Source organism: Brevibacillus sp. BD137 (assembly GCF_041644655.1).
Classification (GTDB): domain Bacteria; phylum Bacillota; class Bacilli; order Brevibacillales; family Brevibacillaceae; genus Brevibacillus; species Brevibacillus brevis_D.
Genome location: NZ_JAOTNO010000008.1, coordinates 1 through 57,671 on the forward strand (window position 1 = coordinate 1; position 57,671 = coordinate 57,671).

Consider the following 57,671-nt stretch of genomic DNA (forward strand, 5'->3'; position numbering starts at 1 on the left):
ATGCGGCTTTTTATGCCCATCCTTTTTACCTGCTTATTCTGGTCGTCGGTCTGTCAGCCAATGCCCACCAGCGATTTTGCCCACTGATGCCATCAACACAGACAGATGGGACGTGCCATCAATTCCTAAATATTCGTTCATGTCATGATCCATCCAGTGACCAATCGTCGTTACCCCAAGCCCCAATCCGTTTGCTACCAAATGCAGATTTTGCGATACGTGCCCGGAATCCCACCAAATATAGCGGTACGCACGCTCTTTGTATTTGTCTTTCGTGCGATCTACCATTGCTGTCCAAACGAAATTGACAGCAGCCCGTTTCGTCACCTCTTGTTCTTCCGTGAACAGATAGGCAATCTCGGACGTGTCTTCTCTCTTCAGTCCCTCCAAGCACCAATTCTGTACATCCAAGTGATACAGGCCTTTCTCAAGTCCCTCCACGTTATTGATCATCAGGTATGTCTCAATCGGATACAGGGCCCCGGCAGACGGCGTCGTGCGTAATTGATAGTCTCCCATATCATCTGTGATACCCTGTGTCCCCCACAGCAAGAGATTCAATTCGTTAAGCGTCATGGGCTGCTTCAAGAAATTACGCTTGGATCTTCGATTAGCGAGGACCTCCCACAAATCGACGGATGCTGGAAACTGCGGCTTGCCCAATTCTATGCGTGCAAACACCTCTTCATAGCGCAAATACGTCGCTGGTCTTTTGGAAAAATCGTAACGAGAGGCCCAGCCTTTTTCCAGCTCGCCTACCCGGTAAGAGGTCGCATCGATAAATTCATTTGCAATTCGCTGCCATTCGGGATGCATCTATGTTCCTCCTCGTATGTGCTTGGTGGTGATGTCTTTTACTATACGAAGCTCTTTTCCATTAGTAAAACAATGATTTATAATATTTTTCATAAGATAAAACTAATGAAAAGGAACGAGGAGACATGACGCTTACCCAACTGCAAGTGTTTGTCGCCGCAGCAAAAGCTGGTAGCTTCACGCGGGCTGCAGAAGAAATCGGCTTTACGCAATCCGCCGTCTCGCAGATGATTCAGTCCCTGGAAAAAGACCTAGGCGTCAGCCTTTTTCAGCGCAGTCGCAGCGGGATTACTCCGACGAGCATCGGAGAACGAATGCTTTCGCACGCTCGCGACATTTTGAACATCACATCCTGCATGACGGAGGAAGCAAACGTGGCCCGCGGGATTTCGTCCGGCACCTTGCGTATTGCCTCGATCCCCAGCGTCGCCTCCCGCTTTTTGCCTGGACTTTTGGGCAGCTTTCGCAAGCGGTTTCCGGCCGTGGACATCCTGCTTTTGGAAGGCGACAGTGATGAAATTAGCAATTGGCTGCACAGCTCAGTTGTCGACATTGCTTTTACCGTTATGCCTGATAAGGAAATGCAAACGTTGCCGCTCTTGCAAGACGAAATGATGGTCATTTTGCCAGATACCCATCCGCTGAAAGATAGTCAGACCCTACGTTTTTCCGAAATTGCGGATCGTTGTTTTATCATGCCAAAGGATGGCTGCATCCGAAAAATGCTGCAAGAGAATCACATCACCCCAACAGTTACGTTTGAAGTGCGTGAGGTGTATACGATTTTGACCATGGTGCAGGAGTATATCGGCGTCACCATCATGCCTGAGCTGTACATGCCACCTGTCATCCCCAAAGTCGTCGCGATCCCTCTGTCACCCCCGATTACACGGGAAGTGGTGCTCGCGGTGCGCAACTGGCAGTCGATCTCCCCACTCACGGCAGAGTTCGCCGTTCACAGCCAGCAATATGTAAAAGGCATGGATTTCACGCCAACGAGCAAGTAGTCACACGAACAAAGCCCTCGCCTATTGGGATGGGCGGGGCTTTTGGTGTGCGAGAAGCTCTGTCAGCCATTTTTCAAATTTATTGGCACTCATGATTTCATGGGTAATAAATTCCCCCTGATAAAACAGGCCAAAGGTCGTCCATATGACAGGCGCGTTCTGTGCTGCTTCCCTCGTTGTCAGCTTGTACGCATGAAAGGGAACACTTTTCGCTTCCGCTACTTTCCTCAGCTCTTCCAGAACACCCACAGCAAATGGACACTGCGCTGTGTAATAAATGGTGACGCCTTTCTCCTTTGAAGAAGTCGTTCCTGTTTTCTTAAAGGACGGCATAGCGGCTTGTTCATTCCATTTCCATGCCACTAATTGAAAATACGGCTCTGTTTGGTCTGCCAGCTCAAACCCCATATGCTCAAAAAAACGCCTCTCACTCAAATACGGGTACTTGTTCTTCCCTACGATATGAACGATTCCGTCCATACCACGTTTGATGGCATCTTCCTTGCAATGATGCAACAATTGTTTCGCATGCCCGTTCTCTTTATATCTGCCAGAGACCCACAAACAGTTAATATACATATAATTGGGCGCTTCAATTGGAACCCATGCCATTTCCGCAGGCAAGTACTCAATAAACACTTTTGCTCGCTCATCCAAGCGATAAAAAACCAAACCTTCATCCATTCGCTCTGTCAGCCACTTCTTCTTCTCGGCTACTGAATGTTCGTATTGTTTTGCACCTAATGCACAGCATATGTGCTCCGTTTCTATATTCTTTTTCGTGATTTCTATATACGCCATTGTTTACCGCCTCCACCTTTCCTCTGCTTTTATCAACGATCAAGGATGAGGATTTTAAATAAAAGTGGTTGGTTTTTGGTAGCCGAGTAGCTGTCTATATTTTACCATTTTTTTCTTAACATAGAAAAAGAAGAAGTAGTGAATAGCTAGTTGGTTTTTTCATTCGAACAATTAAAGCTCTATTTCACCTGCTTGATCTTGCTCTAGATGAACAAGTGGAACAGGAGAGTAAATAAACGTATCCCCGTCGTTTTCAAGCTTGTACATGATACAAAACAAAGCTGATCCTCGATGATCGCCACTCGGTATGGAGAAAATCATGGCTGGACAGCGCAGTTCAGCAGAATGAACGCTTGCACACAGATCTTTATAAGTCACAACAGCAAGGTTGTCGATATCATCGAGATGCTGTTGACAATCCCCGTTAACTTGCCTGTAATACTCTATATTTTGATTATACTTATTCGCAAAGCTCTGCTTATACTCCTCAATGCTAAGAAAGCAACACTCCCAATCCAAAGGCGGGATACTTAACACATAGCGATAGAACTTCAACTTTCTGATTCCTCCTCTTTTGAAATCGAGCTATTATACTTTAAGCATAAAGGAATGATTCCGTTCCATGTAAGTGTAAAGCTATCACAACAATAGCTCCATGGCTGCGCGTTCTTTATCCGCAATCTCGAGCAACAGCTTAGACGCATGCACGAGCTCTTGGTGCTCACCTGTTCTTCCTGCATGGTCGATTGAAGCAGAGACGCTAACCCACATTGGAGCGATCTCTGTAAACATACAGTGGGCTTGTTCGATCCTCGGGTCCTCCAGCCGATCCGCACATTCTCTCAAATAATCCCTATATAGATTCCGAAATAAAGCGCCACCGGTTCCCGCCCGCTCCATTAGCATCGCGGTAAGACATAAATCATGTTCGAAATTGTTGCTGCGAGAAGGCCACTTCAAGATTTCATTGCTCATTTTAACAATTCCTCTATTGCCAATATTCTGAATCGGCGGGTTCAGATAGTCATGCGCATTCATGGTCAAGGATTCACGTATAGCAGAAACAAGTGGAAGCACTGCGTCGTTTGGCTCGATTGTAAAGGAACGATTCCGGGAGCTCATAGGTCCCTTTGCATTTCTGGCAGTGGCTAAGCTTGTCAAACTCGTCTTCACAAGTCCACCCTGTTGTCTGGTGTCCGCCAAATAGGCGTATTCGTCATCTATACCGTAAAGTACCGCATAGTGACCGGCGAAGTGCACTTTGTTCGTAAAATAATCCAAGTAATAGGAATCTAATTTAAGCCCAACCGGAATGCCGTGTTCGATGCTGCTTCGGACGTTCTGCCACGCCTTATTGACCGACGAGGTTTCTTGATATCTGACGTTCAATCCGAGTCGTTCGGCGAGATAAGCGGTCAGTTTATCCGGTTTTATTCTTCCTCCGATGAAAGGAAAGTCCATTCCCTTCGAATCCCAGTATATGTATCCAAGCCCTTGCCCGAGTCCGAACAACATCGGCTCAGACAGGTGGACTCCCCCATATTGCAATAAATTGCCCATGGCGGTTGTTTCGCAATGTTCCCCTTGATAAGGAATGAAACCTTCAATAAATTTGACCATGTCTACTTCCCTCCTCCAATAATTCATGGATGAAACGACTAACGAACGCTTGCTCGCTCTCGATTAAGCTGAATGGATGCAAGAACAACGCCCTTACGTTCAGCGGCAAGCTAGCTCCGCCTTGTGATTCGTACTTCTGTCTTATTTCTAACGAGGCCTGTCCAAGAAAATCCAGTCGTTTCCGTAAAGCAATCACGGCCTCTTCCTTCCCGATATGGGGCAAAGCGGCCAAACCGAGATCGAAGCGATTGTCACGTTCCCGTGTAGACGACAGACTATCAAGAATTTCATTTCTCAGCTTACGTATACCCACTTCGGTGAGGGCAAACAGGGTCGGCGCTGGCCCCTTGCCGGATTTCTCGTCGGATGTCTCAGGTGCGATCCATCCTTTATCGCTAAGTTTCTTCAATCCTGTATAAATCGAAGTTGTACCGATATTTGCCCATTCTTTATAGCCTCGCTGTTCGACTAACTTCATAATATCGTATCCGGAAGCTTGACGATGTTCCGCGATCAATTGCAGGAGCATGAATTCGACATTCGATAATCTATGCATAGAGAGACTCCTTATCTTGAGTATTTCATATATGGAATATAACGTAGGTGTAATAAAAATTCAATAACCGAATCTGCTGCGGCACTTGAGCTCGCGACATCGACCGATCATGCCGATCTTTTTTGACGTCGTGCTTTGACTATGATAATGAAAGCGCAAGATCTTGAAACATCATTTCCCCTATACTAAAAATACGAAAAATGGCATTTAGTTGTGACGAAAAATTGGGGGAACGAACATGAGTAACAAGGTGGAAGGATTGTTAACGAACACAGATTTTCGCAGGCTCTGGATTGGGCAAACGGCATCACAGTTTGGGACTCAGGTTGCATTATTAGGTATGCCATTAGTGGCAGCGCTCTATTTAGGGGCCAGTCCCATGCAAATGGGGTTGCTTGGTTTTGCCGAGTATGCGCCATTTATCCTTTTCGGTTTGCTCGCTGGTGTATGGATAGACAGATTTCCCCGGCGACCCATTCTTGTCGCCGCTAACTTTTTCAGGGGTGCATTACTGCTTATTGTGCCGCTGACGGCCTTAACTGGATTCCTGAATATGACAGTGCTATATTTGATAGCCTTTATAGTGGGGATCTGTACTGTCTTTTTCGATGTCGCCTATACATCCTTTTTGCCTTCCATTGTGAGCAAGGAGCAGCTTGTTGATGGGAATAGCAAACTAGAGACTAGTAAATCTACCGCGCAAATTGCTGGGCCGGGTTTATCAGGTGGACTGGAACAGTTAATCACCGCTCCTTTTGCAATATTGTTCACGTCGGTATCCTTTTTTGTATCCGCTGTGTACATAGCCCGGATTCGCAAGTTGGAGACAGTCGTGACAGATGCGAAAAAACAAAAAAACATGTGGCTGGAAATCAAAGAAGGGCTGCATACGGTTTACACAAAACCGTTGCTGTGGGGAGTGGTGCGCTGCTCAACAATCTTTAACCTTTCCTGGAATGTTATTTTTAGTGTTTATGTTCTATATGCATCGCAAGAACTCAAAATCAATGCGAGCATTGTTGGCATCATTTATGGAACGCTAGGAGTAGGGTACCTATTCGGCTCTCTGCTTGCCCAAAGGGCTGTACGTCGTTTTGGAGTAGGTCCAACAATTGTGGGTTCCGCTACGATCGCAGCAAGTGGCGGTTTGCTTGCTCCATTAGCAGTAGGATCAGAATTAAGTATGGCGTTGATTATGATGACGGGACAGCTTCTTTTCGGAATGGGTGTCTCCATGTTTAGCATTAGTACCGTCAGTTTACGCCAAGTAATTGTACCCGATGCCCTGCAAGGTCGCGTGAATGCTACGTTTCGCTTTATCTCGTGGGGGTCTTTACCGCTTGGTTCGTTAATTGGAGGGATGATAGGGGGGGCAATGGGTTTACGGTTCGCTTTATTTGCGGGTGGCATTGGATTGTTAGCTTCGGCTTGTACATTATTGTTCACCCCATTTTTACAACTGCGTATGAAATCATTTCATGAATTAACATTGGAAAAAGATGTGTCATAAAGAGCTAAGGAGTGCCTTAAGAAGTATGAAACTAACCGGACCGATCGTTGACTAAAAAGAGGTATTCAGGAATGTATTTTTTCTCCTGAATACCTTTTTTAAATTATCCCGGTTGATCGCCACCAACCAGGAAGACCCTCTTTATTGGCTAGTACGGAATGCCGAGCTCTGCCGCTAACACGAGATACATCGCATGCGACCAAAGGAGCGGTACAGCGGGGTGCCCTGCTCTCTCCACCCACATCTCATAATGAGCCGGGGAAAGCAAATGTTCCTGTACCTGTTCAGGCAGTCCGTTCGCTTGCCGCTGGGACACAATCCACGCCGCTATCTTTTCGGCTTCTTCACGCCTGCCCGTTTTCACGTAATACCAGCCCAACCACGCAGATAACAACAGCCACTGCCCCCCGCCGTAATACGTATCAGCCGGGTAGCGATGCACGCCGTGTCCTGCGCGCAGCTCCTCTTCTATGGCCTGCACGGTTCGGAGCATAAGCGGATCATTCATGTCGACGATCCCATAAGGCAGTGCCAACCAGAGAAGACTTGCATCCACTGAATGATCCCCGACGGATTTTATCAATCGCCCGTTGGCTGTGCCATGCTCGCGTATGAATTGGCGGATGGTCTCTCCTTGCTGAGCGAGTTCGAAAGCTCGTTCGGGCAAATAAGGCTGCATCGCCTTGATCCCGGCATAAATGGCTCCTAACGTCACTGGATGGATTCGGTCTCCTCCCTCTTCCCAGCAATCAAAGTTCGGGAGCTGCCAGCAAGCCACGACATAGTCAATCGTCAGTTCAATCGATGGCTTGAGCTCGTGAATCAAGTCATGCTCTCCACTCATCCGCACATGCTCAGCCAGCCCCCACAGCCATGTCCCGTAGCCATCGAGCTGAAAGCTGCCCCATTCACCTGCCACTTCTTCTCCGTCCGCTGTATAGCGCGTATGCAAAAAGCGGTCTCTTCCCGCATCATTTTTGTCTAATCCATTTTTTACTGCCGAAATGGCTGCTCTTGCCTTTGTCTCATGCTTTCGGATCACAGCATCGCACCATTGGTAAAACTTGCGGGCACTCTCATGCTTGCCAGTACGGCTCATCGCGTAGGCCGTAAATGTTCCATCGCGGAGCCACGCATACTGATAGTGGACAAATGCGGGTGAAGCGAGATACGCCCCGGTACTCGCTTGATGCTGTAGGATCAACTTTACACTTTCCTCGATCAGGGTCATGGTTATCCCCCCCTTATTCGGACAAGCCGACTTCGTACCAAATACAGTCGCTGCTCGTCTTCCGGCTATGCTTTTATAGCATATGCACCCGACATCCAAACGAAAACCCAGGATGTATAACAAAAGAAAACCCACTGGATACGCATGTCCGGTGGGTTCTTGTACACTTAATTTTGTGAAGGTACATCGGTATGTTCCGATTTCAGGAACTGCTGCAGCTCCTCATAAAAAGTCGGGTTGCAAGCCATCACGCTGCTTTTTTGGTCGTACGGTAGTGGTGTTCCCGCCATGGTCGTCACCCGGCCGCCCGCTTCCTCTACAATAATGCGAGCTGCCCCGAAATCCCACGCATTGAGCTGCATACTGACGTAGCCATCCAGTCTTCCCGCAGCCACATACGCCATTTCCAGAGCGGCGCTTCCCAAAAGACGCATTCCGCGAACCTTCCCAGCAAGCTTTTTCACAATCAAATCAATGCCGATCTGCTCAGCACGCTTGTTCCAAAATACGCTCGTGCATAGCAAAGCTTGCTCCAGGCTCACTTCTCGATTCACCTGTAAGGGACGATCATTGAGAAAAGCCCCTTCCCCTTTTACCGCATAAAACAACTCGTCTCTGGAAGGATCATAAACCGCTCCGACCATTCCCTCTCCCTTATGATACACAGCAATGGAAACGGAAAAATTGATTTGCTGATGCACAAAATTGGTCGTACCATCAATCGGGTCGATGACCCAAAGCGTGTCATACTGCTTGTAATCCTCCACATGTGCGCTCTCTTCTCCAAGAATGCCGTGATCAGGGAAGCGTGCAAGAATCATCTGAATGACGTGATTCTCCACTTCTTTATCTACGGCTGTAACAAGATCGGAGGCAGATGTTTTATACTCGACGGTAAAAGGCTCCTTCATTCGCTTCAGACTCAGCTCACCCGCTGAACGGGCGCATTGCAAAGCGAGCTCCTTGAGAGCCGCCAGTGTTGATGCTTGCACACGTATCGCCACCTAAAACTTGACTTATTTTTTCGCAAAGCACGCCCTTTTCTTCCAGAAAGAGAGGCTTCGATGTTTTAATTGAATATGATGAGACAGCTCGTGTTAAAAAACGGCCATGCTATATGATTTAGTGTACCATACTTTACCTGCTGTTACACCACACGTTAGCCATGGGGAGTGTGCCTGAAATGTCGTTGCTTCACCCAACTCCCGAATTATTGAAAAAGGGTGTCTCCCTCGTCATTTTCTGACCGGGGAGACACCCTTTTTTACATGACCACTTTAGCAGCAGCGTGTTACGCCGCCTTTTTCAAATCGTTCGGTCAATGCGTACATGTAATACTCACGTTCTGTCATCGGAAAGATACCCGGTGCCCCATGTGTCTCGTACCAATGGGCGAGATAGCGGTCATAGTCAGGCATTCCGAAAATGGTTTTAATAACAGAGCTCACTTTGCGCATTGCCTTTCGCATGGCTCTTAGCTTGCGCCTCATGCTACGTGATGTCCTTTCCCGTCAAATACATTTCCTTTGGACTTGATGTACGGAGACTCCTGCAACGGATAGTGCTTGCCGCGGAGAATATTGATCCATACCCGCGCACCATCGAGAATGATCCCAATCGTAATGACCATGAAGATCGCACATACCACAGCATCGATCTGGTCGTTGAAGATCATTTTTTGTGCAGCTTCTACCGTTTTTACTCCTTTTGGCAGCGTGCCCGCATCCAGTGCCTTTTGGAATGCTTCTGCATGCGAGAGGAAGCCGATTTTCGGATCAGGATGGAACAGCTTTTGCCAGCCCGCTGTCAGCGTAGCCGTCGTCAGCCAAGCCATCGGTACGAGTGTGATCCACGAGTAAGCTGCTTTACCCATTTTGAAAATAATCGTCGTTCCCACCGTAAAGGCAATCGCGGCGAGCATCTGGTTGGCGATACCAAAGAGCGGCCACAGGGTGTAAATGCCTCCCAACGGGTCCATGACACCTTGGAGCAGGAAGTATCCCCATCCGATGGTAATGATCCCAGAACCAATCAGATTACCTGGCAACCAGTTGACTTCCTTCATTTTCGGAATGACGTTGCCGAGCATGTCTTGCACCATAAATCGTCCGACACGCGTTCCCGCATCGATCGTCGTCAAAATAAAGACAGCCTCAAACAAAATCGCAAAGTGATACCAGAATGCCATTAATGCCTTGCCACCCAATACACCCGAGAAAATCGTCGCCATTCCGATCGCCAGTGACGGTGCTCCGCCCGTTCGGGAAAGGATCGTCTTTTCTTGAATGTCGTTGGCGAGCGTTGTTAAATGGTCAGGGGTTACGGTATAGCCCCAGCCCGTTATCGTCGTCGCAACCTGGACTACATCCACGCCAATTGCTGCGGCAGGTGAGTTGATTGCAAAATAGACACCGGGAGTTAACACGCACGCTGCAATCATCGCCATAACCGCGACCCCTGACTCCATCAGCATCCCGCCATAGCCGATCAATGGCGCATGCGATTCCTTCGCGATCATCTTCGGCGTCGTTCCAGATGATACGAGTGCATGGAATCCTGATACGGCTCCACACGCGATGGTAATAAACAAGAAGGGAAACAGGTTTCCTGCAAAAACAGGGCCAGTTCCATCAATGAACTTCGTCAGTGCTGGCATTTGCAATGGCGGCAGTGTCAGCACAATTCCCACCGCCAATACCGCAATCGTCCCAACTTTCAAGAATGAGCTGAGATAATCGCGCGGTGCCAACAGCAGCCACACAGGCAAAACCGAGGCAATAAACCCGTACACAATGATCATCCAGGCAAGCTGTACTTTGGAAAACGTGAAGGCTGGTCCCCATGTTGGAGATGCAGCCACGATTTGACCGAGCCAGAGGGAAAAGAACAAGAGAGCAAGTCCGATAATCGAGCCTTCCAATACTTGCCCAGGTCGTATATACCGCATATACAATCCCATCATTATCGCGATAGGCAGCGTCATGAATATCGTGAAGGTAGCCCAAGGTGATTCAGCAAGAGCGTTAACCACAACCATCGCTAAAACAGCAATCAGGATAATCATAATGGCAATAATACCAATCAAAGCGAGTGCTCCGCCAACAGGACCGATCTCTTCCTTGGCAATCTGACCGAGAGACTTTCCATTGCGACGCATCGATCCGAACAGAATAATAAAGTCTTGTACCGCTCCACCGATCACGACCCCGACGATAATCCAGATCGTTCCCGGCAAATATCCCATTTGCGCAGCCAACGTAGGACCTACGAGTGGGCCTGCTCCTGCAATCGCAGCAAAATGGTGCCCAAACAACACCCATTTGTTCGTGGGCACGAAGTCTTTGCCGTCGTTGTTCACTTCTGCTGGGGTAGCGCGATTATCATCGAGCACCATTAGTTTTTTGGCTATGAATTTGCTGTAGAAACGATAAGCTACAGCATAAGTGCAAAATGCGGCTGTCAGTAACCAGAACGAGTTGACTGATTCCCCTTGCCAGAGGGCTATCATCCCGAATCCGACAGCACCCAATGCGGCTATCCCGCCCCAAATCAAGAGGGAAAGAAACCATTTCTTCATCCGAGTCGCCTCCTTCTATTTATTTAATATTCAGGCAATGGACCTTAGAAAAAAGTATCACATCGGACAGCTTGCCAACATAAAAAATGACTGAACCGTACAAAAACAGGCACAAGCTGCACCATCCTCGTTTGAGTGTAAGCGCGTTCAATTTGGGGACGTAGAAAGTCTCCGCCCCGAGTCCGATACAAACTCCTCTACAATATGTTAAAGTTATACATAAATTGGTATGGAAATCAAAAAGGAGAATACGCACATGCGACGAATCGGGGGTTACATCATTATCGGAATCGGAGCGATTTTTGTTCTGGCTACCTACCTGAACGTACCGCTCGCAATGGACATGCTTTGGCCAGTCTTTCTTCTCATCCCAGGAATCGGGTTTCATATTTTCTTTTTTATGAACCCAATGCCGAATCGCGCTGGACTGCTCGTGCCAGGCGGGATCTTGCTCGTTTATGCTCCACTCTTCTTTTTCAGCCAGCTATTTTTTCATGGGGATATGAGCACGACGTGGCCCTTCTTCCTGATTGGTCCTGCCGTGGGGCTTACCGAGCTGTACCTATTCGGCAATCGCAAACCCGCTCTCTTGATCCCCATTGGCATCCTCACTGTTCTCGCTATCATATTTTTGATCGCGAATCTGGCGTCTACCCAAGTAGGCGGCATCCTCGGCTTGATCCTGATCGTTTTGGGCGGGATCATGGTGACACGGAAGAAAAACGATGACTATCCCGTGTAAGCAGTCAAAAAAACAGACCAATCCTCCCCCAAACGGGACGCAGGATTGGTCTGTTTCCTTTAAAACCCCAATCGTTTCTTCAATTCCTTCACGACATTGCGGCTAACAGGCACTTCTGTTTTGCGTTGATCCTGCATGACTAGATGAATCGAGCCTTTAAACCAAGGGACGAGCTCTGCCGTTTTAGATAAATTGACAATGAAAGCGCGATGCGTCCGAAAAAACTGTTGGCGTGACAGCCTGCTCTCCAGCTCCTGCAACGTAAAGGTGGTCGCATATTGCTCACCTGCTGTATAGATGCTCGCATACCTTCCTTCCAAGGTGGCATAGACGATTTCGTTTGGATCAATCAGCATGATCTTGCCGTTTTTTTCTACCGGGACACGATGTGGCTGAGTATCGACCAGTACATTTTGCAGAAGGGATTGTAGCCTTTCCTCCAGTAGCGGTGAGGCGTCCAATGCAGGCTCGCTTTTCCGTCTCATTTTTCGTACCCGGTTCATCGTCTTTTCCAGACGCATTTCGCTGAACGGCTTGACGATATAATCAACGGCTTCGGCCTCAAATGCTCGAACCGCATGAAATTCATACGCACTTGCAAAGATGATGACAGGTGGATTGACCATGGATTCCAGAAGCTCCTGCCCCACATCTACACCGTCCCTGTCCTGCAAATGGATGTCCAAAAAAACCGCATCCGGCTCTGTCTGAAGCACCGCTTCCAACGCCTCTTCCCCACTACCCGCCTCTCCTACTACGGACACTTCCGAAAACTGCTCCAGCAAATACCGCAGTTCTTCTCTGGCAGGCGTCTCATCATCGACGATGAACACTTTGAGCACTGACGTTCACCCCTATCGGTAATTGTATGGTGCATGTTGTCCCGCTCCCGCTTTTGCTCTCGATCACGATTCCATACGGTTCTCCGTAAATCGATTGAAGACGGCTTTTTACATTGACAAGACCGATTCCAGATAATTGCCGTCCTGCACGCTTCTCATCTAGTGCTCGCTCGGATGGGTCAACCTCCATTCCGACTCCATTATCTGCCACTGTCAGTTCGACGATTTGCTTTTCTTTGCGGCGCGCACGAATCACTACGGTTCCCCCTTCGCGCTTGGGCAACAGCCCGTGCTTGACCGCATTCTCTACCAGCGGCTGCAAAATCAGTCCTGGCACGGTAAACCGCTCTACGCCGTCCTCGATGTCGTACTCTACATGAAGCTTGTCCCCGAACCTCGCACGTTCGATAGCCAAATACGCTTCAATATGCTCCAGCTCACGTGCCAGACTGACATATCCGCCAGAGTCATGCAAATTACGGCGGAAGTACTCTCCCAAATGAATCAATAATTCACGGGCCTGTTCGGGACGGAAGCGAATAAACGAAACGATCGTATTGAGCGCATTAAACAAGAAATGCGGATTGATCTGCGCATGCAAGGCTCTGATTTCTGCATCTGCCAACAGGCGGGACTGCTTCTCTAGCTCAGCCAGTTCGAGCTGACTCGATATCAGGTTCCCCAATCCACGTACGAGTTCCAGGTCCACTGCCGACAGTTTGCGAGAGCGATCCTGATACAGCTTGAGCACACCCGCTACTTCACGTCTTCGCATCAGGGGGACAAGGATCGCATAGCGCAAGGGACAATTCGTCTCCCTGCACCCAATCTCTTCCTTCGTCTGGGCAATCTTTACTTCTTTGGTCGATAAAACTTCACAGGTCGCCTTGGTCGTTATGCCTTCTCCCACCACGTGATGAGACGAGCCTGCACCAACATGCGCAAGTACAGAGCGCGTATCGGTAATCGCTACCGCTGCTACACGCGTCGTCCGCAAAATTTCCTCCGCTACCTTTTGGGCAGAATCATAGGTCAGCCCTTGACGCAAGTACGATAGTGTTTTGTCCGCTACTTGCAGCGTTCGCTGGGCTTGGAGCGCCCCAATCCGATCCTCTTCCTTTTTGGCTAAATCAATAATAATGATCAAAATAGCAATTCCGACCGAGTTGACGACTGACATGGGTACACTAATGGCCTGAACCAATGCCAAAGCGTCAGCGTACGGACGTGCGATAAGCAATACAATGCCCATTTGCAGCCACTCCGCCAAAAAACCAACGAAGAGTGCTGTCGTCCACCCGATTTTTTTGCTGCGGTTACGGAGGAACTGATAGAATAATCCTGCAAACAAGCCCTCGCTTATGGTCGAGATGGCACATGCCAAATCTGTAAAGCCGCCCAAGGAATAGCGATGAATTCCCGCAATCAGCCCTGTCATCAACCCTACCCAGGGACCAGCCAGCAAGCCTGCCACGACCGTCCCGATCACGCGTGAATTCGCAATCGCATCCTGATACCAAATGCCATTATAGGTACCCAGTATGGAAATAGCAGAGAAAATGACGACCATCAGTGCTTTTTCCCGCCACGTCGCTTGCTGGTTCAATATGCTGCGGAATGCACGTACACGCGTAAACAGCAAGGCCATCACAATCAAAACCGCCGTCCGCTCCGTCAATGGGACCATTAAGGCCAGATTCATTCGTTTATCCCTCTCAATCGCTGCTCGATCGTTCCTGTTTGTTTTCATAACTAATCAAAATATTCACTCTTCACACCGTATTTCCCTTTTGCTTCTCTTCCTTTCCTAGTAAAAAAGGTTGCCGAAGTGATTTCACCAACCCATGGATACCCGTATCATTTTAATATTCGAACTCCAGTATTTTACACTTTTCCTTCCGCTCAAATCCTAGCTTTGTCCCCAGACATACCGACTCCTCGTTGGTTTCTAGCGTGGTCCAGTGCGGTGTCAGTCCATGTTCCATGCAATGCTCCAGATACGCAGCGCAAGCAAGGGTAGCAAAGCCTTTGTTCATGTCGGCTTCCTCGTACGTTTCCACGCTAATTTCATGGTCACGCTCATGGACACAGCAAGACAGGCAAGCACTCACAATCGTATTTCCTTTACATACGCAGAAACCTACGCCCCACTGCAAAAAATCATCCACCGAATGATAGAATTCCTCTACAACCTCGATCAAGCTGTTATCGGGGTCGTTTTCGATGACACCTGCATCGATTCTATTCAAGCTGTATCCTTCAGGCAGAGGGTGATAGCTGATCTTTCGCGCTTGGTATTGCTTGGGATTGAACTCGTAGTAATACTCCCAATCCGTTTTGATCTCTCGATGCGAGATGGCTTTGGTCACTGCTTTTTCCCACTCTTCATCTGGGACAACTGCCAGAAAATGAGTGCCCCCGCATGATTCGGTCGTATATCTGTGCAATTCCCCCTCGATAAAGGCACCTAGATCCGCTGTGAACGCTTCATTGGCAGCATCGCCGACGAAAATACTAATCACACCGGTTTGATCGACCAAGGCTGTCCGGGGCTGCTCCACATCATCTACGAAAATCGCTCCTCGATTTGTTCCATTGATAATCGCTTGGATGGTCAGATCGTTCACGTTCCCAGGTGACAGCAACGTCCTGATTTTTGCATAATCATTTGGCTCCAATCGATGAATCATCACAATTTCAGTCCTTTCACTTTCTTTTGGTCATCTGTGTACTTATGCGGCTATTTGAACGACACTACCAAAAGCTTCTACGCTACCGTCCTGTGTTAGCTGAATGTCCTGCTGAACTTCCCTCTTGATACTCACATCGCATAATCATCTCTTTATATCCAACATTTGGTTCCTACTAGTATAGATGATAGAGATGGGTAAATGGTTCATGAGTTTTTATTTTTTCTGCTTCGCAAACAAAAAAAGACCATCCCTTCAGCGTTTTCAGCCTGAGATGGTCTTGTCATACTTGTTACGTCAATGAATTAAAGGTTCCCTCTGCGCTCCTGCTCGCGCTCCAACGCCTCGAACAGTGCCTTGAAGTTGCCATTCCCGAAGCCGCGCGCTCCTTTGCGCTGGATAATCTCGATAAACAGCGTCGGACGGTCTACAATCGGCTTGCTGAACAGCTGCAAGAGATAGCCTTCGTCGTCTCTGTCGACCAAGACCCCTAGCTTTCTCAGCGCCTCGATGTCTTCGTCAATTTCCCCTACACGCTCTTTCAAATCTTCGTAGTACGCATCTGGGACCATGAGGAAATCTACACCGTTATCACGCAGCTTCGATACCGTTTCGATAATATCATTGGTCAGGATGGCAATATGCTGTACGCCTGGCCCTTTGTAGAACTCCAAAAACTCCTGAATTTGCGACTTGCGGCGTCCTTCTGCTGGCTCATTAATCGGGAACTTGATGCGTCCAGTTCCACTTTGCATCACTTTGGACATGAGCGCAGAATACTCCGTCGAGATGTCGTCCTCACTGAAATTTTGTACGGCTGTAAAGCCCATGACCTTTTGGTAATATTCTACCCACTCATCCATGATCTCGACATTACCAACGATGTGGTCGATGCCGATGATACCCGTGCTCTCTCGTTTGACTGGGGATTGGTAAGCTTTATAGCCCGGGAAGAATGGTCCGTTGTAATTTTTTCGTTCGATAAAGGAATGAATGTTTTCCCCGTACGTACCGATAATCGCTTTTTTGACCGTCCCGAATTCATCGGTATACTCAGTCGGTTCCATGATCGGAATGGCTCCGCGAGAAACGGCCTCCCGGTAAGCCTGCTCACAATCCTCTACACGCAGGGCAACGTCTTTGACTCCGTCCCCATGCTTTTTCACAAAATCCGCGATCGGGCTGTCAGGCGTAAGGGCCCCACTGATCACAAACGTCATATGCTTCTGCTTCAAGACGTAGGAAACCTTTTCCCGAGAACCTGTCTCCAAGCCCGAATAGGCTACTGCTTCAAAACCAAACGCATTTGTGAAATAGTGCATAGCTTGCTTGGCGTTCCCTGTATAAAACTCCAGGTAGTCCCAGTCCTGAATCGGGAAAAAATCGGTATTGCTCATTGCCTACCCCTCCGCTTTCCTTTTCAATTATTGACATTATTTTGTGAATTGGGATTATTTTGTCGTTATCTTGAGAGTACCTTGGAAGCGCTTCCCCTTGCAAGAGCACGAAACAACGCGAAAACGCTCAAACGCTTTTATTCATTAAAGTACGCATGCGAGTAACAACTGGATACCAAAAAGCCACCGATCAAGTTGACCGATGGCTTTCGCTTCGTTTTCCTACTACCTATGCTTGAAAACAAATTGTTTCAGTTCCGCTAGAGGGGCAGCTCCTACGGCCTTGTCAATCATTTCTCCGTTCTTGAGCAAAATGGTTGTTGGCAAACTCATAATGCCATACTGATTGGCAATCTCTTGTTGTTCATCGACATTGACCTTTAGGACTCTCACTTCGCTGCTATGCTCCCTATCGAACGATTCGAGTATCGGCCCAAAAAAGCGGCACGGCCCGCACCAAGGTGCCCAAAAGTTGACGAGAGTATAGCCCTCGCTTTTTACATCATGTTGAAACGTAGAATCTGTCGTGTGGCAAATGCTCATTTGTAATTTCCTCCCCTTTTTATGTTGAACAGTTATTCAAAAAGACCATTACGGAGCCTTAATATCCTTGATAGAGGCAAAAAAATAACTCCCTGTACTTGGATCATTTCAAATAACACATTCATAGACTTATCATACCTATAATATCCCTCAAGGATTTTTTGTGTCAAGTTGCCCCATCCAAAAATGGGCGTCGAAAGTGCAGATGACAGCGCGAATCACTCTCCCCCTTGCTCATGCTCCCCATTCACTTTATGATGGATGTATTAAGTCCATGATTGAGGTGTATTATGAAGTATTCACAGGCAACAGATTATGCCCTCCATGCGATGCTCTATCTGGTAGCAGAAGCCCCTGATAAACCCGTTAGTGTTCAGCTTTTGGCAGAAAAGCTAGGCGTTTCACAAACATACCTATCCAAAATGCTGACCAAACTGGTCAAAGCTGGGTTGATCCACTCGGTCTCTGGCGCAAATGGCGGATACAAGCTCAAACGCAATCAGGATGATATATCGTTTCTGGATGTTATCCAAGCCATTGAAGGGACAACCTCCTTGTTTGAATGCAGCTTCCGTCATGATAGTGCCTGTCTGATTCAACAGGTTGTGACTGACGCCGAGCAGCAAATGATGCATACGCTAAAGAGTAAAAAAATTGCTGACCTGGTCCCACATTTCCCCAAACCATGATCCTTTGACGTAAAACATCTTCCATGAAAAGCTCCGGCCGCTTTGACCGGAGTTTTTCTTCATAACGGTATCGTTCAATCGAAGAGAAAGGCGTGAACAAGGATGAGCCAATGGACGGAACAAGCCGCCAAGCAATGGGATCAATTTGCGGAAGACTGGCGAAAACGAAGTGAGCATATGTGGGAAAAAGGGAGCCGCAGCACCATCCTCCCCTATTTTATGAAGCATGTACCTGTCGGAGCTGGACCTGTTCTCGATGCAGGCTGTGGTGACGGCTATGCCAGTTGCAAGCTTGCAAAGCACGGCTATCAGGTGGAGGGCATCGACATTGCCGGGGAAATGATTCGCCTCGCTCATGACCGGGTCATTTCCTCCTCAGGCTCTGTTCATTTTCAGACGGGAGATATCAACGAGCTTCCTTTTGCCAATGATTCATTCTCCGGTGTGCTCTCGATTAACGTAGTGGAATTCACGCCGTCTCCGCTCCAGGCACTCTTGGAGCTTCACCGCGTGCTCGCACCCGGAGGAATTCTCGTCTTAGGTATCCTCGGTCCTACAGCTGGCCCACGCGCTCATAGCTATCGCAGACTATATGAAGAGACGACGATCCAAAATACGATGATGCCCTGGGAAGCCAAGCAGTTGGCGAGCGAAAATGGCTTCACACTGCTGGACGAAGAGCCGGTATACAAAGAAGGAATTATGCCAGATATTGCGGGCCGCTTAAGCGTAGAGCTGCGGGAGGCTGTCAGCTTTTTAACCTTGTTTGCTTTGCGAAAATAGATGAGAATGCTCTCAACTTTCGTTAAGTATGCCGGTCACACCTATGAGAGGGAAAACCGGCAATTTTTTATGATCAATCACATCGAACAGTGTCCCGTTGGTCTAGGCTTTGCTATTCCATATCTGGGCAGTTTACTAACCAATATTTCGTTGTTAAAATGGTCGTGCTAATAAAATTTATTTATTTATTTATTTTTATTTTTCTATTAATCCTACTACTACTTTGTGCGACACACATCTCGGAAGGTGAGAAGAATTATTATCAACGAATGTAATTTTACAATTGTTGCCCCTATCATTTGCTTTCATTGTGGGAATGGGAACTTTCACAAATCTGATAATAAACACCAAATATACAAAGACCTCATCAATAATGAAGTCATTGAGATACCGGTAAAGCGTCAACGGTATCGATGCACTGCTTGTGGTACGAAAGAATGGGACGTTGTATTGGGCGCATCAACGCATTTGAAAAAAACGAGAAGACTACTTTCCTTTGAAAAGCGCAACACATGATTCCAAGGTTCATGTGCCATTGCGAAAGAGTCCACCAACTATATAAGAAGCCGCTTCCCTGAAGCTCACAGGGAAACGGCTGATTCTTCTCACATACTGCATGATCGATATCATCCATTCGTACGGGTCACATTCCATAACCATACAGTCTTTTTACTTACCGATACTGAACATTATTCAGCTGCATCCACATCCATTTACTGTCAATCAACAAGGCAAGCGTCATCTCATCTATCCCATGCAGTTGACGGTACAGACGCTGGGTTTCGACCAAGTCATTGTAGGTCAAGAACGGATAGTCCTTCCTGCCGAATGTTCCATCTGGAAAATAAGCGTAATGCAAATCGCCATTTCCGAGAATCCACTGCGACCCAAGGTTTACGACACCGTAAAGCATCGTATCCGCTAAATCTTTGTCAGTCCGATCGCCGAATTGCATGTAGCTTTTGTAGAGAAAATTAATTTCGGCCAACTGATGATTCAAAGAAACATGTGTCCGAATCATCGGATTCGTTGCTATCGCGTAGTCCGGAATCAGCCAGCCTTGCTGTACACCAGCGACGACAAAACGGTTCACGGCTGCATGATTGTGAAAATAAGAAGCATATTTTTTCGCCGCTTGGCAAAAGTCCTTTTCTTGATACTGATCGCAGCCCCGCAGAATCAGATCAGCCGCTCCTGTGTTGAATCTCGTATCGTAAAAGCCCTCTTGTATCCCGTAATCGTCACTTAACCACAAAGAGCGCGGCTGCGTCTTCCAGTACCCCTCAGGCTCCTGCTGTTTCAAGCTCGCTTTCAGCATCACATAGCCCATATACCGGGCAGCATTGCTTCCGCCTGTATATAAAAAGGAGCGAAGGACATAATTTTCGGGAATCCGCCAAAAGGAGGACTCGGAAGTCGGCTCATACGTAGAAGGGCTTTGATAGTAATACCCATCGTACAGCCATTTTGCCTTTTCCGTAACGTCCAAGTTAAGCCAGATGCTGTCAAACATTTTTTCTCCCCAAGGAACAAGCGGTTCTCTCGAATCGAGCACCCACATTTCGCTGATAAAGCCTGCTTTCATCGGTAGCTTGAACACGAGCTCGACACCAGAAGGCGTCTGTTTTACTTCGACTGGCAACGCCAATGCTGGCTTTTCTTCAATCGTGGCTCTACTTTTATCCACGTAGGTAATGGGCTTACCTAACCAAATATACCTGCCCTCTGTCTCTAGGAAACCAGCGGAAAGCGGAAGAGTCTGGACTTGATCAAGTGTGACAACCTTCCAATACGGCTTCTTCGACTCATCATAGTCTCGGTAGCGGAACATCATGTTCCGACTGTTACCCTGAATGGGAATGGTGAAGACGTAGGGCATCATATTGCGCTGACCTGTCATTTTATGGGCCCAATACGTAGCACCATCTGAGAATCGAAATTCTTGTTTTTGGTGAATCGCGCCATTCAGGTGTTCAACATTCTCTGTTTCTATTGGTTTTTTCCATTCATTTGCAGAAATACCGCTCGGAAGGATACTACATACGGCGATGGCCGTCATCAAAAGGAGCATTCTGCTGATTTTTCTGACCATGTCATCCCCCAATTCTAGTAAAGGAGAACCGAAAGTCCTACTTTAAAATGAATATTTCGTAGTGATTATTATTTTAAAAATAATCTGATAAATTAACCATAGGTGTCTACTTCTATTACGCAGGAGGGAATTTATGGACAAGAAAGTACGCTACGTTGTTTCTACAGCACTCGTAATATCTCTGTTCACCAGCCCCTCAATCACCCAAGCTGAACCACAAACCCACATTCCTTATTACGGAATCGGGCCAACCTATGTACAACCTGCACAGATTGAGAGCTTGTTTCCCAAGCCAACTATCCGGTTTGGGACACCCGGCTTCCAAGAAGGAAAAGAAGCTTTTACGTCCCAAGAAGAAATGATGGCTTACATAAGCAAATTGGTTGCAGGCAACAAGGAAATCCAGCTGCTATCCATCGGTACATCATTGGAAGGTCGGGACATCCCCCTGCTGTTATTCAGCAAAGACCACGGCAAGCTCAAACAAACCAATGAGAAGCCACTCATCTGGCTACAGGCACAAATCCACGGGAATGAGCCCGCCGCTGGTGAATCTGCTCTTGTGATCGCCAAATGGTTGGCAGAGGGAAAGCTTGGGACCGACCTTCTGGATAACGTAAATGTTGCGATTGTTCCTCGCATCAACCCGGATGGCTCCTACCAGTTCAAACGCTACATCGCGACAGAGCTGGATGCCAACCGCGACTACATGAAGGTAGAATATCCAGAGGTGCAAGCGGTTCACCAAGCCATGAATACCTATCAACCTGATGTGGTGCTTGATGCCCACGAATACGGCGTCTCTTCCAGCCAGCTTCGCGATGTTGGAGAAAAAGGCGCGATCTCTTCCTACGATGTTCTGATCTCCTCTGCGAAAAACTTGAATATCCCCACCAACCTGCGCAAAATGTCAGACAACCTGCTCTTGGCTGACGTTCAAAAAGCACTCGACAAGGAGCAACTTTCTCATCACGCTTACTATACGCTAGCTAAAGGCAAGGACGGAAAAGTGACCGCAACAGAAGGCAGCACAGAGACAAGAATCGGACGCAATGCCTTGGGATTGAAAAACACGTTAACGTTTTTGGTGGAAACACGGGGCATCGGCATTGGACGCGCCGATTTTGAACGACGTGTATACAGTCAGGCCATCACTCACGCTGCTGTCATTCAATCAACAGCGGCCAACGCCAAGGCAATCAAGTCCGCCGTGACCCAGGCACGCGCAGAAATCACGGAAAAAGGCAAAAAGGCAAACGACAACGACAAACTCGTTATCCTGAGTGAGAATAAGCGAATACCGGGTCAATCTCTCGAAGTAGTCGATCTCGCAACAGCAAAAAAAGTGTCTACCCCCATCGACTGGGTAAGCTCTACAGATGCCTATCCTGTACTCGAACGTGAGCGCCCCACTGCTTATCTCATGCCTCCTGGCTATCATGACGTTGCAGCCAAGCTGGAACTGCTCGGTGTTTCGGTAAGCAAGCTATCAAAAGAAACGACCATAGCTGTAGAAAGCTACACCATTTTGGAAAACAAGGTGAATACGATATACGAGAATGGGCATTTCACCAATCAAGTGACTGCAAATGTAACAGAAACAACGAAAACCTTTCCTGCGGGTAGTTACGTGTTCAGCATGGCCCAGCCAAACGCGAACTTCATTGCGTTGGCCCTGGAACCGGAATCAGTGGACAGCTACGTCACGTTTAACTTCCTGCCCGTTGAAAAGGGCGATGAAGTACCGGTGTATCGCTATATGCTGGAGCATCCACTACCCACTACAAATAAGGACTAAAGGAAAAATTCCCCTCTCTAGAGTTAGACTCCTGAGAGGGGAATTTTGTTACATGTATGGGCTTACTTTATTTCAAACACTTCTTGGGCAAGTCCTGCCAGCTTTTGCGTATTGTCGCTCACTTCGACCATCGTCGCAGAAATTTCCTCCGTAGCGGCTGCCTGACTCTCCATGGTTTGATTGATCAATTCAATCGAATTTTGCAGCAGGGTTATCAAATCCCGGATAGAATCCGTGGTTTGCTTGATTTTGTCTGCATTCGTCCGTGAATCTGTCGCCATATTGCGAACCTCATTCGCGACGACAGCGAATCCACGTCCAGCATCTCCTACTCTCGCAGCCTCAATGCTCGCATTCAGTCCCAAAATGTTACTTTGATCAGCAATTTTTTTCACGGCGAGTGTAATTTGCTCGATCTCAGTTGTACTTTGGCTCACATCATTGGCTTGCTCTGAGATCGCCTTCATTTGCTCGTTCAAATTCCCGATCTGCACGGCCATCTCGTGTGTGGTGGCACTGACCTGCTCGACAACGCTCGAGAGATTTGCGGCAATTTCATACAGCTCATTGGCTCGCTCCATACTCGAACCAATGCCAACACCGCCGATAACTTTTCCCGTGTGATCATGCAAGGGGATCGCCCGTGCTACGAGAGGAAAACCAAATAATTCCTTGGGGACCATCATCGCCTGCTTGGTGTTTTTTCGAATCGCGTTGGTGATCACATCTCCTTCCTGGAGTGGATCACCAGGCTTTACCTGCAGGGAAAATGTTTGGGCAGGCACATTGCGCAATAGCTTTTCCGTGTCGTAGACCCCAATGGTAATGTCATCGTTGAGCAAATCATTTAAATAAGGAGCAACCTTAATGAAAGCCTCGAGAAGTTCTGCATTTTTCCCCTTTTCGGAGGCTTCTGTTTCGTTCCATCCTTCGTATCCGTTCATGACCCTCTTCACCTCTATCTTTTGCTAGCATTAGTACGGAAATTGACGCTTTTTGTGCTGAACCGAAATCCATTTTAGCGTAGTAAACTCTTCTAGGCTCCATTGACCATTCAAGCGTCCCAATCCGGAATGTTTTTCACCGCCGAACGCCACAATTGGTTCGTCATTGATCGTTCCATCGTTGATATGAATCATGCCGGTCTCAATGCGCTTGGCCATCTGGGCACCTCTCTCCAGATTGCTGGTATGAATCGCCCCGGACAATCCAAATGGTGTCTCATTCGCCATGCGAATTGCTTCTTCCTCGGAAGCAAACGACATGATGCAAACAGCCGGACCAAACAGCTCTTCCGATGCAATGGACATGTCTGTGGTCACACCTGTCAAAACAATCGGCTCGACCATGTTTCCTTTTACTTCCCCTTTCAGTGCAGGAACGGCTCCTTCGCGTATCGCCTCGTCGATCGTTGCCATCAGGTTGGCGACTTGCCGTTGATTGATGAGTGGACCGATTACCGTGTCTGGATCATTTGGGTCGCCTACCTTGAGTCCAGATACTTTTTCCACATACAGATCGAGGAATTTATCGTATACATCTTGGTGAACCAGAACCCGGTTAGCCGACATGCAAATCTGACCTTGGTGGGTAAAGCGGCTGAATACCGCTGCATTGACAGCATACTGGAGATCCGCATCCTCCAAAACAATCAGGGCACTATTGCCGCCTAGCTCCAAAATCGCCTTCTTGAAATGCTTCGCTGCCACTTGCGCGATATGGCTTCCTACTTGGCTAGAGCCTGTAAACGAAAGGATGCGCGGAATCGGGTGGGAGGCAAACCCATCGCCAATTTCAGCAATATCCGTTACAACGACGTTGATCAAGCCTTTGGGCAGACCTACTTCTTCAAAAATTTTCGCGATGAGAGTCCCACCCGTAATTGGCGTGTGCTCATGCGGTTTGAGGACGACCCCGTTGCCCGCGCCAAGAGCTGGAGCTACGGACTTCATCGACAGATAGAACGGGAAGTTGAACGGACTGATGACGCCGACAACTCCTGCGGGAATCCGATACAAGCGATTTTCCTTTCCGTCTACGGGAGAAGGGAGAATTTTCCCCTCCATACGTACCGGGAACGTAGCCGCCTCTCGAATAATATCCTTGACAAGCCCGATCTCAAAAAATGCCTTCAGTCGGGTTCCACCTAGTTCACGAATGATAATCTGAATGATTTCTTCTTCATGCTCTTCGATATAGCGAACAGCACGCTCCAACATTCGGGATTTGGTATAGGCATTCACTTCATCCCACTCTTTTTTCGCGTCGGCTGCCGCCTTGTAAGCCTCGTCGATATCCTCTAGATTTGCCATTTTGAATTCTGCGATGACTTCCCCGTTGTAAGGATTGATATCTTGCAATGTCTTCGCGCCAAGTCCGTCGCGCCACTCCCCATTGATGTACTGCTTGTCCAGTGTTTGAAGGATTGACATGCTACAACCACTCCCTTTTGAAAAATAAATAGGCCCCTTTCGCATGAAAGGAGCCGTCATACTAAAACAGCAAAATACACTGCTCGTTGGCAACCCGGCTGCCATCGTAACGTGTACATTAGGCCCGTGGCTTTGCGTCCCCACTTTTCAATGGGTTTGCCCATTCATAGCGAATGCTGGTAGGGTTTTGTCAAAAAAAGGAAGATATGGAGAAACCTACTTTGATTATAGTACTCCATTTCGAATAGTCAAACGTAAACATGTAAATATTTCGTGAAAGGAAAGAACAAATATCAAAAAGTCCGCATCGCTTAGATACGGACTCCTGATTTTTCTTCCACATGATCACAATAACTTTTTGACATCCTTTACGCTCGTCGCGAGCATTTGCTCTACCACGTTGGCGTCTCTTACGTGCCTGGTCATGCCTTCATTCAGCTCGTCCAGCAAGCCCTTTGCCTCACTTACCTGCTGGGACACATCGTCAGCAAAACGCTTTTGATGCGCGATGATTTCCATCACACCCGCCACTTCGACGTTCAGTACCTGGAAAGCGTTCACGATCTGATCTGTCTTCTGTGCAGCATCCTTGCTGATGGAAAGTCCATTTTTGATCGCACTGCTGCTTTTTTCACTGTTGGACAATGCTTCTTTGATTTCTTCTTGAATCTTGCCAATTAATTCCGCAATCGTCTTGGTCGAGTTCGCTGTCATCTCTGCCAGCTTCCGTACTTCATCCGCTACGACAGCAAAGCCTCGGCCTTGTTCCCCCGCACGTGCAGCTTCTATCGCTGCATTCAGAGCGAGAAGGTTAGTCTGATTCGTAATGTCGCTGATTACCTTGACAATACTCGTAATTTCCGAAGAACGCTCTTCCAAGCGGCTCATGGACTTGGACGTATGAACCGATTCTTTGTCGAGCAGGCTCATGACTTCCACAACGTCCGTCATAGCCTTCTTGCCTTCATCTGCACGCGCTACCGATTGTTTGCAGATGTCTGTCAGGCGCTCTCCTCGAACCGACAACTGGCTTGCAGATTCATCATCCCGCTCATTAATGGCCTGGATATTCTCTACGGCACGCTTCATCCTCGTCACCAATCGCACCATTTGATCGGAATCGGCGTTCATTGCTTGGTCCGAAGCGAGGATTGCACCCATCTGTTCGTAAAGACCGCGAAGCTCATGTTTCCATGCGTCTTGCTGTCCTGCCATTGTGGTTGTGGCTGTCGTCGCTGCTGTCTCTTTTTCTGCCAGGCCTTTGTCTTTTTTCCAAAACATCCGCTTCCCTCTCCCTTGTACCCATCAATTGTCACCTCGGCGGCTATATACGCGGGACTCGATTATTCCCGGATGTTGTTTCGCCAAGCTCAGCAAGTTTTCCAAGAAATAATAGTGACCCTCCAAGAGCTCCACGTCTTTACGCTCAAAATGCTTCACCTGCAAATACTGCTGCATTTCCAAAGCATAGCGCTCCAGTTTATCGTGAAAATCGTTGGCACGAAGCATTTGCTCCACTTCTGGATATTCTGTTTTCAGGCGACTCAGCTCGCTGTATACACGCCCACCCTCCAGAATCATCTGGTAGGCCGTACGCTCAAGCGTAGCTGTTGTAGCTGCCTCCTGCTCCTCACGCTCCTCGCGCAAAGCTGCCAAGTACGTGATAAAATGGTAGACAGTTAAAAATAATGGTCCTAAAAATAGAATGATCCCTGCCTTGTACACATGCTGATTGGACAAATTGCTGATGAGCAGGAACAAGTGAAACAAGATCGCACCCAACCATACATAGATGATGATTTGGTGATTGATCTTCCCTGCCTTTTGGTGGCGTGAAAAGGCAAAGGTAAGTCCGAGCAGATAAAAGGCAAGCAACGTAAAGCTGGCAGAAAACAAAGCCATCTCCATATCGGTCAGCCAATCTGCATCGGCGGGTATTTCGATAAAGAATTCAAAAGCGAGCACCAGCAGTGAGAACAACAACCCCATGATCCAAAACCGGCTTACTTCCGAGTCATTCCTCCGCCGGGAGCGGTAGCGTTTTGCACGGGATCCTTCCATAATGCTCTCACCTCATTCTCTATGATTCGCCATGATTCTATCTTTTCCTTTCACATGGGGCCAAAATCTGACATCGGAGGCTGTTATGACAAAAAATTTACCAACACCATTTATCGAGCGCATGAAAACCTTACTCGGACACGACTATGAGGCCTTCGCTTCCTCTTATGATCAGCCTGTGACACACGGCTTGCGAGTCAATCCGTTGAAGGTGGAGCGTGACGATTTTTTGAAAATCTCGCCGTTTACTGTAGAAGCAGTCCCTTGGTGCGAAAACGGTTTTCGCTACAAAGAGCCTGCTCGTCCCGGCAAGCATCCTTTTCACTCCGCTGGCATGTACTATTTGCAGGAGCCAAGTGCGATGTCCGCTGCCGAAGCACTCGGTGCACAACCTGGTGAGCGAATTCTCGACCTGTGTGCAGCACCAGGGGGCAAATCGACGCAGCTTGCAGCGTTTTTGCATGGACAAGGAATGCTCGTAGCAAACGAAATCCATCCTGTTCGGGCAAAAGCCTTGTCAGAAAACCTGGAGCGCTGCGGCGTGACCAATGCCGTCGTGACCAACGAAACGCCTGAACGCTTACAGGAGCGATTCCCCCAGTTTTTTGACCGAATTTTAGTAGACGCTCCATGCTCTGGCGAAGGAATGTTTCGCAAGCTGCCCGAAGCAATCGAAGACTGGAGCCCAGCAAAAGTAACGGAGTGCCATGTCATGCAAGGCGATATTCTCGAGGCGGCCGCTGCTATGCTGAAGCCAGGCGGGACGTTGGTCTACTCCACCTGCACATTCGCTCCGTTGGAAAACGAGCAGTCCCTGGTTAACTTCCTCGGCCGTCACCCGGAATTTGAGATCGTCCCGCTGCCACATGCAGATTGCTTTTCTGCTGGTCAACCCGAGTGGGCGTCGCCGCAAAATGAGCAGCTCACCCAGACAGCCAGATTGTGGCCCCATCGTCTACAGGGAGAAGGTCATTACCTCGCCAAGCTACAAAAGAGTGAGACTGCTGAAGTTCATGAACCTTCCGGGAAGCGTAAAGAAAAGCGTGCGGCAAAATCAGCTCCGGCAGGTCGAAAAGAAGCCTTGGCAGCCTGGCGTACATTCGCAGCCGAAGTACTCCCTGCGCTTTCCAAACCATTTGAAGATGAGTCTGCCTTTCTTTTATTTGGCGAGCAGCTCTACTACTCACCTGCTCCCGAGCTCGACTGGGACAAGCTTAAGGTCGCGCGCGTCGGTCTGCATCTAGGAACCGTAAAGAAGAACAGATTTGAACCTGCACACGCCTTGGCACTCGCTCTCTCTCCTGCGGAGGCATCCCGTGTCGCTTCGTATGGCGCGGACGATCCTGAGCTGTTGCGGTACTTAAAAGGAGAAGCGCTCACACGTGAAGGGGAAAGTGGTTGGACGCTGGTTACTGTAGAGGGATTCTCCATCGGTTGGGGCAAGCAATCAGAGGGGCAACTCAAAAATCATTATCCAAAAGGTCTACGCTGGTTGTAGATTTCCATCCAAAATAAAAAAGCCCACAAAGCTACACGAAATGCATTCGTGACTGCTTTTGGGCTTTTCTCTTTTTCTTATGATCGCCCTCTGCGGGACGGATTGTCTACTACAGACAAAGAGCCATTTTTAATATAACGCAATATTTTTGAAACAGATATCCCTGTCGCGTTGGCAATTTGCATCGCATTCGAATTCGGATACGTTCTCACGTAATTGCGAATCATCTGGTAGTCTTGTATTTCGTTTTCTCCGCAAACCTGGCAACTGTACTCTCCCCGGCCCCTCGGACTGCCGCATTTCAAGCACGTATCCGTCGTCATCATTGGTTCTCCTCACACCCTGTACTATGGTACTTTTACAAGAAAGGGTTCTATCTTCCTATCTATTACCCAATTCACATGGGAGGAAAACACTATTTTCTATCGCAATTCCTGTATTCTATTAAAATTCGATACAGTCATTCCAAATTCCTTTAAAAAGGCCAGTATGGAGGCTTCAAACCGCTTTTTGCGAAAAGGACAATCGCAAACCCAATGAGAAAGACACCACTGAGCCCATGAAAAACGTTGAACCATTCTGGACGAAAAAAGCGAGCCAAATACGCGGCCAGCAAAGCTACCAGCCCCAGAAACAAAAAAGTCGATAACAAACAGCCTGTCGCAAACAGGAACAACTCCGTTGAATGAACAAAAGTGCCAGATGCCAATAGTGAGCCAAATACTCCCGCCCAAAACAGAACAGTCAGAGGATTTGCGAGCGTCAGAAGCACGCCGTGCCAAAAGCTGCTTCGACCCGATGGAGCCTGCTGAACTGGTGCCTGTTCTTGTTCTCCCCTTCCTTTTATGGCACGCAAGGTTTGAATCCCAAACCAAGTCAAAATCAGGGCTCCGATAATCAAAACCATCTGTTTGACCCAATCGATCTGTAACAGTAGCGACAGTCCCCCGATCGCCCCTCCCATATAAACTGCATCTGCGAGTGCAACACCCAGTATCATCATGAATGCATCCCGCAATCGCCGAGTCATCGAGCGATGCAACACCGCCAGACAAACCGGACCAACGGATAGCTGGAGCATCATCCCGAATAATAGACCGTGCCAGATCGCCATCAGGCTCACATCTCCTCTTTCATGGAAGACAGGACGATCATCGTATTCGTCTTGCTTACCCCTTCTACTTGCTTCAATGTTTCAGAGATGAATCGTTCCAGATCAGCCGTCCCTTTTACGGCAACCTTCAATACATAGTCGTAAGCTCCCGCAATATGATGGCATTCCAGCACACAGTCTGCCTGCATGACCGTTTCACGGAAGCCAGCGATATGCTCCGTTTTCTCGATTTGCACCATCACAAACGCAATCAGGTGAAGCCCTAGCTGCTCCCGATCCAGCTTTACCGTGAATTGCCTGATGAGTCCTGTATCCTCCAGCTTGCGTATTCGCTCGGAGACCGCAGGCACGGACAAATGAACCTGCTTGCTGATGTCGGAGCTGGTGATTCGGGCATTTTCCCGCAATAAGCGAAGGATTTGTTCATCAATCCGATCCATAGTGGTGCCCCTCCTTTTTATCATGATTATACCAATTCCTTCATAATAAAAAGGGATTTGACGCTATCACCGTATATTTTAAAGAGATAATACGGCTTAACTTTCATTTTTTCTGCCACACGAATGATCTTGGGGCGTATTCCTAAAATAATGCGGCCGAGAGAGACAAGAAGTTATCATACGCCATCTTCTTACGCTGATAGCTGCTCTTTCTTTGTGGAAAACAAGCGGATCGCGAGCAACAATGACAGCAACGCTATAACAAATCCGGACCAGCCCAGATGCTCCACAGAGGAGTTGCTGATCACCAGTCCCCCAACCCACGATCCCAAAGCGAAGCCAAATTGAATAAAGGATGTATTGATGCTAAGTGCGATATCCGGCGAACGGGGCACCTGGGTAACCAAATATAGCTGTTGGGCCGGAGACGTTGCCCAAGTTGCGAGCATCCACAGCATGATGATCACGATATACGTAGTGATTACTCCATCCATGACCGATAGCAAAAGCAGCATACCTGCCTGAAGAGAGAGTCCAAAATAAATCGTAAACTTCGGCCCTTTGCGATCTGCGATAATCCCTCCAATTTTTGACCCCATAAAACTGCAAATGCCTGCTAAAAACAGAATCCCGGAAATCTCGGATGCCGAAAGCACGGCCCGGGTTAGCAGAAAAGGCGCAATATAGGTAAACAATGTGGAATAAGCGCCGATGTACAACAGCGTGATAACAACCGCAGTAAGAATCTTTCTATTTTTTATAACAGCTAGCTGTGCCCGCGGTGTTACAGCCTCCTGCGCTTTTATAGGCGGGACTTTTTTATAAATGACAAGCAACGGAACCAAGCCCAGCAGTCCAATAAAAATAAACAGCAGTCTCCAGCCAATCGCTTCACTTAAAAAAGTGCCAACGGGAAGACCAAGTACAAGTGAGCTACTCAATCCCATCAATATGATGCCGATTGCTCGCCCACGATTGCCTTCTTCAACTAGCCGTGTAGATACAGCCATCGCAACAACAGTAGCAACTCCTCCACTGAGTCCTTGAATCATGCGTGTAACCAGCATCATCTCAAAGGAAGAACTCACATAGACCAGCCAGTTGCTCAAAATAAAAATGCCAAGCATCATAAGTAATAATTTTTTTCGGTCAAGATGGATCGTGGCAGCGATGACAATAGGAGCCCCTACTGCCGCAGAAAGGGCAAATGCAGTGACAAGCAATCCGGCAGACGACGTCGTGACACCCAGATCAGCTGCCACCGTTTGAATGATTCCGCTTATCAGATACTCCACAGTCCCAATCAGGAAAACTGCCAAAGCGAGAATATGGACAACCCCTTTATTCCCCATGCTCACTTTGCCCCCTTGCTACAATTGGAATCTGGATTTCTATGAGCTCAACTCCAGGTTCTTCTGATAAGGGAACATAGATTTCTCTGCCGGGCTGCTCATCTCGAATGTAGTAACCATGCTGTTCAATCCACGTAGCCAGATCCAGGCAAGCTGATTCTTTCATGGTCGAATCCGAACGGAATAGTAACGTAGCCATTGTCTCGGCAGGCAAGAAGCTTCGTTCGATTTGCTCGGGCAGTTTGACAGATTCTGTTTTAATACCATAGCCCACCCCAAAATCGAAAAGCTGATCCTTCGTTCCGGTTTCCTTCCATAGCACTGTTTTAGGACCAGTCAAGGATAACTTCAGGCTGGCATCAAGCATGCTGTCGAACATTTGAAACAGCCAAGGAATATCTTCAGCAGTACCCCGTGCCGAATAGGAGATCAAGTGCATACTATCTACCTGCTTCAAAACCACCTCTTGCTCCTTCTCAATCCTTCCCTCCCGTTCAACAAGCTGCACTCGTTCTTTAATACGGGCAAGCTTTGCCATTTCCATCTCCAGCAGGGATTGGATTTCATTTTCTTTGAGCCTCAGCATGCCCCGAATTTGTTCGGCTGGTATATTCTCGTGAAGCAATTGCGCGATCTGCTGCAAAGAGAACCCTAATTCTTTGAAGATGACAATTCGATTGATCTGGAGAAGCTGTTCGGCACAGTAATATCGGTACCCGGTCGTATCATCGATTTTTGCTGGTTTTAGAATCCCAATCTGATCATAATAGCGCAACGTTTGCAACGGAATTTGACTCAGTCGGGAAAACTCGCTGATTTTGAACAATTCCACACCTTCTCTCTCATTACTTCGATCTGAGTATAAACCTTCTAGTCGGGTATAAAGTCAAGAATCGAAAGGCGTTTCTACAAAAAAAAACTGCCCAGATCCTTCTCGGATCTGGACAGCCTTTTCTATCTTATTTTCCCCGAGATTTCCCTTGGGATTGACTAAACGGTCTTCCACCCTTGGCAGAACGGGCTGCTCCACCTTTTCCTGCTTTTTTGGCATCGGCAGGCTTTGCAGATTTACCCGCTTTGCGTGCTGCAATCGCTTCTGCCTTCTTGCGGTTTTTCTCGTACTGCGTTTGCAGTTCTCCCAGCTCACGCGCCATCTTCTTTTTGTAGCCTGGCTTTACCTTCGTCTTTTTCTTTATCGCTTCACGTACAGGAGTGAACTCTTTGTCTTTTTCCTTCTGTTGCTCTTTCGCCTGTTGCGCCCGCAGCTCAATGAAATGAGATTCCCGTTCTTCTGCGCGCTGACGACGTCCAGCATCCAGATGGCGTCCTTCCTGCAAAATTCTTTCTTCGATCGAAGCCTTCGTCGCTTTGGCAAAGCGAGCCATCAAGTTTTTCTGACGAGGAGAAATGAGGGAGATCGCTTTTCCCTTTTGTCCTGCACGACCCGTACGACCAACGCGGTGAATGTAACTGTCCACGTCATTCGGCAAATCGTAGTTGATGACGTGAGTTACACCTTCTACATCGAGTCCACGAGCCGCGATATCTGTCGCGATCAAGTATTGGAAACGAATCTCACGGAATTGCTTCATCAGTTGTTCCCGTTTGTTTTGGGACAAATCACCGTACAGGGCTTTCGCCGAGAGGCCATTTTCCTGTAGGCGGGCTGTAAGCTGTTGCACACGTACTTGCGTATTGGCAAACACAATGGTCAAGAACGGCTGCTCTTGCTCCAGCACATCGACGAGAGCATCCGTCTTATCGCTTTGGTTCACTACATAGTAAAATTGTTCAATGCGCTCCACAGTCTTCTGCTTGCCCTCGATCTTGATATGCGGAGGCTGTTTCATGAAGCGGTGCGCCAGTTTTTTCACCAGATCGGGCATCGTAGCCGAGAACAACAGCACCTGACGCTGAGAAGGCGTGTGGACGATCACTTGCTCCACATCTTCCAAGAAGCCCATTTCCATCATTTTATCGGCTTCATCCAGCACTAATGTGGAGATACGTCCGAAATGGAGCGATCCGCGCTTCATATGATCCAGGACACGTCCTGGTGTTCCTACAACAACTTGAACCGTTTCTTTCAGCTTGCTCAGCTGTTTGTCGATATCCGTTCCACCGTGCAGGGAGAGTACATTCACATTCAGGTGTTTGCCCAGCTTCTCTACTTCTTTGGCAATCTGGATGGAAAGCTCACGCGTCGGGGTGAGGATGAGCGCTTGAATGTCGCGTTTTCCCTCTTCCAATGCGTTGAGGATCGGCAGCATGAATGCAGCTGTTTTACCCGTACCTGTCTGAGCTTGTCCGATCAGATCTTTGCCTTCCATAATGAGAGGAATGGCTTCCTCTTGAATTTGTGTTGGTTCTTTATAATACAGGTCTTGAATCCCTTGCATCAGCTCCGGACGAAAACCAAAAGACGCAAACGATTTTGCCATAACTTCCACTTCCTTTCACAAGCGATCCGATTCGCCACACCATGACTGCATGGACAGTGGATGCGATAAAACCGGCTCTCATCAATCAAAATTCATCCTAGGCAGGTTGTTGCCCTTGCGAAATCCTATCCTACCTATACTAAAGGAGTCCTTTCGAAAAAACAACTAAACCGTTCAACTCCCGGGCATTTTTCTTCAAGACTCGCGACGATGAAGCAAGCCTCGCTAAAATTTTTGCTTACATCATGTGACCATGTATCGATCTCGCTGATCTAATTACTGTCAATGCAAAAAAACAACACAGAAAGGAGTGAGAAAGGTGAATCTAACAGAACAGGTTCTCTTGGCAAAACGAGGAGATCGTGAAGCTTTTATCGCTGTTGTCAAACAAGTCGAGAGCTCCTTGTACCATACGGCTAAATCCATCCTGAAAAAGGAGGAAGATATTGCGGATGCTCTCCAGGAAACCATTTTGAAAGCTTATAAATCTCTGCATTCACTTCGAGAGCCCCAATTTTTCAAGACATGGATGTTCCGAATTTTGATCAATGAATGCAACAAGATAGTAGCAAATCGCTCCCGTAACGTTCTCACGGATGAATTCCCTATCCAATTGTCACTCTCACCGAAAGACGAACATATTGATCTGCGGGACGCCGTTGAGAGGTTGGATGAACAGCAGCGCCTTGTTATTGTGCTTCACTATTTTGAAGACATGCCTTTAAGGCAAGTAGCAGAGGTACTTGAAATTTCGGAGAGTGCCGCGAAAATGAGGCTCAGTCGGGCACGGAACAACTTGATGGAGAAATTAACTACATTTCGGGAAGGGAAGATACAATATGGATCAATCTAAATTCGATGTAGAACTAAAGGAGTACAAACGTACAAAAGATTCGACGATGTCACCATTGGTACGGGCTCGACTGGATGCAACATACGCCGCTCTCCCGGAAATGTCTCGTGAACGAAAAGTCCAACGATTACGCAAAGCACCTTATGTTGCGGCGGCAGCAGTCATTCTAGGCGCAACTGTATTCACCTCTGGATTTATCTCGCCAGTCATGGCGCAATCGATTAAGCAGATCCCATTGGTGGGCAGTCTCTTTAGCTTCATCGAAGCGGACCTCGGCTTGCGAGCTGCAGGCGAACAAGGTCTTTCTTCCAAGGTCAACAGAAGTATTTCTCACCAGGATATGAAGCTCGAGGTAACAGAGACGGTCTTCGACGGAACACGCGCTGTCTACCTCCTCAATGTAACGGCTCCAAACCTGAAGGATGGCATGTTTGATACGGGAGCGGAGGTTGTCAAACTCAGTGACGCTATCGAAAATGTCACATTTAGCATCGATGGAAAAGGGCAAGATGATCCAGGCAGTTTGGTAACAGGCGGTGGTTTTTTCTACTCAGCTGGCGAATCGCACCCAAACTTTCTGGTCTTCGAAGAAATTTTGAAGACACCTGACCACAATTCAACGGGGAAAATTCCAGACTCTTTCCATGCGGAAGTGGTTGTTAAGCTTGCTGGAGTTGATCAAGCCTTCAAGCTGGACATCCCGTTCCAAAAAGCGACGGACAATACCATCCAGCTTAAACCGAATGCTATTCAATCAAACGATGGGATTTCTTTCGAAGTATCCGAGGTCAATATGACGCCAGTGACGACGCGCTTGTTGTATTCGGTCAAACTGGATGGCGAGACATCAGATAAGTCCATCAGAGCTGCCCTGTTTGACGACCAAGGCCGTCAACTGACATCCCTCCATGGAGAAGGAGAACGTAAGGATAACACTCTCACATTTGACGCCCGCTATGCTTCTGCACAAGGACAGCCAAAATATTTCATAATCAAGCCTTTTGTCGTAAAAGATCATTTCGCTGAAACAGTCACAGATGATCAGTTTATTAAGGGTCTCGAAATAAAGGTAGACCTCCCCGAGAAGAACAAGTAACAAAACGAAAACCCTCCCCAATGCATTCATACATGGGGAGGGTTTTGCTTTCCTTGCCTATCTGTCGATCAATTGTTGAATCGTTTCCTTATCGAGCTTCTTGATAACGGCTGTCAGCAGTTGGGCAGCCTGCTCGAAATCGCTTTTGGACATAATCGCATTATGGCTGTGAATATACCGTGTCGCAAAGCCGACGACAATCGATGGGCAGCCAATTCCGCTTAAATGGAATTTCGCTGCATCTGTTCCACCTCCTGCGAGGGCATCCACCTGGATATTGATACCGAGCTCCTCTGCTGTGTCGAATACGAGATCCCGCAATCCGGTATGTGGAATCATCGTAGCATCAAATAACATGACGAGCGGACCGTCTCCCACATTGCAGGTCATCGGATACGATTCATTTCCAGGTGTGTCATACGCGAGTCCAACATCAACAGCAAAAGCAATATCCGGTTCAACCAGCCTCGCTATTGTGCCAGCACCACGAGTCCCTACTTCTTCCTGTACGGTTGCACCGGCGTATACCACATTCGGATGCTCTTCCGTCTGTAATCGTTTCAGTACCTCGATTGCCATCGCGCACCCCGCCCGATTATCGAGCGCCTTTGCGACCCACAGCTCTCCGTCGTGCATCGTCGTAAAATTACTGTCAGGGACAATCCAGTCACCTGGGCGAACACCCATTTCCTTTGCATCCGCTTCATCTTTTGCCCCGATGTCGATGTACAACTCCTTGAGCTTCATGACTTTTTCCCGTTCTTCTTTTTCCAGCGCGTGTGGTGCCTTCGAACCAATGAGCCCCAGATACTCACCTTTGCGTGTCTTGACCTTCACACGATGAGAGAGCATATTGTGCGTCCACCATCCGCCAAGCTGGATGAAACGCAAGTACCCTTTTGGCGTGATATGTGTCACCATAAAGCCTACTTCATCCAAATGTCCCGCTAGCAAAATTTTCGGACCGTTTTCAGCACCCGTCTTCCTCCCGAGCACTCCACCCAGCCGATCCTTTACCAACTCATCGCAAAGAGGCTGCAAGTACTTCTCCATCTTTACTCTGACTTCGCGCTCGTGCCCAGGTACTCCGTCCGTTTCCGTCAAATCCTTGATCAATTTCGTAAGATCGTCCATCATTTATCTCCTTTTTGATACTGAATTCCCTTATTATTGTTTCCCCAACCGCTGTCCCGAATGCGCTCGAGTAGTGATCCGATAAAACAGTACGAGACAAATCAGTCCCATCCCTACAAACATCCCAGTAATCGCGACGTTGGGAAGCCACGCACTGACAAGAATAAATAGACCTGCACTGCTGACTCCCACAATGCTAAACAGAGAATGTACAGCCATATACGTACTCCGCGCATGATCTGGCACCATATTGGCGAGTAATGCTTGTTTTACCGGAATGTGCATCACCTCACCCAGGCTCGCGAAGAACATGGCAATGAGCAAGACAGCGGGAGAGCTGCTGAAGCTAATCCACGCATACCCGCAAAAATACAGGACAAGTCCTGACAGTAGCACCGTCCTATCTCTCATGCTCTTCACCACGTAGGAGATCAAAACCGTCAAGCAAACAACCAGCACCGTGTTTTCTGTTTTTAATAGGCCTAACAAGTTCATCCCATCCACCTGAAGGGCAAGAAACGAAAATAACTGCTCAGGCTCTGGGATTTCTTTCACTAAACGCAGGCCGATGACATTGGTCAATTGCTCCTCTACAGCAATAATGAGCAAATTCGCTATGGTAAACAGCAGAAAAATCCGATGCTTGAGCACTTCTTGATAAGCTCCCAAGACATCTGCCATGAAACTCGAATCTTTTTGTCCTTGCTTGCCAGACGCCTGGCGTGGACGTTTTTCTGGCACATACGTTTCCTTGATCAACAGGATCGTAATGGCGAGCGAAATCGCGATGCTCACAGCCACACCGAGAAATAAAGCAAAATAATGCTCGTCGAACAAAAAAGCCCCCACCAATCCTCCTATCGCTACCGCCAGATTATTCAACCAATAGGAAGCAGTAAAAATCGCTCGTCTGTTCTCGGGCTGACTCACATCAATGATGAGTGCTTGGTAAGCAGGACCTGACGCCCCCAAACATAAGTGATGGAACAGAAACAAAATAAATGTCACATAGGGCAGCTGGAGCCAGGGTGAGTTAACGAAGGCCACACCAAGAAAGCTGAGGAAAATGACCGCCTCACATGCAACGATGACTTTTTTTCGCCCGATCCTGTCCGCCACATATCCCCCTGCAAAAGAACCTGTGACACTCGCTACCATCACGCCTAAAAACATAAAACCCGTTACAACCGTCCCCAATTGCTTGGAGAAAAAAACAATCAAGTACGGGGTCACAGTCATACTCGCCATCGTCGTCAAAAACTGCAGCATTAGTCTGATCTGGATGTTCCTGTCGAACCTCCAAAAACGCATTGTGACCACTCCTCTTTTTATAACGATTGATTAATCAATCGTTTATACTCCAAAAAAAAGACCGATGGAGAACGCTAGCTATTCTTCGGTCCAAAAAGCTGCATGGCAACCGGAACAAATTTTTCCCACATGTTGCTTTGTGGCTCATCCGTCAAATTCACACGCAGGCCAATTAACAGACTCATGTAAGCTGTCGCCACGTATTTGGGATCCTGGACATGCAAGAGTCCTTTCTGTTGTCCGTTGACCAAAAGCTCCGCAATTTTTTCACGGAAGATGTTGTGAAACGCGTCTAGCTCAGCAAAAGAATAGGGAAAACGATTGTAGTAGCCGACTACTTGTACGACCAGACGCAAGTACAAATCGAACGCAGCGAACATCTTGATGTGATTGGTCACCATTCTCTCTAATTCTAGTAATAGCTCTGATGCTTGGGGATCAAAGTCCAGAAGTTTGACGGAATGCTCTTGTAACGGCTCCGTAACAGCTGCATGAAAGAGCTGATCCTTGTTTTCAAAGTACGTGAAAACACTGCCAAAGCTCACTCCCGATGCCTTCGCGACTTTTGCAATGGTGGTATCATCATAGCCGCGCTCGGCAAACAGGAGAATTGCCTGCTGGAGAATCGTTTCCCGCTTTTGCTTCATTTTTAGCACTTGTTCTTCTGAAAGTGGCATGCTATACAGACTCCTTGCCAATGAATGATTACTTGATCAATCGTCACTTGCATTATTATAGTACTGACTTCCAGTATTTGCAAAGATTTTTGTCTCGCCTGATCGCAAAAATAAAAACGGCTGGAGCTTGTGCCCAGCCGTTTGCCTATTTTCTACTTCGCTAATTCATAGATCGCTTGCGCGTAAATCGCTGTCGCTTTGATCAGGTCATCCACGAAAATATATTCATCTCGCTGGTGGGCACTGTCAGGTCGTCCTGGGAAAAGCGGTCCGAATGCCACCCCAACATCCAACGAACGGCCGTAGGTAGCACCGCCAATTGCAATGATGCCAGCTTCCTCACCCGTTTGTTCTGTATATACGCGTTGCAGCGTCGTCACCAGAGGATGATTCGGGTCGACGCGGTGCGGTGTCAGATGCTCAGCCACTTCGAGCGTAAATGCTCCTTCACTGAATTGTTCAGCCAGAACGGCCGACCATTTTTCGAAGGCAACAGAATGTGGGTAACGGATATTCAGACGGAAAAGCGCATCCTGCTTTTCGTCGTACTCGATCACACCTGTGTTCACTGTGAGCGCACCCATTTCTTCATCATTATGCGCGATGCCGATCGCTTCCCCATAATGCTGCTTGTGCAAATAACGATCAGCCAAGCCAACGAATACTGCTCCGCGTTCATCCAAGGACAAGGTTTGCAAAAAGTGAATGAGCTCGGTACCCGCGTTGACACCTTTGCTCGGGTCCATTCCGTGAACCGAGACGCCCTCCATGTGCAGCACGACGAGGCCATCCTGCTCCTCCGCCTTGCCTTTCAACCCAGTCGCATCCAAGTGCTGACGATAACTTTGTGCAATCGCCTCACTATTCAAGCCAATTGGCGCAAGCGTTGCTACAGCCTTGTCTGGAACCATATTCATCCGCAAGCCAGCCTGCAAGGAAACGAGCTTTGCCTCCACATTTTCCGCAGCAGGTATTCCTAGGCTTTGGAAGGATTCAAGCTTCTGGCGCAATGAAAGGTCAGTCAAGCCTTTCTCCGCATAGATCAGCGGGAAATCGGCATCTGGCGTAAAGCCCATCGTCGGCATTTCTTCCGTTTCAAAATACGTGTTCACACATTGCCAGCTCGATTCTTCATCCGTACCGAAAATAAAGCGCACGCGCTTCGACAGCGGCAATCCAAGCTCCATCACGATCTTCGCGGCGAAAATGGCCGCCATCGTCGGTCCCTTGTCATCAATCGCACCACGTGCCACCAAGCGTCCATCCACGATCTCAGCCGCATACGGTGGTGTACTCCAGCCATCGCCTTCCGGTACGACATCGACATGGCTCAGAATGCCGATCAATTCCTCGCCTTGTCCGAATTCAGCGTGCCCTGCATACCCGCGGACGTCTTTGGTTGTCATGCCTGCCTTTTCACATACGCCTAGCGCAAAGTCAAGCGCTTGCCGAATCCCTTCTCCGAAAGGGGCACCTTCCCGCGCGGACTCGGGGTCGAGTACGCTTTTTATTTGCAAAAATTGTTGCGTCGTCGCAATCAGTTCTTCCTTGCGTTTATTTGTTTCTTCCAGCCAATTAATGCTTGTCATTCTCTTCTCCAGTCCCTTCATTCATACTTCCTTCGTCCATTGCCGCATCGACATCGAGATCCAGCTCCACCAACGATAATAATGACTCCATCGGCACTTCTTTTTTCGTAAACTCTGCTTGGGCGTCTTTAATTTCTTCCCGGATATTGTTCATTTCGCTATCCAGCTTGTAGGACGCCTTGGCAGCTTCGAACAATCTTTGCCGTATATCGGATGGGATAATTCCCTCGTATTTATAATTCAGCGAGTGCTCAATCGTCGCCCAAAAATTCATTCCCAATGTGCGAATCTGAATTTCTACCGGAATGGTCACTTGCCCACCCGCCATCATGATCGGATACTCCACAGCAAGGTGATAGCCGCGATAGCCGCTTTCTTTTGGGGTAGAGACATAATCCTTCTCCAAATACACACGCATGTCCCCGCGGTTGCGGATCATCTCTACGACTGCCGGTATATCATCGATAAACTGGCAAATGACACGGATGCCAGCGATATCACGAATTTCCCAGCAAATATTTTCATCAATAGGAAACTGCAAGCGGTTTGCCTTGTTGTAAATACTCGGGATCGATTTGACCCTGCCCACCGCAAACTCAATTGGTGAATGCTCCTTGCGTTTGCGCAGCTCGTTACGGATATTTTTAATTTTGACTTTGATTTCTTCTACAGCTTGTTCGAACGGTAGCAGATATAGTTCCCAATCTAGTTTGTGCACGCTTACGTCCCTCCGGCTTGAAACTCTCCATCGTCCTTATCATTCAACATTTTGTGTGAGATATCCTTCCAAAATACAAAAAGAGACGGGAGAAAAGGCAGTTTTCACCGGCTTTTGCTCCGTCCCTTTTTTCTTAATTTTCGCGCGAGACAAAGGTTCCAAGGGAGCTTCTCAGCTCTTCTGCTAGAATAGCCAACTGATTCGCAGCATCTGCGATGAGCTCCATCGCTGCAATCTGCTCTTCTACCGCAGCCGAAATGCTCTGGACACCAGCAGCCGCTTGCATCGATGCGGACGATACTTCCCCAGCGACTACAGCTACCTGTTGGGCATCTGGCGCCATACGCTTGAAGGCTTCACTGACACCGTTAATTTCTTGCGACACTCCGAGGATGTTTTCCTCGATGTGCTGGAACATCTCTTGCGATTGATGGGCTGTCTTCATGCCACGGGCGGTTGTTTGGGCACCCTCGACCATTCTGGATACTGCTTCCTTCGTATCCTTTTGCACGTCTCCAATCATGCCTACGATCTGCTGGGCAGCATGGTTGGTATCCTCCGCCAGCTTGCGCACTTCCCCTGCTACGACGGCGAATCCCTTGCCATGCTCTCCTGCTCTGGCCGCTTCAATCGCAGCATTCAAGGCGAGCAGATTGGTTTGGCGGGCTATTTCTGTAATGACAGCGATAATTCTCGAAATGTCCTTCGAGCGCCCTTCCAATACATGAATGACATCCGTTGTAGCTTCTACCGAACGATTGATTTCGTCCATGCTGTCCATCACATCTGCGATCGCGCGTCTGCCTGCGTGGGCATGCTGCTTCATTTCTTCCGCAGATACGGTCACTCGCTCTACATTTTCCGTTACCCCTTCCACATCCTTCGTCAAATCAACAGCCAGATTCAAGGTTTGTCCCATTTTCTCCACCTGGCTATCAGCAGAGGCAGCCACTTGATCGACGACGAGGACTATTTGCTGGCTGGAAGCAGCAATCTCACTGGTGTTTCCCTGAATATTTCGCACCGCCCCGGAAACGGAAGCAGCTGCCTGCTGAATCTGAAACAAGATTTTGCGCAATTGCTTCTGCATCGTAACGAGAGACCCAGCCAGTTCTCCTAATTCATCTTTTCGTTTTAATAGCTTGTCAGGAATCTCTCGTGAAAAATCACCATGACCGATCCGTTCTGCAACAGCAAGCATGCCCCGAAACGAGCGGCGAAGCCAGTTTGCTGTAAATAACGAGATGATAACGATGAGCATGAGGACGGCGCCATTAAAAGCAATCATGGCATTCCGAATGCGAGTTGGACCCTCCAATATTTCGGTCATATTCCTCTCTGCCAAAATCGCCCACGTCTTCTTCCCCACTTTGACCTGATCGTAGGACACGAGCACTTGTTGTCCTAAGTAATCCATGCTCTCGACCGTTCCTTCTGATTGTTGGGTGAGCAAGACTTGATCGACGATGGGCGTATCTACTTTTTGCTGCAACAACGTATTTGGTCCACTGCCCAGTTGCGATCGCATGAGCTTGTCCGGACCACCAACCAGGTAAATCTTCCCGGTTTCCCCCAGCCCTTCCCGTTGGTTGAATATTCTTGAAATATAATCCATGGATACTTCGACTGCTATTTGCCCGATGATGTAGCCTCGTTCGTAGATCGGCGCTGCAATGTATACCCCTGGCGCCCCTCCGGATGGTTCGTAAATGCCTAGATCTGACATTTCTGCGCTTTGGGTTTTCAGAACTTGCTGTACAGTCTGGCCAAGTACAGAGCCAGCGTGTGGGCCTGTTAGAAGATTGGTACCGAAATCGGCCTGTGGCTTTGTCTCGTACACGATGTCCCCTTGTGCATTCAACAGAAAGGCATTTACGAAGCCGTAGCGAGCGACCTCCATCTTCAATTCGTTCGTATACCGCGCTTGCACTTCTTCATAAGCAGGCGATTCCACGCCTTGCCGCCACACGTCCTCAAACGAAGAAAGGGCGGACATTACTGTTCCCGATGCAGCCAACGTATCCACGTTCCTGGCTCGCTCGCGAAAGTAATTTTCCACCTGTTCCTTGTTGCTTTGACGGAGTGCTTCCAGTGTAGCAGTACTTCCATTCAACAATTCCTGCTTGGATTCCTGATAAGCAAACACTCCCGCTGCTGTCAGCGGTACACTTCCTGCCAATAGTAGTACGAGCAGTATACGAGCGCCTAACTTCATGGAAAAGCCCCCCATTTTTGCCAATCGGTTTTTCTGGTATACTAAATAGAATATTATTTATATTTCTACTATTTATATGAATATAGTACCAGAAAAGGAAAAAGGAAGGCTAGACCAAATGTATCAGGCTGTCTCGAAAATCATAGCAATTTCGTCGCACATCGGCAGCTTGGAGCAGTTAATGCAATCCTTCCATGCTTTTTGCGGCAGCGTTTCCTTGGCAACTACCCAAAACCCGCACTTTTCAAAAAACACTTGTTGATAGGTCAGCGCCAGTACACGCTTAATTCCCAAAAGGCGGCATTGCTCAACCAAATGAAGAACCAGATGTTTCCCAACGCCCATCCCCTTTGCTTTTTCCGAGATAGCCAAGGAGCGGATCTCTGCCAAGTCCTCCCACAAAATATGCAGGCCTGCGACACCTACGACCGAATCTCCGTCATGAGCGACAATAAAGGATTGCAAGTTTTCCAAGAAAGACAGCTTCGTACGTGGCAGCATCAAGCCTTGCTGTGCATATTCATTAACAATCTCCAACATGGCATCCACGTCTTTCATCGTAGCCTGACGTACTGCCAGCGCCTTTGCAACACCCATTTTACTCTCCTCCACCCCATGCATCACGAGCCTGGTTTGATTTAATATTTATTCATTATAGTATATAAATATACATTCGACCTTCGCAGAAGTCTATCCTTTTTTCACCTAAATTATGCTCAATTGCATGAACTATTCTTTTGTTAGGTAACCGTTGTGTTATAATCAAGCGTACGAGTTCATAGGGAGGTGCTACATACTTGACGACGAGACGGGAACGGAAAAAGCGCGAAACACGCGAAAAAATCTTCAATGCTGCCATCAAGCTTTTCAAAACACATGGCTTTGAAGCAACTACCATCGACATGATTTCCGAAGAAGCGGATGTTGCACGCGGTACGATCTTTCTGCATTTCACTTCAAAGGAAGCTATTCTTGCTAACTGGGGATACGAGCGTCTGCATGAAATCGAGGAGCGCCGGGAAGAGTGGGATTATGGTGACGAATGCAAGGCGAAGGTGCTGCGGATCTACAAGATCATGAATGAAGTCACCATCACCAATTTCGATTTCATCAAAGTCGTCGTAGAATCCTCGATGAAACATCGGAAAGTGCTTGAGAACGAAAAGAACATGTACTTTGAATTGCGCCAGCTGTTCGCCGACCTGATTGAAGAAGCGCAAGAAAAGAATCAATTGAAAAGCAAATTCAACCCACTTGTTGCTGCGAATATGTTGGAAAACATTTACTATAACGCTCTTTATGATTGGGTACGCAGCGAAGGCGCCTGGGCACTCGAAGAAATCATGGAAGAGAAAGTCTCTATCGTATTCGAAGGGCTGGTCGTGGAATAATCCGACTGACCAGCCCTTCGAATGTGACAACTTATGATTTATTCAAAATAGGCCCATTTGTACTGCGCGTATCCCAGACCTGAAATGACTACACCTTTTAACTTGGGATTCTGCGCATACACCGTAGACTTAAAGTAAAACGGAATAACTGGCATTTCATCCACCAAGATTTTCTCAGCCTCTTGCAAGATCGCTTTTCGTTTGGCAGCATCCTTCTCCTTGGCAGAAGCCGCCAATAGATCGGCATATTGACGATTCTCCCAACGAGTATGGTTGTTGCCTTCCTTCGTTCGGAATATTTCCAGGAAGTTGATCGGATCGTTGAAATCCCCCGTCCACCCCATCCGCGCTACTTGGTACTTCCCGTTTTTCACGTTTTCATAGTAGACATTCCATTCCTGATTCTCTAGCTTGACGTGCACACCCAAGTTTTTTTGCCACATGTCCTGTACAGCCTGCGCGATTTTGGTCTGTGCTTCCTCCGTATTGTAGGACAGTGTAATCGGCGGGAGCTGGTCGACGCTTGCGTACCCTTCTTCCTTCATCCCTTCCGCCAATAGCTGCTTGGCTTTTTCCATGTCGTTGTCTGTAAACAAGCCTTGCTCGTTCTCAGCAAACATCGTAGGCGGCACTACGGCTGTCGCAACCAATTCCCCTCCTTGCGTGATGTTCTCCACGATGTCTTTCCGGTTGATCGCGTATGAAAAGGCTTGGCGAATTTTTTTGTTGTGGAAAGGCTTTTGCTCTGTGTTGAATTCATACCAATACGTTCCGGCTTTTGGCGTGATCACCAGCAATCCTTTTTCCTTCAAGGTCGGCATCGCGTCGAGCGGAAGATTGCCAGCCGGGGCACCTGCCCAATCGAGATCGCCGCTCTCCAGCATGGACAGCTCTGTATTCGCGTCATTGATCATATTCATTTCGATTTTGGTCAGCTTGACAGCGTCTGCGTCCCAATAATGCTCATTTTTCGTCAACGTTAGCTTGTTTTTATGCTCCCACGCAGCGAGTTTGAACGGTCCATTCGAGGTGTAGGCTGGTCCTGCTTCCTTCGCCCAGTCCGGATTGTCTTTCACCACTTTCATATTTAGCGGAAAGTAGCTGTAAAAGGCTGTCAGCTCCAGAAAAAACGGCGTCGGGTTTTCCAGTTGGACGACGAGTGTCTTGTCATCTGTTGCCTTGACCCCGATCTCTTCGGGCTTCGCTTTGCCAGCAAAGGCCGCCTCTGCATTTTTCACATAAAACAGCTGGTAGGCATACTGGGAGCCGTTTTTGGAATCGAGTGCCCATTTCCAAGCGTTTTCAAAATCGTGCGCAGTTACGGGATCGCCGTTCGACCACTTCGCATTGTCGCGAATCGTGAAGGTGTACGTCAACAAATCGTCTGATGCCTTGATTTCCTGGGCCATCGCGGGCTGAGGAATGCCCTTGTCGTCAACGCGAGTCAGCCCCTCAAACGTTTGAAAAATAACATTGGATGACCAAACATCCGAAATGAGTCCGGGATGAAGAGAAAGCGGTTCTGTAAAGTTATTCAGTCTGAGGATTTGTTCGGGTTGCGCCGATGCATTAGCTGGTGTAGCTTCTGTCGTTGGTTGTGTGACAGGCTTTGCTGCTTCCTGTGGTTGTCCGCATGCAGCAAGTCCTAAAGCCAAACCTGCTGCGAAAAAAGCTTTTCCTGTTTTTTGCCACCATCTGTTTGCGGATCGTCTCATGGTCTATTCCCCTTCGCTCGAGAGCCTTCGCTGTTCTTCACGCTGCTGCCATTCTTTCAGCTCGCTTTTGATTTGATAGAGTTCTGCACGTGTTTCGAGCTTGAACGCTTTTAATTCACTTCTGATGACAGCCAACTCATGTAAGAGTCGCTCCCACACCTCTTGATCTTTGTCCATGTTCCTCTCCTTTTCCGGTCATATACACTGCAGGCAGTTGAATCGTCACCTGCGTTCCATGCCCGTGTTGACTCTGAAAGTGGATCGTCCCTTGCATCGCCTCGATGATCCGGCAGGTTACCATCAAACCGAGACCTGTCCCTTTTTCCTTTGTAGAATAAAAAGGTAGCCCTATCTGTTCAATCTGCTCTGGCGTCATCCCCTCTCCCTCATCCATGATGGAAATCATATGATAGTTCCCGGCTGCTCGTACGGTGACGTGCAGCATGCCACCTTGTCCCATCGATTCGATACCGTTTTTCATCAGATTCATCAATGCTTGCTTGAGCTTAACGGCGTTGCTCTCAACGAATAGGCCCGGCTCGGTCTCACAGGCGATTTCCACTCGGTTCATGACGCTGTAGGAGGACATGATGGCGGTCACTTCTTTCACGGTATGCGCAATCTCCAGTCGCTCCAGCATCTCAGAATGAGGCTTGGCCAGATTTAAATAGTCGGAAATGATAAATTCAGCCCGATCGAGTTCATTTAAGACCAATCGGATATATTCAACGTTTTTCGGATTCGTCTCCTCACGCAACAATTGAACAAAGCCACGTACCACCGTGAGTGGGTTGCGCACTTCGTGGGCGACACTGGCTGCCAGCTCGCTGATCAGGTTCAGCTTTTCCGAGCGTTCGACCTGCTTGCGGATAATATGAGATTCTCGAATAAACTCAATGAAATAAACGGCTGCACCTTGTACGATCAAAGCGAGGTAGCCGATTTCCACCAGCGGCTCCAGATAATTGTTAATGATCGACAACGGGAATCCTCTCCAGATCAAAACAACCATCCCTCCACCGATGATGGATAGCTGCTTTAAGCACCCGATCAAGAGAACGAGCCCTAGTTTCTTTCGTAAGGAGTAGCCATACCAACGATTGACCAATAAAAACGGGATGATCGCATAAACCATCGTTCCAAAAATCGTTACGAGTACGCCATCGCCACCTAAAACGATCCTTACGATAAACATCACCAAAATCGTCAAAATGCCCGGGATATACCCAGCGTATAAAATGGTAATAATGATCGGTATCGAGCGTAAATCGTACTCCATACCATTACTGAGTTGTACTGGAAAGCTCATCGCAAAAATAACACTGATCGAGCTACAAACGATAACCATTGATGATTTGATGCTCATCTTGTTCGAGGTTGATCGCCCCAGCCAAACATTTCTATACAGCAAAACAGGGACGATAACGAACAGTAACTGTAGCAAAATGTCTTTGATGATTAACATATATCGGTTCCCCTGGCTCTTAGAATATTTCGATTTTTCTTACAGAATAACATTACAGATGTCTTTCTGGAAGGCACATTTTCAACATCTGGCAGAAAGGATGTTTTTGTTGCGGTGACCAGCACATTTCCCTATGATGAAGAAGAGCTTGTTTGAAGACCTTGGAGGTAATGACATACACATGCGAAATGGTATAAAACGTGAAGATATCGAGCTGTTGGCACCTGCCGGTAACTGGGACTGTTTGAAAGCAGCCGTGGCCAACGGAGCCAATGCCATCTTTTTTGGGGTAGAAAAGTTCAACGCGCGTGCGCGTGCTGAGAACTTCCAAATGGCGGAACTGCCTGAGATTATGGCTTATTTGCACATGTACGGGGTAAAGGGCTTCCTTACCTTTAATATTCTCGTATTTGAAAATGAACTAGAGGATGCACGCGAGCTGATTGACGCCTGTATTCACGCTGGAGTAGACGCTGTGATCGTTCAGGACCTCGGTCTCGTAAAGATGATCCGCGAGATATCTCCAGACTTCCCAATTCACGGCTCTACACAAATGACGATTACTTCGCCGGAAGCGGTGGAGTTCACGAAGCCGTTTGATATGGAACGCGTCGTACTCGGCCGTGAAAATTCATTAAAAGAGATCAAAAAAATCGGAGAAAAAGCAAAGCTGCCGATGGAAGTATTCGTTCACGGTGCCTTGTGTGTTTCTTATTCGGGACAATGTCTGACCTCGGAAATGTGGGGTGGACGCTCGGCAAACCGCGGGGAGTGTGCCCAAGCCTGTCGCTTGCCGTATGACCTGATGGTAGACGGTGTGCAAAAGGAAATGGGGAACATCGCTTACGTGCTGTCTCCGAAAGACTTGGCTGCTATCGATTTGGTTCCTGAGCTGATCGAGGCTGGCGTGACTTCCTTTAAAATTGAAGGCCGCCTGAAAACACCTGAATACGTGGCAAACGTCGTGAGTAAATACAATGCAGCCATCGAGCGTTATTTTGCCGGACAAGATACAGGACCAACCGAGGTAGAAGTACGCGAGCTGCAACAAAGCTTCTCTCGCGGATTTACACACGGATTTTTGACCGGGACAAACAACAAGCAGCTCGTAGATGGTTCGTTCCCGAAAAGCCGCGGTGTGTTTTTGGGAACCGTGAAAAAACTGCTTCCTACAGGCGTTTTGGTGGAAATCACTGCTCCTGTCAAACGCGGAGACGGAATCGTGTTTGACGCGGGTGACCCCACGCAAAAAGAAGAAGGCGGTCGCATCTACGATATTTTGAGCCGCAGTAAAAAGGTAGAAGGCGAAGTTTCCAAAGGCATGTACGAAATCGTCATGGGACGCAATGACGTGAATCTGAAGCGTCTTCATGTCGGTGACCGCGTATGGAAGACGAGCGATCCTGAGCTGGACCGTCGCCTGCGCAAAACGTTCGAGACGGAAAAGCCTTATCGCACCTTCCCACTGTCTGTTCACGTGAGCGGAAAGCTGGGTGAAAAGCTCAGTGTCACTTGGGTGGATAAACAAGCGAATCACGCTGTCAGTGTTCCTTCCGAGGTACTGCTGGAGACTGCTTTGAAGCGTCCTCTGACAGCTGAGTTGCTGCATGATCAATTAAGCCGTCTGGGCGGAACCATTTTCCACCTGGAAGCTCACGATCTGACTGTCGATCTCGAAGGGGATCTCATCGTACCTGTCAGTGAGTTGAACCGGATGCGTCGTGACGCGGTTGAACAGCTCGTGTTCCTGCGCTCCAAGCCGCCGATTTACCACCATCACGATATCAACGTATATGCGGATGCCCCGAAGAGCCCGCCAGTGGAAAAGCCACTCCTGACAGCCCTGTGCCGCTCGCTTGAGCAATTGGAAGCAGCTGCGCAAACGGATGTGGACTTCCTCTACGCTGACTTTGAATTCGTCAAGCAGTATCCAGAGGGCGTCAAGCTGGCCCATAAGTACGGGAAAAAGATCGGGATTGCTACGATGCGCATTCATATGCCGGATGAAAACGGTGTCCTTGCCTTGATCGCGAAAAGCAAACCAGACGCTATTCTGGTGCGCAATACGGGAGCACTCTATTACTACATGTCCCGTCGTGATGAAATCGACATTCCACTGATTGGCGATTTCTCCTTGAACGTCGCGAACCACAAGGCAGTTGAACTGTTCCTTGCAACAGGTCTTGAGCGCGTCACGCCATCGTACGATCTGAACATCCAGCAAATGGTCGATATGCTCAGCCGCTCAAACGCTGCGAACATGGAGCTGGTTATCCACCAGCACATGCCGATGTTCCACACCGAACACTGCGTTTACTGCACATTCATGAGTGAAGGTACTGACCATACTAATTGCGGAACTCCATGTGAGACCTCCCGCATTTCTTTGAAAGACCGCGTCGGCTTCTCTCACCCTGTACGTGTGGATACCGGTTGCCGCAATACCGTTTATAACGCGATTGACCAGTCCGGTGCTGAATACTTTAGCGAGTTCCGCTCCCTGAATGTCGGTAGCTATCGCATCGAGTTTTTGGAAGAAGAGCCAGAGCGCGTGAAAGAGGTAATCAGTCTGTATCGCAAGGCATTGCGCGGAGAAGTTAGCGGTACACACGTATGGCGTACCCTGAAGGCAACCAACCAGTTGGGCGTCACACGTGGGCAACTGACAAAATAAATACCAGATTTGTAGAGAGGAGAGAGAAAGTATGGCTGACCTGAATCAACCGACTGTAGAAAACTTGGCCATTATCATTGAGGGCATCAAAGCTAAGCTGAACATGGCGAATACAGCAGTGATGCGCCCGGAGGACTTCGATCTCGTTCATTACGAGGATTTGCTGTACCTGTACAACATGGTGCAGAAAAAAGCAGCGTTTGGCATCAATGAAATGACTGCCATCGTTGAAGAGCTGGGTGCGATGAGAAAGCAATCCTAGTTTTTGCCCCAACAAGAGAAAAAAGCGTCGCTCCTGTACATGGAGTGACGCTTTTTTGCGTGGACTTTATTTTTTCAACGTAACGGTAAACGTTTTGAACTCAATGTCTTTCCCTTGTTTCTTTATCATCTCGATGGTTGATTGGATTATCGTTTCTTTTCCATTTTCATCTATCCGAACACCACCACCTTGAGATGGCAATGACAGATATGGAGTGATCCTTAATTCTTTTACATCTGCTGTCACCGGATCGAAACGACGGGTTCCTGCAAGGTATTCTTTACCATCTGATTTTTTACCTTGGCTACCGCCTGAGTAGGCTCCTAGCTCATTTCCTTTATCATCAACGACCTTGAATTCCAAATAGCTCGATAGATAGCCGATTTCCTCCGTTACAGCCTGGAAGCTGACCACCAGTCCTGCTGGACCCATTGTTATATCAGGAACAGTGAGGTCAATGCCTCCAGCTTTTTGCTGGTGATTGATCGCAATGCGCTTGGTATCTGTATGGGAGATGATTGGCAAGGAGAAGTTCCACTGCTTGCCGTCCTCCCCATGAAAGCTCAATCCCAGCTTGAACTCCTCGGGCAAACCATTGATCGCATCGATATCGACAATCCCGGTCGCTAGCGTCGGCGTGATCTGTGTATGTTTGCTGCTTCCTGCGTATCCAAATGCTTTCCCATTTACCGTCAGATCTGGGGAGGAGCCTAAATAATGCTCTCCGACTGCCTGCTTCGTTTCCAATGTATAACCAATCGTAAAACGCGTGCCGTCATAGTACACTTCATTGACAGTAATCGCATGACCATCCACGTCCTGCGACTCGCCAATGACAGTTGTTAAGCCTTTTTCACTCGCTAGCTTCAATCCGTTATCTCCATATGCCGAGAAAATCGATCCAATCAAAGGCACCTTGGACACCAGATTGGCCATCACCGGAGAAACTGCTACTGAGCTAAACAAGACCCCTAAAGCTACGACCGCTGCCCCTGTACTGTATACCAGCTTTCGTTTGTTCAGGCGTTTTCTCTTCGGTACAGTCTGCTGAATCGTTTGGGCGATAATAGCGTCCAGCTTCTCTGTCGGGACTGGAATGCGATCTACTTGCTCTTTATAGGCATGAATTTTTTCTCTCATCGAAGTACTCCCCTTTTAGTTTCTTTTTTAATAGCGTCAATCCTCTGTGAATATTCGTTTTTACAGTGCCTTCCGGACAATCCAGCGTTTCCGCGATTTGTTTTACGGAGTAGTCCTTGTAAAACCTTAGCAGCAGTACCGTTACATACTTTTCTTCCAGCTCTTCCATTGCTTCCAACAGATCGATCCGTTCCTCGAGCCTTACGCTTCCTGTATCCCGTACATTTTCAATCATGTCTTTGCTAAGCGAGATTACCTTGCGTTTCCTAGCCAAATAGGCAAGCGCCGAGTTGATCAAAATGCGCGTCAACCATGTGGTAAAATACTGCTCTTCCTTTAAGGTTGAAATGGAGAGTAACGCCTTATAGACCGTTTCCTGAAAAATCTCAAGCGCATCCTCTTCGTTGCGCGTATACACGAAAGCCATCTTGTACAAATTGGCTTTTTCCTGATGAATCAGCATTTGAAACGCGTCAGCATCACCAGCCTTGGCACGAGCAACGAGACCAAGTTGTCTATTCAAACAGCTCCCCCCTCCTTTTCTCCCCTGTTAGAGAAATCAGGGCGACAAAACGTTTCATTTTTTTTTCTATCGATATAAAAAAAGCCTGCTCTCACAGTCTACCTGAGACTACGAGAACAGGCTCTATCCGTTACATTTTTTTCAGCACAATGACTGCATTGTGACCGCCAAAGCCAAAGGAATTGGACATGCCAATGTCGAGCGTGGCTTTGCGTGCTGTATTTGGCACATAGTCCAGATCGCATTCGGGGTCACGCTCTACCTGATTAATTGTCGGGGGAATGATTCCTTCCTGCAAGCTCTTAATCAGGGCGATCGCCTCCGCACCCCCGGCTGCACCAAACATATGTCCCGTCATCGATTTGTTGGCGGTGATCGGTACATGGTACGCATGGTCGCCAAACAGCTTTTTGATGGCCAGTGTCTCGGAGCGGTCTCCGAGTTCTGTGCTGGTTGCGTGCGCGCTGATGACATCCACGTCGGTCGGTTGCGCCCCTGCTTCCTGGAGGGCCCATTTCATCGCACGGTAGGGACCGATTCCTTCCGGATGCGTCGCCACCATATGATAGGCATCAGAGCTTGCCCCATAGCCAATCACCTCGGCATACATGCGGGCGTTTCTTTTCTTGGCGTGTGATTCCGATTCCAATATCACAATCCCGGCACCTTCTGCCATGACAAACCCATCCCGCTTGGCATCAAATGGCCGACTCGCTCCTGCTGGATCATCATTTCTTGTGGACAATGCCGTCGCATTGCTAAAGCTGGCGAGAGATATGTCTGTCACTGCGGCCTCAGACCCTCCTGCGATAACGACATCCGCCCCGCCCGCCCGAATGAGCCGGAAAGCCTCACCGATGGACGTATTCCCAATCGAGCAAGCAGTAACAGGTGACATTGTCGGACCGTATAAACCGTACTTGATGCTGATCATCGCTGCTGCCATGTTGGAAATGAGCATGGGAACAAGCGTCGGGCTGACCCGCTCAGGACCTCGTTCACGTAGAACGTTATGCTGCTCAAGAAGCGTCCCTACCCCACCGATGCCAGAGCCTACATAAACCCCGATTCGCTCGCGGTCCAACTCGTCCAGCTGAAGTTCTGCATCCTCTAGTGCTTCTTCTACAGCAGCAAGGGCAAATTGGCAAAAGCGATCCATTCGCCGCGCTTCTTTGCGCCCAAACCGCTCCACCGGATCAAAATCTCGCACCAAACCTGCGATTTTCGTTTTATTTCGTGCTGTATCAAAAGTATCAATTGGAGAGATACCAGACTTTCCTTGCACGAGACTGTTCCAAAACTGATTCACTGTATTCCCTATCGGGGAGATTACTCCCATTCCTGTGACAACGACTTTTTCCATGATTAGCCTCCTATTCGAGTGCCTTATGGAAACCATCTTGTCACACGGGTTATCCTATTACAAGTTGTTGTTTATCCTAGTATAATGAGTACTAGTCTAACAAACTTATCCAGTTGAGGAAACGGAGGGTGTTCCATGAATCAGCAAACGCGTTTGCAGGCACTGTCTACTTTTTTGAAAGCGCAACGCGCCAAAATCCTGCCACAATCGGTCGGGCTGGCCCCTGGGACGCGCAGAAGAACACCTGGGCTACGAAGAGAAGAAGTAGCTCAGCTTGCCGGGGTTAGCTCCACCTGGTATACATGGCTGGAACAAGGCCGCGATATCAAGGTCTCGCCTTCTGTTCTGGATGCGGTAGCAAGAGCCTTGCAGCTTACCGTCGATGAGCACAAATATTTGTATGCGCTGGCACTAGAGACAGGGACTGGAGTTGGGCAAAGCCCGCAAAAAGATGAACCGCCGCAGATCAATCCAGCCCTGAAACGAATCTTAAAAGAGTTGCGCTCGTGCCCAACCATCATTTCAGATCGGCGCAGTCATATTGTCGGCTGGAACGAGGCAGCTACACATGTCTTTCTTGATTTTGAACAAATCCCTTATGAAGAGCGGAATTTAATCCGCCTCGTGTTTACGCGTAAGGAATTACGACGGCTGGCCGTCAACTGGGAGCATTTCGTCAGCGGCTTTCTCGCGATTTTTCGCGCCAATTACGGTCAGTATGTAGAGGACGAGTGGTACGAGCAGTTTTTAAGCGAGATGCGGCAGGTTCATCCCGACTTTCACGACCTGTGGGAGCAGAGCCGCGTCAGCTCAGCCCCGGAGGTATTACTGGAATTCCGTCATGCGAAGGTAGGGAAAATGCTCTTTCATCTGACTTCGCTGCAAGTTTCCGGGAATGCGGATTTGCGGTGCAGCATTTACACACCTGACCCGAATTCTGCCACCGAGACAAAGCTGTGGCAACTGATTGATCGGCCGGTTTCTTCTTCCCAGCCGTGACCGAAGGTCTTTGTGGTTTGAGTCAACATGGTGGAGGAGAAGAAAAAGCACAGTACTCTTCGACTCTGACACGCCTGCATGGGGGATTGGCTGTCCGTCTCCACTTCCAAAAGGGGACCGTCGAGCCAAAGCCACCCTACGGGCGGAAGTTTCTCAGAGAAGAAGTGTTCGACAAGCGTGGTCCCCTTTTGGAAGTTCCGACTGGGTAGGCGTTGTCAAGGTCTACGAGCCCTGTGCTTTTTCTTCTCATTAGCCTTGTACGTTGATCGTTACCTTTTAAGCAAAGAAAAACCAGCCCGACGGCATCTGCCCGGGCTGGTCCACTTTGTTAATGATTTACAATTCCCACACGCGTCCCGGAGGAAGCAAGGCTTCCGACTTCCTCGCAGCCTTCTTTCCACAGCAAGTAACGGATACTGTCTGCCAGTGCTTCCCAGCTCGCTTCGATGACATTGGTGGAGACGCCGACTGTGCTCCACTTTTCGCCGTTGCTCGAGGATTCGATTAGGACACGTACTTTTGCAGCAGTCGCGCCGTTTTCGTCCAAGACACGCACCTTGTAATCTTCTAGCTGCATTTTTGCAATGCACGGGTAGTAGCTCTCCAATGCTTTTCGCATCGCATTGTCCAGCGCGTTCACCGGACCGTTGCCATCAGCAGCCGTATGGACAGACTCCCCGTTCACCCGCAGCTTCACGGTTGCCTCCGATGTGATCGATTGGATGGCTGCCTTTTCCAACATGATTTTGAAGGAGTCTAGCTTGAACAGGTTTTTCAGCTTGCCGGAGGCTTCCAGCAGCATCAGCGTGAGCGAAGCCTCTGCTCCCTCGTATTGATAGCCTTGGAATTCGCGCTCTTTGATGTGTGTAATGATTTCTCTCGCCTTTTCACGATCCAGCGACAGATCGATCTCGAGCTCTTCCATTTTGGCGAGCAAATTGCTTTGTCCTGCGAGCTCTGAGACGAGTACGCGACGTTTGTTGCCGATATTTTCTGGCTCGATGTGCTCGTACGTTTTCGGATCGCGCATAACGGCGCTTACGTGAATACCACCCTTGTGAGCAAAAGCACTGTACCCGACAAACGGCTGGTTGTTCGGCATCGTCATGTTGGCAATTTCCGCTACATAGCGAGACAGCTGTGTCAGCTCCTGCAATTGATCACTGCTCACACAATGATGGCCCAGCTTGAGCTGCAAATTCGGAACCACTGAGATCAGGTTGACGTTCCCGCAGCGCTCACCGATACCGTTAATCGTTCCTTGTACTTGCTGTGCGCCCGCCTGTATCGCAGCCAGTGCATTGGCAACTGCCACTCCGCTGTCATTATGCGGATGAATGCCTACAGGCGTCCGTAGATGACCCACAGTCGTTTTAACAATATCATAAACTTCATGCGGCAGTGTCCCGCCGTTTGTATCACAGAGAACAATCCAATCAGCCCCAGCCTCTTCTGCTGCTTCCAGCACCCGCAATGCGTAGCGTGGATTCGCCTTGTACCCATCGAAGAAATGCTCTGCCAAAAAGAGAGTCGTCAGTCCGTTTTCTTTTAAAAATGCAACCGAATCAGCAACCATGCGCACGTTTTCTTCCAACGTCGTCTTGAGAGCATCCGTCACGTGCAAGTCCCATGATTTCCCGAAGATCGCGGCTGCCGAGGCTCCGCTTAAGATCAACGCTTGCAGATTGTCATCATCCGTCGCTGCTACATTCGGTCTACAGGTACTGCCAAAAGCCGTTACCTTTGCGTGCTGCAGCGAAATCTCCCGGATACGTTCAAAAAAAGCCATGTCCTTTGGATTGCTGCCCGGCCAACCGCCTTCAATAAAATCGATACCAAACTGATCCAGCCGCAGTGCGATCTTTATCTTGTCTTCTACCGACAGGCTGATCCCCTCTCCCTGCGTTCCATCTCGCAGGGTCGTATCATACAGATACACCTTGCTATTCATGTTTCTTCTCCACCTGTTCTGTTATTTTTCTGAATAATCACATCATTCGAACCGTTAGAACGATTCCCAGTATACCACAGCCCAAATGGAAAGAAAACGCGGGAAAATAGAGGTTTTTCCTATGTCCGTGGGGTGCGGACAAATGCGACGGTTTGCTTGATCGCAGCTTCCAACGGAGCCGATGTACCCGCAAACGGATGACGCGTGTTAAATGTATGATCTCCGCCTTCAATCCAGTGCAGCTTGCTGTTTTTGGCAGCCTGATGAATTCTTTTTGCACCCTCTACCAGACGGACATAATCTTTTTCTCCTGTGATGATGCACAGTGGTTGCTCCATCGTAGAAACCAGTTCCAAAATATCGTATTGTTGGCGATTGTTGTCCACATCCTCGATCACGACTCTGGTGATTGGCATGTCTTGACCGGTTCGTGCATTTGCTATGTATCCGACACCTGTCTCTTCTATTTGTCTGCGCAGCTTTTCATCGAACAAATCGACATGAGCGATTCCGTTCCAGGTTACAATCCCTGCCACCTGCGGGTTGTTTGCTCCGAATAAGAT

At 48.3% G+C, this 57,671-nt stretch carries 53 protein-coding genes and 1 riboswitch (1 of these 54 running past the window's edge); of the genes, 13 read left to right on the forward strand and 40 right to left on the reverse strand.

Annotated features, from left to right (window positions below; genetic code table 11):
* Positions 1-33 precede the first annotated feature (33 nt).
* The gene (locus ODZ53_RS17805) at positions 34-816 is read right to left on the reverse strand and encodes a SagB/ThcOx family dehydrogenase (protein ID WP_372678798.1); all 783 of its coding nucleotides are present in this window, start codon (positions 814-816) and stop codon (positions 34-36) included.
* A gap of 125 nt (positions 817-941) precedes the next feature.
* On the opposite strand from ODZ53_RS17805, the gene ODZ53_RS17810 reads away from it, so the two are divergent.
* A complete protein-coding gene (locus ODZ53_RS17810; protein ID WP_372678800.1) occupies positions 942-1,823 on the forward strand; it encodes a LysR family transcriptional regulator in 882 nt (293 codons plus the stop codon).
* Between the two features lie 21 nt (positions 1,824-1,844).
* Here ODZ53_RS17810 and ODZ53_RS17815 read toward each other — a convergent pair whose 3' ends face one another.
* The 4 genes from ODZ53_RS17815 to ODZ53_RS17830 form a co-directional block, all read right to left on the reverse strand.
* Positions 1,845-2,624: a GNAT family N-acetyltransferase gene (locus ODZ53_RS17815; RefSeq protein ID WP_372678802.1), complete on the reverse strand. Its 780-nt coding sequence runs from the start codon at positions 2,622-2,624 to the stop codon at positions 1,845-1,847.
* A gap of 171 nt (positions 2,625-2,795) precedes the next feature.
* Positions 2,796-3,179 carry a hypothetical protein gene (locus ODZ53_RS17820; protein ID WP_372678804.1) on the reverse strand — a complete coding sequence of 128 codons (384 nt, stop codon included), beginning with the start codon at positions 3,177-3,179 and terminating at the stop codon, positions 2,796-2,798.
* An 84-nt stretch (positions 3,180-3,263) separates the two neighbouring features.
* On the reverse strand, positions 3,264-4,244 hold the full coding sequence (locus ODZ53_RS17825; RefSeq protein WP_372678806.1) for a BtrH N-terminal domain-containing protein: 981 nt from the start codon (positions 4,242-4,244) through the stop codon (positions 3,264-3,266).
* Positions 4,228-4,800, reverse strand: coding sequence for a PadR family transcriptional regulator (locus ODZ53_RS17830; protein WP_372678808.1), 573 nt, complete (start codon positions 4,798-4,800; stop codon positions 4,228-4,230). The genes ODZ53_RS17825 and ODZ53_RS17830 overlap by 17 nt, the downstream gene beginning before the upstream one ends.
* A 238-nt stretch (positions 4,801-5,038) precedes the next feature.
* On the opposite strand from ODZ53_RS17830, the gene ODZ53_RS17835 reads away from it, so the two are divergent.
* Positions 5,039-6,310: an MFS transporter gene (locus ODZ53_RS17835; protein WP_372678810.1), complete on the forward strand. Its 1,272-nt coding sequence runs from the start codon at positions 5,039-5,041 to the stop codon at positions 6,308-6,310.
* 148 nt (positions 6,311-6,458) lie between these two features.
* Here the strand turns inward: ODZ53_RS17835 and ODZ53_RS17840 are convergent, their stop codons facing one another.
* The 4 genes from ODZ53_RS17840 to ODZ53_RS17855 form a co-directional block, all read right to left on the reverse strand.
* Positions 6,459-7,541 carry a glycoside hydrolase family 15 protein gene (locus ODZ53_RS17840; protein ID WP_372678812.1) on the reverse strand — a complete coding sequence of 361 codons (1,083 nt, stop codon included), beginning with the start codon at positions 7,539-7,541 and terminating at the stop codon, positions 6,459-6,461.
* A gap of 167 nt (positions 7,542-7,708) precedes the next feature.
* The gene (locus ODZ53_RS17845; protein WP_016743074.1) at positions 7,709-8,533 is read right to left on the reverse strand and encodes an inositol monophosphatase family protein; all 825 of its coding nucleotides are present in this window, start codon (positions 8,531-8,533) and stop codon (positions 7,709-7,711) included.
* Between the two features lie 285 nt (positions 8,534-8,818).
* Positions 8,819-9,031 (reverse strand): CstA-like transporter-associated (seleno)protein, encoded by a 213-nt coding sequence (locus tag ODZ53_RS17850; RefSeq protein ID WP_016743075.1) that lies wholly within the window; start codon positions 9,029-9,031, stop codon positions 8,819-8,821.
* Entirely contained in the window at positions 9,028-11,118 is a 2,091-nt protein-coding gene (locus ODZ53_RS17855) for a carbon starvation CstA family protein (protein ID WP_372678815.1), read from the reverse strand. Before ODZ53_RS17855 ends, ODZ53_RS17850 begins: the two co-directional genes overlap by 4 nt.
* Before the next feature lie 256 nt (positions 11,119-11,374).
* On the opposite strand from ODZ53_RS17855, the gene ODZ53_RS17860 reads away from it, so the two are divergent.
* Entirely contained in the window at positions 11,375-11,860 is a 486-nt protein-coding gene (locus tag ODZ53_RS17860) for a hypothetical protein (RefSeq protein ID WP_015892581.1), read from the forward strand.
* A 59-nt stretch (positions 11,861-11,919) separates the two neighbouring features.
* Here ODZ53_RS17860 and ODZ53_RS17865 read toward each other — a convergent pair whose 3' ends face one another.
* The 5 genes from ODZ53_RS17865 to trxA form a co-directional block, all read right to left on the reverse strand.
* A complete protein-coding gene (locus tag ODZ53_RS17865; RefSeq protein ID WP_015892582.1) occupies positions 11,920-12,702 on the reverse strand; it encodes a LytR/AlgR family response regulator transcription factor in 783 nt (260 codons plus the stop codon).
* Positions 12,677-14,404, reverse strand: coding sequence for a LytS/YhcK type 5TM receptor domain-containing protein (locus ODZ53_RS17870; protein WP_372678818.1), 1,728 nt, complete (start codon positions 14,402-14,404; stop codon positions 12,677-12,679). Before ODZ53_RS17870 ends, ODZ53_RS17865 begins: the two co-directional genes overlap by 26 nt.
* Before the next feature lie 160 nt (positions 14,405-14,564).
* On the reverse strand, positions 14,565-15,392 hold the full coding sequence (locus ODZ53_RS17875; protein WP_372678820.1) for a GNAT family N-acetyltransferase: 828 nt from the start codon (positions 15,390-15,392) through the stop codon (positions 14,565-14,567).
* Positions 15,393-15,697: 305 nt separating this feature from the next.
* Positions 15,698-16,789 carry a 4-hydroxyphenylpyruvate dioxygenase gene (gene hppD / locus ODZ53_RS17880; RefSeq protein ID WP_015892585.1) on the reverse strand — a complete coding sequence of 364 codons (1,092 nt, stop codon included), beginning with the start codon at positions 16,787-16,789 and terminating at the stop codon, positions 15,698-15,700.
* A gap of 225 nt (positions 16,790-17,014) precedes the next feature.
* Positions 17,015-17,332 (reverse strand): thioredoxin, encoded by a 318-nt coding sequence (gene trxA / locus ODZ53_RS17885; protein WP_015892586.1) that lies wholly within the window; start codon positions 17,330-17,332, stop codon positions 17,015-17,017.
* Between the two features lie 290 nt (positions 17,333-17,622).
* Between trxA and ODZ53_RS17890 the strand changes: the two genes are divergently transcribed.
* Together ODZ53_RS17890 and ODZ53_RS17895 are read left to right on the forward strand one after the other, a co-directional pair.
* On the forward strand, positions 17,623-18,021 hold the full coding sequence (locus tag ODZ53_RS17890) for an RrF2 family transcriptional regulator (RefSeq protein ID WP_199927927.1): 399 nt from the start codon (positions 17,623-17,625) through the stop codon (positions 18,019-18,021).
* A gap of 102 nt (positions 18,022-18,123) precedes the next feature.
* Positions 18,124-18,804 (forward strand): class I SAM-dependent methyltransferase, encoded by a 681-nt coding sequence (locus ODZ53_RS17895; RefSeq protein ID WP_372678822.1) that lies wholly within the window; start codon positions 18,124-18,126, stop codon positions 18,802-18,804.
* 673 nt (positions 18,805-19,477) lie between these two features.
* Here ODZ53_RS17895 and ODZ53_RS17900 read toward each other — a convergent pair.
* A complete protein-coding gene (locus tag ODZ53_RS17900; RefSeq protein WP_372678824.1) occupies positions 19,478-20,896 on the reverse strand; it encodes a hypothetical protein in 1,419 nt (472 codons plus the stop codon).
* A gap of 133 nt (positions 20,897-21,029) precedes the next feature.
* On the opposite strand from ODZ53_RS17900, the gene ODZ53_RS17905 reads away from it, so the two are divergent.
* Positions 21,030-22,694, forward strand: a complete 1,665-nt coding sequence (locus ODZ53_RS17905) for a M14 family metallopeptidase (protein WP_372678826.1) — start codon at positions 21,030-21,032, stop codon at positions 22,692-22,694.
* 62 nt (positions 22,695-22,756) lie between these two features.
* Here the strand turns inward: ODZ53_RS17905 and ODZ53_RS17910 are convergent, their stop codons facing one another.
* The 4 genes from ODZ53_RS17910 to ODZ53_RS17925 all read right to left on the reverse strand — a co-directional run bounded on the left by ODZ53_RS17910 (position 22,757) and on the right by ODZ53_RS17925 (position 27,187).
* Entirely contained in the window at positions 22,757-23,638 is an 882-nt protein-coding gene (locus tag ODZ53_RS17910; protein WP_372678828.1) for a methyl-accepting chemotaxis protein, read from the reverse strand.
* Positions 23,639-23,668: 30 nt separating this feature from the next.
* Positions 23,669-25,126, reverse strand: coding sequence for a benzaldehyde dehydrogenase (gene yfmT / locus ODZ53_RS17915; RefSeq protein ID WP_372678830.1), 1,458 nt, complete (start codon positions 25,124-25,126; stop codon positions 23,669-23,671).
* Positions 25,127-25,211: 85 nt separating this feature from the next.
* Positions 25,212-25,297: riboswitch (cyclic di-GMP riboswitch) on the reverse strand.
* A 174-nt stretch (positions 25,298-25,471) separates the two neighbouring features.
* Positions 25,472-26,407 (reverse strand): methyl-accepting chemotaxis protein, encoded by a 936-nt coding sequence (locus ODZ53_RS17920; protein WP_372678832.1) that lies wholly within the window; start codon positions 26,405-26,407, stop codon positions 25,472-25,474.
* Positions 26,408-26,431: 24 nt separating this feature from the next.
* Positions 26,432-27,187, reverse strand: a complete 756-nt coding sequence (locus ODZ53_RS17925) for a hypothetical protein (RefSeq protein WP_015892595.1) — start codon at positions 27,185-27,187, stop codon at positions 26,432-26,434.
* A gap of 85 nt (positions 27,188-27,272) precedes the next feature.
* Between ODZ53_RS17925 and ODZ53_RS17930 the strand changes: the two genes are divergently transcribed.
* On the forward strand, positions 27,273-28,685 hold the full coding sequence (locus ODZ53_RS17930; RefSeq protein WP_372678834.1) for an RsmB/NOP family class I SAM-dependent RNA methyltransferase: 1,413 nt from the start codon (positions 27,273-27,275) through the stop codon (positions 28,683-28,685).
* A gap of 77 nt (positions 28,686-28,762) precedes the next feature.
* Here ODZ53_RS17930 and ODZ53_RS17935 read toward each other — a convergent pair whose 3' ends face one another.
* The 6 genes from ODZ53_RS17935 to ODZ53_RS17960 form a co-directional block, all read right to left on the reverse strand.
* Positions 28,763-29,008, reverse strand: coding sequence for a hypothetical protein (locus ODZ53_RS17935; protein WP_372679136.1), 246 nt, complete (start codon positions 29,006-29,008; stop codon positions 28,763-28,765).
* Positions 29,009-29,160: 152 nt separating this feature from the next.
* Positions 29,161-29,799, reverse strand: a complete 639-nt coding sequence (locus tag ODZ53_RS17940; RefSeq protein WP_372678836.1) for a LysE family translocator — start codon at positions 29,797-29,799, stop codon at positions 29,161-29,163.
* A gap of 5 nt (positions 29,800-29,804) precedes the next feature.
* Positions 29,805-30,239, reverse strand: coding sequence for an Lrp/AsnC family transcriptional regulator (locus ODZ53_RS17945; protein WP_048034169.1), 435 nt, complete (start codon positions 30,237-30,239; stop codon positions 29,805-29,807).
* A gap of 191 nt (positions 30,240-30,430) precedes the next feature.
* Entirely contained in the window at positions 30,431-31,591 is a 1,161-nt protein-coding gene (locus ODZ53_RS17950; protein WP_372678839.1) for an MFS transporter, read from the reverse strand.
* Positions 31,581-32,417, reverse strand: a complete 837-nt coding sequence (locus tag ODZ53_RS17955; protein WP_372679138.1) for a MerR family transcriptional regulator — start codon at positions 32,415-32,417, stop codon at positions 31,581-31,583. The genes ODZ53_RS17950 and ODZ53_RS17955 overlap by 11 nt, the downstream gene beginning before the upstream one ends.
* A 133-nt stretch (positions 32,418-32,550) precedes the next feature.
* Complete coding sequence (locus tag ODZ53_RS17960) at positions 32,551-34,032, reverse strand: DEAD/DEAH box helicase (protein ID WP_142497871.1); 1,482 nt, start codon at positions 34,030-34,032, stop codon at positions 32,551-32,553.
* A 319-nt stretch (positions 34,033-34,351) separates the two neighbouring features.
* On the opposite strand from ODZ53_RS17960, the gene ODZ53_RS17965 reads away from it, so the two are divergent.
* Both ODZ53_RS17965 and ODZ53_RS17970 read left to right on the forward strand, forming a co-directional pair.
* Complete coding sequence (locus ODZ53_RS17965) at positions 34,352-34,885, forward strand: sigma-70 family RNA polymerase sigma factor (protein ID WP_372678841.1); 534 nt, start codon at positions 34,352-34,354, stop codon at positions 34,883-34,885.
* Positions 34,872-35,981, forward strand: a complete 1,110-nt coding sequence (locus ODZ53_RS17970; RefSeq protein ID WP_372678843.1) for a DUF4179 domain-containing protein — start codon at positions 34,872-34,874, stop codon at positions 35,979-35,981. Before ODZ53_RS17965 ends, ODZ53_RS17970 begins: the two co-directional genes overlap by 14 nt.
* A 57-nt stretch (positions 35,982-36,038) precedes the next feature.
* On the opposite strand, the gene ODZ53_RS17975 is transcribed toward ODZ53_RS17970, so the two are convergent.
* The 7 genes from ODZ53_RS17975 to ODZ53_RS18005 all read right to left on the reverse strand — a co-directional run bounded on the left by ODZ53_RS17975 (position 36,039) and on the right by ODZ53_RS18005 (position 44,222).
* Positions 36,039-37,118: a M42 family metallopeptidase gene (locus ODZ53_RS17975; RefSeq protein ID WP_372678845.1), complete on the reverse strand. Its 1,080-nt coding sequence runs from the start codon at positions 37,116-37,118 to the stop codon at positions 36,039-36,041.
* Positions 37,119-37,148: 30 nt separating this feature from the next.
* Positions 37,149-38,426 (reverse strand): MFS transporter, encoded by a 1,278-nt coding sequence (locus tag ODZ53_RS17980; RefSeq protein WP_372678847.1) that lies wholly within the window; start codon positions 38,424-38,426, stop codon positions 37,149-37,151.
* A gap of 74 nt (positions 38,427-38,500) precedes the next feature.
* Complete coding sequence (locus tag ODZ53_RS17985; RefSeq protein ID WP_015892607.1) at positions 38,501-39,103, reverse strand: TetR/AcrR family transcriptional regulator; 603 nt, start codon at positions 39,101-39,103, stop codon at positions 38,501-38,503.
* Positions 39,104-39,255: 152 nt separating this feature from the next.
* The gene (gene pepV, locus ODZ53_RS17990) at positions 39,256-40,692 is read right to left on the reverse strand and encodes a dipeptidase PepV (RefSeq protein WP_372678850.1); all 1,437 of its coding nucleotides are present in this window, start codon (positions 40,690-40,692) and stop codon (positions 39,256-39,258) included.
* Positions 40,679-41,410: a GTP pyrophosphokinase gene (locus tag ODZ53_RS17995; RefSeq protein WP_064201064.1), complete on the reverse strand. Its 732-nt coding sequence runs from the start codon at positions 41,408-41,410 to the stop codon at positions 40,679-40,681. Before ODZ53_RS17995 ends, pepV begins: the two co-directional genes overlap by 14 nt.
* Before the next feature lie 133 nt (positions 41,411-41,543).
* Complete coding sequence (locus tag ODZ53_RS18000) at positions 41,544-43,625, reverse strand: methyl-accepting chemotaxis protein (protein WP_372678852.1); 2,082 nt, start codon at positions 43,623-43,625, stop codon at positions 41,544-41,546.
* Positions 43,626-43,748: 123 nt separating this feature from the next.
* On the reverse strand, positions 43,749-44,222 hold the full coding sequence (locus ODZ53_RS18005; RefSeq protein WP_007722846.1) for an N-acetyltransferase: 474 nt from the start codon (positions 44,220-44,222) through the stop codon (positions 43,749-43,751).
* Between the two features lie 200 nt (positions 44,223-44,422).
* On the opposite strand from ODZ53_RS18005, the gene ODZ53_RS18010 reads away from it, so the two are divergent.
* Entirely contained in the window at positions 44,423-45,016 is a 594-nt protein-coding gene (locus tag ODZ53_RS18010; protein ID WP_007722843.1) for a TetR/AcrR family transcriptional regulator, read from the forward strand.
* A gap of 38 nt (positions 45,017-45,054) precedes the next feature.
* Here ODZ53_RS18010 and ODZ53_RS18015 read toward each other — a convergent pair whose 3' ends face one another.
* From ODZ53_RS18015 to ODZ53_RS18025, 3 genes are read right to left on the reverse strand one after another with little or no spacing between them, the layout of a single operon-like run.
* Positions 45,055-46,731 (reverse strand): peptide ABC transporter substrate-binding protein, encoded by a 1,677-nt coding sequence (locus tag ODZ53_RS18015; protein ID WP_372678855.1) that lies wholly within the window; start codon positions 46,729-46,731, stop codon positions 45,055-45,057.
* A gap of 3 nt (positions 46,732-46,734) precedes the next feature.
* Positions 46,735-46,908 (reverse strand): hypothetical protein, encoded by a 174-nt coding sequence (locus tag ODZ53_RS18020; protein WP_016743111.1) that lies wholly within the window; start codon positions 46,906-46,908, stop codon positions 46,735-46,737.
* The gene (locus ODZ53_RS18025) at positions 46,868-48,196 is read right to left on the reverse strand and encodes an ATP-binding protein (protein WP_372678857.1); all 1,329 of its coding nucleotides are present in this window, start codon (positions 48,194-48,196) and stop codon (positions 46,868-46,870) included. Before ODZ53_RS18025 ends, ODZ53_RS18020 begins: the two co-directional genes overlap by 41 nt.
* Positions 48,197-48,377: 181 nt before the next feature.
* On the opposite strand from ODZ53_RS18025, the gene ODZ53_RS18030 reads away from it, so the two are divergent.
* Together ODZ53_RS18030 and ODZ53_RS18035 are read left to right on the forward strand one after the other, a co-directional pair.
* Positions 48,378-50,870, forward strand: a complete 2,493-nt coding sequence (locus ODZ53_RS18030; RefSeq protein WP_372678859.1) for a U32 family peptidase — start codon at positions 48,378-48,380, stop codon at positions 50,868-50,870.
* Positions 50,871-50,901: 31 nt separating this feature from the next.
* A complete protein-coding gene (locus tag ODZ53_RS18035; protein WP_015892616.1) occupies positions 50,902-51,132 on the forward strand; it encodes a DUF1128 domain-containing protein in 231 nt (76 codons plus the stop codon).
* A 66-nt stretch (positions 51,133-51,198) separates the two neighbouring features.
* Here the strand turns inward: ODZ53_RS18035 and ODZ53_RS18040 are convergent, their stop codons facing one another.
* The 3 genes from ODZ53_RS18040 to fabF all read right to left on the reverse strand — a co-directional run bounded on the left by ODZ53_RS18040 (position 51,199) and on the right by fabF (position 54,158).
* Entirely contained in the window at positions 51,199-52,272 is a 1,074-nt protein-coding gene (locus ODZ53_RS18040) for a DUF4179 domain-containing protein (protein WP_372678861.1), read from the reverse strand.
* Entirely contained in the window at positions 52,247-52,795 is a 549-nt protein-coding gene (locus ODZ53_RS18045; RefSeq protein WP_016743115.1) for a sigma-70 family RNA polymerase sigma factor, read from the reverse strand. Before ODZ53_RS18045 ends, ODZ53_RS18040 begins: the two co-directional genes overlap by 26 nt.
* 130 nt (positions 52,796-52,925) lie before the next feature.
* Positions 52,926-54,158: a beta-ketoacyl-ACP synthase II gene (gene fabF / locus ODZ53_RS18050; protein ID WP_372678863.1), complete on the reverse strand. Its 1,233-nt coding sequence runs from the start codon at positions 54,156-54,158 to the stop codon at positions 52,926-52,928.
* A gap of 135 nt (positions 54,159-54,293) precedes the next feature.
* On the opposite strand from fabF, the gene ODZ53_RS18055 reads away from it, so the two are divergent.
* Complete coding sequence (locus tag ODZ53_RS18055; protein ID WP_372678865.1) at positions 54,294-55,157, forward strand: helix-turn-helix transcriptional regulator; 864 nt, start codon at positions 54,294-54,296, stop codon at positions 55,155-55,157.
* Between the two features lie 328 nt (positions 55,158-55,485).
* Here the strand turns inward: ODZ53_RS18055 and cimA are convergent, their stop codons facing one another.
* Entirely contained in the window at positions 55,486-57,108 is a 1,623-nt protein-coding gene (cimA, locus tag ODZ53_RS18060) for a citramalate synthase (RefSeq protein WP_372678867.1), read from the reverse strand.
* A gap of 119 nt (positions 57,109-57,227) precedes the next feature.
* A protein-coding gene (locus ODZ53_RS18065; protein ID WP_372678869.1) for an alpha/beta hydrolase crosses the window boundary here: on the reverse strand, positions 57,228-57,671 show its 3' portion. The gene runs 396 nt beyond the window's last position; 444 of the gene's 840 nt are visible here — the last part of the coding sequence; its start codon lies off the right edge, out of view — the gene reads right to left on this strand; its stop codon occupies positions 57,228-57,230.

Excerpts from the sequence above, each read along its gene's own strand:
- ODZ53_RS17805 (WP_372678798.1), bottom strand. The coding sequence starts at position 816 with ATGCATCCCGAATGGCAGCGAATTGCAAATGAATTTATCGATGCGACC.
- ODZ53_RS17810 (WP_372678800.1), top strand. The coding sequence starts at position 942 with ATGACGCTTACCCAACTGCAAGTGTTTGTCGCCGCAGCAAAAGCTGGT.
- ODZ53_RS17815 (WP_372678802.1), bottom strand. The coding sequence starts at position 2,624 with ATGGCGTATATAGAAATCACGAAAAAGAATATAGAAACGGAGCACATA.
- ODZ53_RS17825 (WP_372678806.1), bottom strand. The coding sequence starts at position 4,244 with ATGGTCAAATTTATTGAAGGTTTCATTCCTTATCAAGGGGAACATTGC.
- ODZ53_RS17830 (WP_372678808.1), bottom strand. The coding sequence starts at position 4,800 with ATGCATAGATTATCGAATGTCGAATTCATGCTCCTGCAATTGATCGCG.
- ODZ53_RS17835 (WP_372678810.1), top strand. The coding sequence starts at position 5,039 with ATGAGTAACAAGGTGGAAGGATTGTTAACGAACACAGATTTTCGCAGG.
- ODZ53_RS17840 (WP_372678812.1), bottom strand. The coding sequence starts at position 7,541 with ATGACCCTGATCGAGGAAAGTGTAAAGTTGATCCTACAGCATCAAGCG.
- ODZ53_RS17850 (WP_016743075.1), bottom strand. The coding sequence starts at position 9,031 with ATGAGGCGCAAGCTAAGAGCCATGCGAAAGGCAATGCGCAAAGTGAGC.
- ODZ53_RS17855 (WP_372678815.1), bottom strand. The coding sequence starts at position 11,118 with ATGAAGAAATGGTTTCTTTCCCTCTTGATTTGGGGCGGGATAGCCGCA.
- ODZ53_RS17860 (WP_015892581.1), top strand. The coding sequence starts at position 11,375 with ATGCGACGAATCGGGGGTTACATCATTATCGGAATCGGAGCGATTTTT.
- ODZ53_RS17870 (WP_372678818.1), bottom strand. The coding sequence starts at position 14,404 with ATGAATCTGGCCTTAATGGTCCCATTGACGGAGCGGACGGCGGTTTTG.
- ODZ53_RS17875 (WP_372678820.1), bottom strand. The coding sequence starts at position 15,392 with ATGATTCATCGATTGGAGCCAAATGATTATGCAAAAATCAGGACGTTG.
- hppD (WP_015892585.1), bottom strand. The coding sequence starts at position 16,789 with ATGAGCAATACCGATTTTTTCCCGATTCAGGACTGGGACTACCTGGAG.
- trxA (WP_015892586.1), bottom strand. The coding sequence starts at position 17,332 with ATGAGCATTTGCCACACGACAGATTCTACGTTTCAACATGATGTAAAA.
- ODZ53_RS17890 (WP_199927927.1), top strand. The coding sequence starts at position 17,623 with ATGAAGTATTCACAGGCAACAGATTATGCCCTCCATGCGATGCTCTAT.
- ODZ53_RS17895 (WP_372678822.1), top strand. The coding sequence starts at position 18,124 with ATGAGCCAATGGACGGAACAAGCCGCCAAGCAATGGGATCAATTTGCG.
- ODZ53_RS17900 (WP_372678824.1), bottom strand. The coding sequence starts at position 20,896 with ATGGTCAGAAAAATCAGCAGAATGCTCCTTTTGATGACGGCCATCGCC.
- ODZ53_RS17905 (WP_372678826.1), top strand. The coding sequence starts at position 21,030 with ATGGACAAGAAAGTACGCTACGTTGTTTCTACAGCACTCGTAATATCT.
- ODZ53_RS17910 (WP_372678828.1), bottom strand. The coding sequence starts at position 23,638 with ATGAACGGATACGAAGGATGGAACGAAACAGAAGCCTCCGAAAAGGGG.
- yfmT (WP_372678830.1), bottom strand. The coding sequence starts at position 25,126 with ATGTCAATCCTTCAAACACTGGACAAGCAGTACATCAATGGGGAGTGG.
- ODZ53_RS17920 (WP_372678832.1), bottom strand. The coding sequence starts at position 26,407 with ATGTTTTGGAAAAAAGACAAAGGCCTGGCAGAAAAAGAGACAGCAGCG.
- ODZ53_RS17925 (WP_015892595.1), bottom strand. The coding sequence starts at position 27,187 with ATGGAAGGATCCCGTGCAAAACGCTACCGCTCCCGGCGGAGGAATGAC.
- ODZ53_RS17930 (WP_372678834.1), top strand. The coding sequence starts at position 27,273 with ATGACAAAAAATTTACCAACACCATTTATCGAGCGCATGAAAACCTTA.
- ODZ53_RS17935 (WP_372679136.1), bottom strand. The coding sequence starts at position 29,008 with ATGACGACGGATACGTGCTTGAAATGCGGCAGTCCGAGGGGCCGGGGA.
- ODZ53_RS17940 (WP_372678836.1), bottom strand. The coding sequence starts at position 29,799 with ATGGCGATCTGGCACGGTCTATTATTCGGGATGATGCTCCAGCTATCC.
- ODZ53_RS17945 (WP_048034169.1), bottom strand. The coding sequence starts at position 30,239 with ATGGATCGGATTGATGAACAAATCCTTCGCTTATTGCGGGAAAATGCC.
- ODZ53_RS17950 (WP_372678839.1), bottom strand. The coding sequence starts at position 31,591 with ATGGGGAATAAAGGGGTTGTCCATATTCTCGCTTTGGCAGTTTTCCTG.
- ODZ53_RS17960 (WP_142497871.1), bottom strand. The coding sequence starts at position 34,032 with ATGGCAAAATCGTTTGCGTCTTTTGGTTTTCGTCCGGAGCTGATGCAA.
- ODZ53_RS17970 (WP_372678843.1), top strand. The coding sequence starts at position 34,872 with ATGGATCAATCTAAATTCGATGTAGAACTAAAGGAGTACAAACGTACA.
- ODZ53_RS17975 (WP_372678845.1), bottom strand. The coding sequence starts at position 37,118 with ATGATGGACGATCTTACGAAATTGATCAAGGATTTGACGGAAACGGAC.
- ODZ53_RS17980 (WP_372678847.1), bottom strand. The coding sequence starts at position 38,426 with ATGCGTTTTTGGAGGTTCGACAGGAACATCCAGATCAGACTAATGCTG.
- ODZ53_RS17985 (WP_015892607.1), bottom strand. The coding sequence starts at position 39,103 with ATGCCACTTTCAGAAGAACAAGTGCTAAAAATGAAGCAAAAGCGGGAA.
- pepV (WP_372678850.1), bottom strand. The coding sequence starts at position 40,692 with ATGACAAGCATTAATTGGCTGGAAGAAACAAATAAACGCAAGGAAGAA.
- ODZ53_RS18000 (WP_372678852.1), bottom strand. The coding sequence starts at position 43,625 with ATGAAGTTAGGCGCTCGTATACTGCTCGTACTACTATTGGCAGGAAGT.
- ODZ53_RS18005 (WP_007722846.1), bottom strand. The coding sequence starts at position 44,222 with ATGGGTGTTGCAAAGGCGCTGGCAGTACGTCAGGCTACGATGAAAGAC.
- ODZ53_RS18015 (WP_372678855.1), bottom strand. The coding sequence starts at position 46,731 with ATGAGACGATCCGCAAACAGATGGTGGCAAAAAACAGGAAAAGCTTTT.
- ODZ53_RS18020 (WP_016743111.1), bottom strand. The coding sequence starts at position 46,908 with ATGGACAAAGATCAAGAGGTGTGGGAGCGACTCTTACATGAGTTGGCT.
- ODZ53_RS18025 (WP_372678857.1), bottom strand. The coding sequence starts at position 48,196 with ATGTTAATCATCAAAGACATTTTGCTACAGTTACTGTTCGTTATCGTC.
- ODZ53_RS18030 (WP_372678859.1), top strand. The coding sequence starts at position 48,378 with ATGCGAAATGGTATAAAACGTGAAGATATCGAGCTGTTGGCACCTGCC.
- ODZ53_RS18035 (WP_015892616.1), top strand. The coding sequence starts at position 50,902 with ATGGCTGACCTGAATCAACCGACTGTAGAAAACTTGGCCATTATCATT.
- ODZ53_RS18040 (WP_372678861.1), bottom strand. The coding sequence starts at position 52,272 with ATGAGAGAAAAAATTCATGCCTATAAAGAGCAAGTAGATCGCATTCCA.
- fabF (WP_372678863.1), bottom strand. The coding sequence starts at position 54,158 with ATGGAAAAAGTCGTTGTCACAGGAATGGGAGTAATCTCCCCGATAGGG.
- ODZ53_RS18055 (WP_372678865.1), top strand. The coding sequence starts at position 54,294 with ATGAATCAGCAAACGCGTTTGCAGGCACTGTCTACTTTTTTGAAAGCG.
- cimA (WP_372678867.1), bottom strand. The coding sequence starts at position 57,108 with ATGAATAGCAAGGTGTATCTGTATGATACGACCCTGCGAGATGGAACG.